The 40,776-nt window shown below is 71.4% G+C and carries 38 protein-coding genes, 4 tRNA genes and 2 pseudogenes; 30 read left to right on the top strand and 14 right to left on the bottom strand.

All coding sequences use genetic code 11. The features are described 5' to 3' along the window. The coding region (locus HDR73_RS15360; RefSeq protein WP_287136213.1) for an integrase core domain-containing protein at positions 1-117 on the top strand (117 nt) is incomplete at its 5' end. An 812-nt stretch (positions 118-929) separates the two neighbouring features. On the opposite strand, the gene HDR73_RS15365 is transcribed toward HDR73_RS15360, so the two are convergent. The 5 genes from HDR73_RS15365 to ctaE all read right to left on the bottom strand — a co-directional run bounded on the left by HDR73_RS15365 (position 930) and on the right by ctaE (position 6,206). Next, positions 930-1,865, bottom strand: a complete 936-nt coding sequence (locus HDR73_RS15365; protein ID WP_012298124.1) for a methyltransferase domain-containing protein — start codon at positions 1,863-1,865, stop codon at positions 930-932. 117 nt (positions 1,866-1,982) lie between these two features. Next, positions 1,983-3,614, bottom strand: a complete 1,632-nt coding sequence (gene qcrB / locus HDR73_RS15370; RefSeq protein WP_041464366.1) for a cytochrome bc1 complex cytochrome b subunit — start codon at positions 3,612-3,614, stop codon at positions 1,983-1,985. Further along, complete coding sequence (gene qcrA / locus HDR73_RS15375; RefSeq protein WP_012298126.1) at positions 3,595-4,704, bottom strand: cytochrome bc1 complex Rieske iron-sulfur subunit; 1,110 nt, start codon at positions 4,702-4,704, stop codon at positions 3,595-3,597. The genes qcrB and qcrA overlap by 20 nt, the downstream gene beginning before the upstream one ends. Positions 4,705-4,749: 45 nt before the next feature. Continuing rightward, positions 4,750-5,550 carry a cytochrome bc1 complex diheme cytochrome c subunit gene (qcrC, locus tag HDR73_RS15380; RefSeq protein ID WP_012298127.1) on the bottom strand — a complete coding sequence of 267 codons (801 nt, stop codon included), beginning with the start codon at positions 5,548-5,550 and terminating at the stop codon, positions 4,750-4,752. Between the two features lie 26 nt (positions 5,551-5,576). Then, positions 5,577-6,206 carry an aa3-type cytochrome oxidase subunit III gene (ctaE, locus tag HDR73_RS15385; protein WP_502709181.1) on the bottom strand — a complete coding sequence of 210 codons (630 nt, stop codon included), beginning with the start codon at positions 6,204-6,206 and terminating at the stop codon, positions 5,577-5,579. Positions 6,207-6,294: 88 nt separating this feature from the next. Here ctaE and trpD point away from each other — a divergent pair, with 88 nt between their 5' ends. Both trpD and HDR73_RS15395 read left to right on the top strand, forming a co-directional pair. Next, positions 6,295-7,350, top strand: coding sequence for an anthranilate phosphoribosyltransferase (gene trpD, locus HDR73_RS15390; RefSeq protein ID WP_012298129.1), 1,056 nt, complete (start codon positions 6,295-6,297; stop codon positions 7,348-7,350). Between the two features lie 47 nt (positions 7,351-7,397). Next, complete coding sequence (locus HDR73_RS15395; protein WP_012298130.1) at positions 7,398-8,144, top strand: SOS response-associated peptidase; 747 nt, start codon at positions 7,398-7,400, stop codon at positions 8,142-8,144. 87 nt (positions 8,145-8,231) lie between these two features. On the opposite strand, the pseudogene glpK reads toward HDR73_RS15395, so the two are convergent. Then, positions 8,232-9,750 (bottom strand): annotated as a pseudogene (glpK, locus tag HDR73_RS15400) (glycerol kinase GlpK). Between the two features lie 29 nt (positions 9,751-9,779). Further along, a complete protein-coding gene (locus tag HDR73_RS15405; RefSeq protein ID WP_287136480.1) occupies positions 9,780-10,586 on the bottom strand; it encodes an MIP/aquaporin family protein in 807 nt (268 codons plus the stop codon). 227 nt (positions 10,587-10,813) lie between these two features. On the opposite strand from HDR73_RS15405, the gene dhaK reads away from it, so the two are divergent. From dhaK to dhaM, 3 genes are read left to right on the top strand one after another with little or no spacing between them, the layout of a single operon-like run. Beyond that, a complete protein-coding gene (gene dhaK / locus HDR73_RS15410; protein WP_012298132.1) occupies positions 10,814-11,815 on the top strand; it encodes a dihydroxyacetone kinase subunit DhaK in 1,002 nt (333 codons plus the stop codon). A 3-nt stretch (positions 11,816-11,818) separates the two neighbouring features. Then, the gene (gene dhaL, locus HDR73_RS15415; protein WP_012298133.1) at positions 11,819-12,472 is read left to right on the top strand and encodes a dihydroxyacetone kinase subunit DhaL; all 654 of its coding nucleotides are present in this window, start codon (positions 11,819-11,821) and stop codon (positions 12,470-12,472) included. After that, entirely contained in the window at positions 12,469-13,203 is a 735-nt protein-coding gene (dhaM, locus tag HDR73_RS15420; protein ID WP_287136481.1) for a dihydroxyacetone kinase phosphoryl donor subunit DhaM, read from the top strand. Before dhaL ends, dhaM begins: the two co-directional genes overlap by 4 nt. A 25-nt stretch (positions 13,204-13,228) precedes the next feature. Here the strand turns inward: dhaM and HDR73_RS15425 are convergent, their stop codons facing one another. Further along, positions 13,229-13,645 carry a YchJ family protein gene (locus tag HDR73_RS15425; protein ID WP_012298135.1) on the bottom strand — a complete coding sequence of 139 codons (417 nt, stop codon included), beginning with the start codon at positions 13,643-13,645 and terminating at the stop codon, positions 13,229-13,231. Positions 13,646-13,737: 92 nt separating this feature from the next. Here HDR73_RS15425 and HDR73_RS15430 point away from each other — a divergent pair, with 92 nt between their 5' ends. Then, positions 13,738-14,253, top strand: a complete 516-nt coding sequence (locus HDR73_RS15430) for a mycothiol transferase (RefSeq protein ID WP_012298136.1) — start codon at positions 13,738-13,740, stop codon at positions 14,251-14,253. 45 nt (positions 14,254-14,298) lie between these two features. Here HDR73_RS15430 and HDR73_RS15435 read toward each other — a convergent pair whose 3' ends face one another. Continuing rightward, complete coding sequence (locus HDR73_RS15435; RefSeq protein ID WP_012298137.1) at positions 14,299-14,790, bottom strand: glutathione peroxidase; 492 nt, start codon at positions 14,788-14,790, stop codon at positions 14,299-14,301. 67 nt (positions 14,791-14,857) lie between these two features. Then, the gene (locus tag HDR73_RS15440) at positions 14,858-16,618 is read right to left on the bottom strand and encodes a glycerol-3-phosphate dehydrogenase/oxidase (protein WP_012298138.1); all 1,761 of its coding nucleotides are present in this window, start codon (positions 16,616-16,618) and stop codon (positions 14,858-14,860) included. A 109-nt stretch (positions 16,619-16,727) separates the two neighbouring features. On the opposite strand from HDR73_RS15440, the gene HDR73_RS15445 reads away from it, so the two are divergent. Further along, the gene (locus HDR73_RS15445; protein WP_041464367.1) at positions 16,728-17,687 is read left to right on the top strand and encodes a sugar-binding transcriptional regulator; all 960 of its coding nucleotides are present in this window, start codon (positions 16,728-16,730) and stop codon (positions 17,685-17,687) included. Positions 17,688-17,738: 51 nt separating this feature from the next. On the opposite strand, the gene HDR73_RS15450 is transcribed toward HDR73_RS15445, so the two are convergent. After that, a tRNA-Val gene (locus HDR73_RS15450) sits at positions 17,739-17,811 on the bottom strand. Positions 17,812-18,091: 280 nt separating this feature from the next. Between HDR73_RS15450 and HDR73_RS15455 the strand changes: the two genes are divergently transcribed. The 16 genes from HDR73_RS15455 to HDR73_RS15530 all read left to right on the top strand — a co-directional run bounded on the left by HDR73_RS15455 (position 18,092) and on the right by HDR73_RS15530 (position 32,113). Then, positions 18,092-18,163, top strand: a tRNA-Gly gene (locus HDR73_RS15455). 64 nt (positions 18,164-18,227) lie between these two features. After that, positions 18,228-18,301 (top strand) — tRNA-Cys (locus tag HDR73_RS15460). A gap of 10 nt (positions 18,302-18,311) precedes the next feature. Further along, positions 18,312-18,386: transfer RNA gene (locus tag HDR73_RS15465), tRNA-Val, on the top strand. A 158-nt stretch (positions 18,387-18,544) separates the two neighbouring features. Beyond that, complete coding sequence (gene thrS, locus HDR73_RS15470) at positions 18,545-20,599, top strand: threonine--tRNA ligase (RefSeq protein WP_012298140.1); 2,055 nt, start codon at positions 18,545-18,547, stop codon at positions 20,597-20,599. Positions 20,600-20,601: 2 nt separating this feature from the next. Beyond that, a complete protein-coding gene (locus HDR73_RS15475) occupies positions 20,602-21,186 on the top strand; it encodes an HIT family protein (protein ID WP_012298141.1) in 585 nt (194 codons plus the stop codon). A 13-nt stretch (positions 21,187-21,199) separates the two neighbouring features. Further along, positions 21,200-22,102, top strand: coding sequence for a pyridoxal 5'-phosphate synthase lyase subunit PdxS (gene pdxS, locus HDR73_RS15480; RefSeq protein WP_012298142.1), 903 nt, complete (start codon positions 21,200-21,202; stop codon positions 22,100-22,102). After that, positions 22,092-22,721: a pyridoxal 5'-phosphate synthase glutaminase subunit PdxT gene (gene pdxT, locus HDR73_RS15485; protein WP_012298143.1), complete on the top strand. Its 630-nt coding sequence runs from the start codon at positions 22,092-22,094 to the stop codon at positions 22,719-22,721. Before pdxS ends, pdxT begins: the two co-directional genes overlap by 11 nt. A 76-nt stretch (positions 22,722-22,797) precedes the next feature. After that, positions 22,798-23,565: a YebC/PmpR family DNA-binding transcriptional regulator gene (locus tag HDR73_RS15490; protein WP_012298144.1), complete on the top strand. Its 768-nt coding sequence runs from the start codon at positions 22,798-22,800 to the stop codon at positions 23,563-23,565. A 51-nt stretch (positions 23,566-23,616) separates the two neighbouring features. Then, positions 23,617-24,231, top strand: coding sequence for a crossover junction endodeoxyribonuclease RuvC (gene ruvC, locus HDR73_RS15495; protein WP_012298145.1), 615 nt, complete (start codon positions 23,617-23,619; stop codon positions 24,229-24,231). Positions 24,232-24,248: 17 nt separating this feature from the next. After that, entirely contained in the window at positions 24,249-24,893 is a 645-nt protein-coding gene (ruvA, locus tag HDR73_RS15500) for a Holliday junction branch migration protein RuvA (protein WP_012298146.1), read from the top strand. Beyond that, on the top strand, positions 24,890-25,969 hold the full coding sequence (gene ruvB, locus HDR73_RS15505; RefSeq protein ID WP_012298147.1) for a Holliday junction branch migration DNA helicase RuvB: 1,080 nt from the start codon (positions 24,890-24,892) through the stop codon (positions 25,967-25,969). Before ruvA ends, ruvB begins: the two co-directional genes overlap by 4 nt. A 76-nt stretch (positions 25,970-26,045) precedes the next feature. Next, positions 26,046-26,429, top strand: coding sequence for a preprotein translocase subunit YajC (gene yajC / locus HDR73_RS15510; protein ID WP_223842715.1), 384 nt, complete (start codon positions 26,046-26,048; stop codon positions 26,427-26,429). 126 nt (positions 26,430-26,555) lie between these two features. Continuing rightward, positions 26,556-28,367, top strand: coding sequence for a protein translocase subunit SecD (gene secD / locus HDR73_RS15515; RefSeq protein WP_012298149.1), 1,812 nt, complete (start codon positions 26,556-26,558; stop codon positions 28,365-28,367). Next, the gene (gene secF / locus HDR73_RS15520) at positions 28,367-29,377 is read left to right on the top strand and encodes a protein translocase subunit SecF (RefSeq protein ID WP_012298150.1); all 1,011 of its coding nucleotides are present in this window, start codon (positions 28,367-28,369) and stop codon (positions 29,375-29,377) included. The genes secD and secF overlap by 1 nt, the downstream gene beginning before the upstream one ends. Continuing rightward, positions 29,374-29,733 (top strand): rhodanese-like domain-containing protein, encoded by a 360-nt coding sequence (locus HDR73_RS15525; protein ID WP_012298151.1) that lies wholly within the window; start codon positions 29,374-29,376, stop codon positions 29,731-29,733. Before secF ends, HDR73_RS15525 begins: the two co-directional genes overlap by 4 nt. Positions 29,734-29,863: 130 nt before the next feature. Next, positions 29,864-32,113 (top strand): RelA/SpoT family protein, encoded by a 2,250-nt coding sequence (locus HDR73_RS15530; RefSeq protein WP_012298152.1) that lies wholly within the window; start codon positions 29,864-29,866, stop codon positions 32,111-32,113. Here HDR73_RS15530 and HDR73_RS15535 read toward each other — a convergent pair. From HDR73_RS15535 to HDR73_RS15545, 3 genes are all read right to left on the bottom strand, one after another. Further along, complete coding sequence (locus HDR73_RS15535) at positions 32,092-32,667, bottom strand: type IV toxin-antitoxin system AbiEi family antitoxin (protein WP_012298153.1); 576 nt, start codon at positions 32,665-32,667, stop codon at positions 32,092-32,094. The two genes, HDR73_RS15530 and HDR73_RS15535, sit on opposite strands and share 22 nt — an antisense overlap. A 93-nt stretch (positions 32,668-32,760) precedes the next feature. Then, a complete protein-coding gene (locus HDR73_RS15540) occupies positions 32,761-33,993 on the bottom strand; it encodes a DUF349 domain-containing protein (RefSeq protein ID WP_012298154.1) in 1,233 nt (410 codons plus the stop codon). A gap of 264 nt (positions 33,994-34,257) precedes the next feature. After that, a complete protein-coding gene (locus HDR73_RS15545) occupies positions 34,258-34,521 on the bottom strand; it encodes a hypothetical protein (RefSeq protein WP_041464368.1) in 264 nt (87 codons plus the stop codon). A gap of 72 nt (positions 34,522-34,593) precedes the next feature. On the opposite strand from HDR73_RS15545, the gene HDR73_RS15550 reads away from it, so the two are divergent. The 6 genes and pseudogenes from HDR73_RS15550 to HDR73_RS15575 all read left to right on the top strand — a co-directional run. After that, positions 34,594-36,054, top strand: coding sequence for a replication-associated recombination protein A (locus HDR73_RS15550; RefSeq protein WP_012298155.1), 1,461 nt, complete (start codon positions 34,594-34,596; stop codon positions 36,052-36,054). 248 nt (positions 36,055-36,302) lie between these two features. Beyond that, entirely contained in the window at positions 36,303-36,932 is a 630-nt protein-coding gene (gene rpsD, locus HDR73_RS15555) for a 30S ribosomal protein S4 (RefSeq protein ID WP_012298156.1), read from the top strand. A 173-nt stretch (positions 36,933-37,105) separates the two neighbouring features. Beyond that, entirely contained in the window at positions 37,106-37,327 is a 222-nt protein-coding gene (locus tag HDR73_RS15560; protein ID WP_012298157.1) for a hypothetical protein, read from the top strand. Positions 37,328-37,332: 5 nt separating this feature from the next. Then, complete coding sequence (alaS, locus tag HDR73_RS15565) at positions 37,333-39,990, top strand: alanine--tRNA ligase (protein ID WP_012298158.1); 2,658 nt, start codon at positions 37,333-37,335, stop codon at positions 39,988-39,990. Beyond that, positions 39,990-40,475, top strand: coding sequence for a Holliday junction resolvase RuvX (gene ruvX / locus HDR73_RS15570; protein ID WP_012298159.1), 486 nt, complete (start codon positions 39,990-39,992; stop codon positions 40,473-40,475). The genes alaS and ruvX overlap by 1 nt, the downstream gene beginning before the upstream one ends. Further along, positions 40,429-40,776: pseudogene (locus HDR73_RS15575) on the top strand (hypothetical protein); the annotation flags it as partial. The gene ruvX and the pseudogene HDR73_RS15575, both read left to right, overlap by 47 nt.

Below are 40,776 nucleotides of genomic sequence, written 5' to 3' on the forward strand. Positions count from 1 at the left end.
CGCGCCGCGACCTACCCTGCCTGGCTGCATCACTACAACCACCACCGCCCCCACACCGGCATCGGCGGACTCACGCCCGCCGAACGCGTTCACAACCTCACTGGGAACTACAGCTAGGCCTGCGCCCGCAGTCGACGATGCCCGGTCTCCTCGTGAGGCCGGGCATCGTCGCGTCTAAGCGCGCCGGGGTCCGGCTGGCGACCATCCGTCTTCGGGGTCGGGCGGCGTGGGCCGCGGAGGTGGTGTGATCACCGCCGAGGTGCGTTCGCACGCGATCGAGGATTGGCGTGGGCCGGCCTTGGCAGTGCGATGCGGTGGTCCAGGAGCGTCCACGCTGACCGTGCCCCTCGGGGAAGCAGCGATGTCTCGTCGGCGGGACCGTCGCCGAGCTCCTCCCGTAGCCTCGTGGTGCGTGTGTTGCGCTCACGGTCACGTCGCCGGGCGAGGCCCGAGCCAGGGACGCGTCGTGTGGTCATGCAGCGACCCGCCGACCCTCGAGCCTGCTGCGGAGCCGGCTGCGATCAGCCAGGTGCCTTCCGGTCATCTCGCGACAAAGGACGGGTGTCTGTCGGCGTGCTGGGGATCCGCCTGAGAACTCGCAGGCCGGGCCGCCAGGAGCGGTATGCGCTTCGCCCGCCGCGGATCGAGAACCACGCGAAGGACAGGGAGCGCGGATGGTCGGGTACGCCGAATGTGACGCCATGGGCGGGGGAGCGGAGCGATGGACGCTCCGTGTCCCATGCCCGCCCTGGAAGCGGGGTCCCAGGGAGGATCAGTGAGGGCGTGAGGTGCGCCCTCCTCAGAGGTACGGCGCCAGGGCGACGGTTCTCCTGACCTGAGCATCGCGACGTCGGTCACCTCGTCCCGTCGAGGAGGCGGATCCGCTCGGGCCGGGGCAGCCGTCCGGCGGAGTCCCGCCCCTCGTCACGTCAGGACGGTGCCTCGACTTCGCGGCGACGCAGGACGTGGACCATGACGTCGACGGTGATGTCGTGGCGGGCAGCGTCGCCGGTCGGCGGAACGGCGGCCTCGTCGCGCGGCCGGGACGGGACGCTGGGAGCACTGCGGTGATGGGCGGACGGGCCCATGCCCAGCAGCCGGTCCACGTCGTCCTCCGAGAGGCTCAGGACGCGGTGCACGTGCGTCTCGGACACAGGCTCGAAGAAGGGGCCGGCGGCCTCGAGGATGCGCTCCCGCTTGTCCTCCTGCACTCCGACAGCACGACCCGTGGCCCGCAGCTCGGCGAGGTGCTGCCGGCCCGCGGCGAGGATGACGACGCGGCCGTGCGGGGTGAGGATGCGATGGAACTCGGGCATGTTCCGCGGGGCGAAGACGTCGAGGACCAGATCGGCGACACCGTCGCGCATCGGGAAGGGTGCCCAGGTGTCCGCCACGACGCCGTCGACGTCCAGACGGCCGCGCACGGCGATGCCGACTGCGGCAGGGGAGAGGTCGACCGCGAGGCCGGTCGAGCCGGGCACGGCGTCCAGGAGGGCGCGGAGGTAGTAACCCGTGCCGCAGCCGGCGTCGACCACGCGGAGCCCGCCATCGCGGTGCGCGCCGGATCCGAGCGGTGCGCGCATCGGCGCCTCCGAGCGCGGTCCGACCGGGGTCCCGACCGCCTCCGTCAACGCGTCGATGAGCGGCGCGTAGTGGCCGCGGTCGAGGAAGGCGCCGCGCGCCGCGAGCATCTCCGCGGTGTCGCCCGTGACGCGCGTACCCGCCGCGAGCAGGTTGACGTAGCCCCGCTTGTTCGCGTCCATGGCATGACCCTGATCGCAGCGGAGCACCAGTGGAGGCACGGCGTGCAGATCGGCACCGCAGGAAGGACACCGCAGCCAGGCGGCGAGCCGGTCGAGATCCACGAGTCCTCCTGGGTCGAAGCGGGCGGCAATGGGGCTGGACGCACGAAAGCCGGTCCAGACTGTCGCCGGACCGGCTCTCGGTTCCCGTCTGCGCGTCAGCGCGGACGGGGGTGCGGCCTAGTGGTGGTCGCTGTGGCTGCGCTCGACATCCTTCGTGGTGACCGGGGAGATCCGGTCCTCGAAGAACCACTTCGACAAGGCCGCGCGAGCCCGCTGGTTGACCGTGATGCGTCCACGGCTGTCCGGGCGGATCATGAGGGGCTTGTAGTCGTCGTAGCTCACCAGGCGCCAACGCTCGTACTCGTCGAGCTGCTCGTGCACCTCGATGAACTCACCGCCGGGCAGCTTCACGATGCGGCCCGACTCGACGCCGTGGAGGGCGATCTCGCGGTCCTTCTTCATGAGAGCCAGGCAGATGCGCTTGGCGACCTGGTAGGCGATGACCGGCCCGAGGATCAGCAGCGCCTGCAGCGTGTGGATCACGCCTTCCATCGACACCTTGAAGTGCGTGGCGATGAGGTCGGAGCTCGCCGCGGACCAGAGGACCGCGTAGAACGTGACGCCGGCGGCGCCGATCGCGGTGCGCGTCGGGGCGTTGCGCGGGCGGTCGAGGATGTGGTGCTCGCGCTTGTCACCGGTGATCCACGCCTCGATGAAGGGGTAGAGCGCGACGAGCACGATGAACAGACCCAGGACCGTGATCGGCAGGATGATGTTGAACGAGAACGTGTGGTCGAACAGCACGAACTCGAGTCCCGGCGGCACGAGGCGCAGGGCACCGTCCGCGAAGCCGATGTACCAGTCGGGCTGCGTACCTGCCGACACCGGCGACGGGTCGTACGGGCCGTAGTTCCAGATCGGGTTGATCGTGAAGAACGACGCCATCACGACGATGACGCCGAAGACGACGAAGAAGAACCCGCCGGCCTTGGCGGCGAAGGTGGGGAGCACCGGGACGCCGACCACATTCTCGTTCGTCCGGCCGGGGCCGGCGAACTGGGTGTGCTTGTGCACGACTACGAAGAGGAGGTGGAGCGCGAGGAACGCCACGAGGATCGCCGGCAGCAGCAGGATGTGCAGCGTGTAGAGCCTCGGGATGATGTGCGTCCCCGGGAACTCGCCGCCGAACAGGAGGAACGAGATCCAGGTGCCGATGACCGGGATGCCCTTCACCATGCCGTCGATGATGCGCAGGCCGTTGCCGGAGAGCAGGTCGTCGGGGAGCGAGTAGCCCGTGAAGCCCTCGGCCATCGCGAGGATGAAGAGCACGAAGCCGATGAACCAGTTGAGCTCTCGCGGCTTGCGGAACGCACCCGTGAAGTAGATGCGGAGCATGTGCAGGCCGATGGACGCCACGAACAGCAGCGCCGCCCAGTGGTGGATCTGCCGCATGAGCAGGCCACCGCGGATGTCGAACGAGATGTCGAGCGAGGACGACATGGCGACCGACATCTCGACGCCCTTGAGGGGCGCGTACGAGCCGGCGTAGTGCGTCTCCGCCATCGAGGGGTTGAAGAAGAAGGTCAGCCACGTGCCGGTGAGGAGGATGACGACGAAGCTGTACAGCGCCACCTCACCGAGCATGAAGGACCAATGGTCCGGGAAGATCTTCCGCCCGAACTCCTTGACGGCGACGCTGACGCTGGTGCGCTCGTCGAGGTAGGTCGCGGCGGCGGTGAGGCCGCCTCCGCTCTTGGCGGCGGGCGCGGTGGCGCCCGTCGTGGTCGGATCAGCTGTTGTAGTCACCACGACGCTCCCAGAAACTAGCCCCTACGGGCTCGGTGAAATCACTCTGTGCAATGAGATAGCCCTCGTCGTTGACGGCGATGGGCAGCTGCGGCAGGGGCCGCTTGGCCGGTCCGAAGATGACCTCGCAGTGGTTGGTCACGTCGAACTGGGACTGGTGGCAGGGGCAGAGCAGGTGGTGGGTCTGCTGCTCGTAGAGCGCCACCGGGCAACCCACGTGCGTGCAGACCTTGGAGTAGGCGACGATCCCGTCGTAAGACCAGCCCTTGCGCTCCGGCGACTCGACGAGGTCCTCGGGGCGGAGCCGCATGAGCAGCACCGCGGCCTTGGCCTTCTCCTCGAGCTTGTCCTCCTCCAGCTCCATGAGGGAGGCGGGGATGACGTGGAACGCGGAGCCGATCGTGACGTCGGACGCCTTGATGGGCGTGCCGGAGGGATCGCGGGTGAGCACCTCGCCCTTCTTCCACAGCGTGTGGCTGAGAGCGGAGGCGGGCTCCTCGGCGCTGCCCGGGTACAGGTCGCGGAACAGGATCACGGCCGGCAGCGGGAAGGCGACGAGGGCGCCGATCAGGCTGTTGCGGATGAGGGAGCGACGGCCGAAGCCGGACTCCTCGTTCGCCTGCGCGAAGATCTCGACGGCGCGGGCCTGCGTGGCCGGCGAGCCGCCCTGCGGGTGGCGCTCGTCGATCAGCTCGTGGTCGCTCATGAGCGCCTTGGACCAGTGGATGGCCCCGATCCCGAGGCTCAGGAGCGCCAACGCGATGCCGACGCCGAGGAACAGGTTGTTCAGGCGCACGCTGCCGGGGTCGTCCGCGTAGATCGGGAAGCCGAAGTAGGCGCCGATGGCGAAGACGCTGCCCACGATGGACAGGTAGAAACAGGTGTAGACGACGCGCTCCGCCGTCTTGGCCTTCTTCGGGTCCTTGTCGGTGACGCGGAGGCGGTGCTCCGGGAAGCCGGGGTTCTGGAAGGCGTCGCGCGTGGCGACGGCGGTGCCGCCGGGGAGCACGACGTCGCGGCCTGCCGGCTCGAGCTCGCCGGCGTCGTAGCCCGCGGGGACGACGCCCGACTCGTCCTCGTCATCGTGTGCCATGTGCGTGCCTCTCCTGTGTTCTTGTGCGGGTCATCGATGCGGGCGTCAGTTGGACCGGGCCGTGAGCCACACGGTCAGGGCGACGATGCCGCCGAGGCCGAAGATCCACATGAAGAGCCCCTCGGAGACCGGGCCGAGCCCGCCGAGGTTCGCGCCGCCGACCGTGCTGTTCTCCTCGATGTACTGCAGCGACGTGATGATGTCGCGCTTGTCCTCCGGGGAGATGTTGGTGTCGTTGAACACCGGCATGTTCTGCGGGCCCGTGACCATGGCCTCGTAGATGTGGACCGGGGCCACGCCCTCGAGGCTCGGGGCGAACTTGCCCTCGGTGAGGGCGCCTCCGGCCGCGGCCACGTTGTGGCACATGGCGCAGTTGATGCGGAAGAGCTCTGCGCCGTTGGCGGCGTCGCCCTTCCCGTCGAGGTACTGGCCGTCTGGGATGGCGGGACCGGGGGCGAGGGAGGCGACGTAGGCCGCGAGCTCCTTCACCTGGGTGTCCGTGAACTGCGTGGGCTTCTCCGGCGCCTGGACCGTGGTGCCCTGCAGCGGCATGCGACCGGTGCCGACCTGGAAGTCGACGGACGCCGCGCCGACGCCGATGAGGCTCGGGGCGACCCCGGTGCCGGTGGCGTCCATCCCGTGGCAGGTGGCGCAGTTCGAGCCGAAGAGCTTCTGGCCCTCGTCGATGGTCTGCGCGGACTTCAGGTCGACCTCGGCCGACGCGCTGCCCGACTGGATCATCGCGTAGGCACCGCCCGTGGTGAGCAGGCCGATGGCGAGCAGGGCGATGGTGGTCAGGGGGCTGCGGCGACCGGTTCGACGGGCGCGTGCTGTCTTGGTGCTCATGCTGTGGTTGATGCTCCCGCTCGGTGCTATTTGAGGACGTAGATGACCAGGAAGAGCCCGATCCAGACCACGTCGACGAAGTGCCAGTAGTAGGACACGACGATGGCGCTCGTCGCCTCCCTGTGTCCCATGGACCGGACTGCGAAGATGCGCCCGATGACGAGGAGGAAGGCGATGAGCCCGCCGGTGACGTGCAGGCCGTGGAAGCCCGTGGTCATGTAGAACGCCGAGCCGTAGGCGTTGCTGCTGAGCGTGATGCCCTCGGTGACGAGGGTGGCGTACTCGAAGATCTGGCCGACGACGAAGATGGCGCCGAGGGCGTAGGTGAGGAAGAACCACTCGACCGTCCCCCACTGGCTGGGCTTCCATCCCGTGGCGCGCGCCTGCAGGCGCTCCGCCGCGAACACGCCGAACTGGCAGGTGAACGAGCTGGACACGAGGATGAGCGTGTTCACGAGGGAGAACGGCACGTTGAGCCGGCCCGCCTCGAACTCCCAGAGGGCGCCGGACGTCGAGCGCAGGGTGAAGTAGATCGCGAAGAGACCCGCGAAGAACATCACCTCGCTGCCGAGCCACACGATGGTGCCGACGGCGACCGTGTTCGGTCGGTTCACCACCGGCGCGATCGATACTGGGGAGATTGAGGTCGTCGTCACAGGTTCCATTATGACCTAGGCCGACGGCACCCGATGCCCACCCGGCCGCCCGTGAGATCCGATCCAGGCGCTCGTTAGGCTGACCGCCATGCCCTCCGCCCCGACCTGGCCCGCGCTCATCACCACCCTCATCGAGGGGCGCCACCTGTCGGTGTCCGAGTCCACGTGGGCCATGCGCCAGGTGATGCGCGGCGAGGCCACTCCCGCGCAACTGGGCGGGCTCCTGGTCGCTCTGCGCGCTTCGGGCGAGACCGTCGACGAGATCGTCGGCTTCCGCGACGCGGTGCTCGAGGACGCGCTGCCGCTCGACGCGGATCCACGCGCCCTCGACATCGTGGGGACGGGAGGGGACCCTTACGGCGCGGTCCTCAACATCTCGTCGGCGGCGTCGATCGTCGCCGCCTCGACGGGCGTGCCCGTCATCAAGCACGGCAACCGCGGGGCGAGCTCCGCGTCGGGCGCGTCCGACGTGCTGACCGCCCTCGGGATCGACCTGACGATCGCGCCCGAGCGGGTGGCCGCCGTGCTCCGCGAGACCGGCATCACGTACGCCCACGCCGCCCTCTTCCACCCGGGCTTCCGGCATGCCGCCGCCACGCGGCGCGAGTTGGGCATCTCCACGCTGTTCAACGTGCTCGGGCCGCTCTGCAACCCGGCGCGCCCCGAGGCGTCGGCCGTGGGCGTCGCCGACCTCTCCCGCGTCCCGCTCATGGTGGGCGTGTTCCGGACCCGCGGCGCCACGGCGCTCGTGTACCGGGGCGACGACGGGATCGACAAGCTCACGACCACCGGGCACAGCCACATCTGGGAGGTCAGCCGGGGCGCGGTCACCGAGCACGACCTCGACCCGCTCGAGCTCGGGATCCCGCGCGCCCCCATCGAGGCGCTCCTCGGCGAGGGGGTGGAGGAGAACGCGGAGGTGATCCGGCGCGTCCTCGCCGGCGAGCCGGGTCCCCAACGCGACGTCGTTCTGCTGAACGCGGCGGCGGGCCTCGAGGCCTTCGATCTGATGGGCGATCCCACCCGCGTGCAGCAGCCCATGGCGCGCCGCCTGCGCGAGAAGGTGACCGTCGCCGCCGAGGCCGTGGACTCCGGTCGCGCCGCCGCCAAGCTCGAGGAGTGGGCGGCCGCGACCCGCGCCTGATCCGCATCCGGCCGGTCGATGTCGCGCGTGCGGCGGATGATGGACGCATGTGCGGGAGATTCGTGGTGGCGCGGGCGACGGGCGACCTCGTCGGGGACTGGGCGGTCGACGACGTCGAGGGCGACGACCCGGCCCCCTCGTGGAACGTCGCGCCGACGACCACGGTCCGCATGGTCGCCGACCGGCGTCCGCGCGACGATGCGGACGGCGCGGTCCGCCGCGTCCTGACCGGCGCCAGGTGGGGGATCGTCCCGCCGTGGGCGAAGGCCGTGCAGGGCGCCCCGCTCATCAACGCGCGCGTCGAGACGGTCATGGAGAAGCCGACGTTCCGCAGGGCCGTGCTCACGCGGCGCGCCGTCGTTCCTGCGGACGGGTACTACGAGTGGCAGGCGACCGCCTCCGGCAAGCAGCCCGTCTACCTGCACGGCGAGGACGAGCGCCCGCTGGCCTTCGCCGCCGTGTACGAGCACTGGCGGGACCCTGCCGTCCCGGAGGGGGAGCCGGGCGCGTGGCTGCGCAGCCTCGCCATCATCACCTCCGCCGCGAGCGACGCGCTCGGGCACATCCACGACCGCACGCCGGTGATCGTGCCGCGCGACCGGCTGGACGAGTGGCTGGACGCGGGGACGGCGGCGGTCGACGACGTGCGCCACCTGCTCGGTTCGCTCCCGGAGCCGCGCCTCGTGCCGCGGCTCGTCTCGACGCGCGTCAACAGCGTGCGGAACGACGGGCCGGACCTCGTGGCGCCCGTCGACAGGGAGCCCGCGGGCCACGGGCAGCCGACGCTGATCTGACGCCGCGGTGCCCGCCAGCCGGCCCCGGGAGACGACGCGCGCCCCGCCAGCGGGGCTGACGGGGCGCGCGGATGGTGCCGGTGCGGTCTACTGCACGTCGTCGTCGACCCAGTCGAAGGTCTTCGTGACGGCCTTCTTCCAGAGGCGCAGTTGGCGCTCGCGCTCGGCGTCGTCCATGTCCGGCGTCCAGCGGCTGTCCTCCTGCCAGTTCTGGCGGAGGTCGTCGAGGTCCTTCCAGAAGCCGACGGCGAGGCCCGCGGCGTACGCGGCGCCGAGCGCGGTGGTCTCCGCGACGACGGGGCGCACGACCGGGACGCCGAGGATGTCGGCCTGGAACTGCATGAGCAGGTTGTTGGCGATCATGCCGCCGTCGACCTTGAGCTCCGTCAGGTCGACGCCCGAGTCCGCGTTGACCGCGTCGAGCACCTCGCGCGTCTGGAAGGCCGTGGCCTCCAGCGCGGCGCGGGCGATGTGTCCCTTGTTGACGTAGCGCGTGAGGCCCACGAGGGCGCCGCGGGCGTCGGAGCGCCAGTACGGCGCGAACAGGCCGGAGAACGCGGGGACGAAGTACACGCCGCCGTTGTCCTCGACCGTGGCCGCGAGCGTCTCGATCTCCGCGGCGCTCGACACGAGGCCGAGGTTGTCGCGCATCCACTGCACGAGCGAGCCCGTGACCGCGATGGATCCCTCGAGCGCGTAGTGCGGCTCCGCATCGCCCAGCTTGTAGCCGAGCGTCGTGAGGAGGCCGTTCTGCGAGTGGATGATGTCGGTGCCGGTGTTGAAGATCAGGAAGTTGCCGGTGCCGTACGTGTTCTTCGACTCGCCCTGGTCGAACGCCGCCTGGCCGAACGTGGCCGCCTGCTGGTCGCCCAGGATGCCCGCGATGGGCACCTCGCGGAGGAGGCTGGAGGACTCGACCTGGCCGTAGACCTCGGAGGAGCTCTTGATCTCGGGGAGCATCGAGCGCGGCACGTCGAAGGCGGCGAGGATCTCGTCGTCCCACTGCAGCGTCTCGAGGTCCATGAAGAGCGTGCGCGACGCGTTCGTGACGTCCGTGACGTGCACGCCGCCGTCGGTGCCGCCGGTGAGGTTCCAGAGGACCCAGGTGTCCGTCGTGCCGAACATGAGGTCGTCGGCCTCGGCCTTCTCGCGTGCGCCCTCGACGTTCTCGAGGATCCAGACGATCTTCGTGCCCGAGAAGTAGGTGGCGAGCGGCAGCCCGACCTTCGGCTTGAAGCGCTCCACGCCGCCGTCCTCGGCGAGGCGGTCGACGATCTTCTGCGTGCGGGTGTCCTGCCAGACGATCGCGTTGTAGACGGGCTTGCCCGTGGTGCGGTCCCACACGACGGCGGTCTCGCGCTGGTTGGTGATGCCCACGGCCTCGACGTCGTGGCGCGTGATGTCGGCCTTGGACAGCGCCTGGCCGATGACCTCGCGCGTGTTGCGCCAGACTCTCCATCGGGTCGTGCTCGACCCAGCCGGCGCGGGGGAAGAACTGCTCGTGCTCGAGCTGGCCGGTGGAGACGATGGATCCGCTGTGGTCGAAGACGATGGCCCGCGTGCTAGTGGTGCCCTGGTCGATGGCGACCATGTACTTCTCGCTCATGTGGTCTCTCCTAAGAGGTTCGGGGTGTTCTAGAGGATGGGGAGCAGCGCGTAGGACGCGAGGCCGGCGAGGACGCCGCCGATGGCGGGGCCGACGACGGGGACCCAGGCGTAGGACCAGTCGCTCGAGCCCTTGCCCTTGATGGGGAGGATCGCGTGCGCGATGCGCGGGCCGAGGTCGCGGGCCGGGTTGATGGCGTAGCCGGTCGGTCCGCCGAGCGACGCGCCGATGCCGACCACGAGGAGTGCGACGGGGATGGCGCCGAGGGCCGAGAGTCCGGCGGGGGTGGCCGCGTCCGCGTCCGGGTTGTTCGCGAGGCTGAAGCCGAGGATCACGATGACGAGCACGAAGGTGCCGATGATCTCCGTGACGAGGTTCCAGGCGTAGTTCCGGATGGACGGGCCGGTCGAGAACACGCCGAGTTTGGTGGCCGCGTCGGGCTCCTCGTCGAAGTGCTGCTTGTAGGCGAGCCAGCAGAAGACCGCGCCGATGATCGCGCCGACCATCTGGGCGAGGATGTAGACGGGGACGCTCGCGACGTCCTCGATCTTGCCGGCGGCCAAGAGGCCGAGCGTGACGGCCGGGTTGAGGTGCGCGCCGGACGCGTACGACACGGTGACACCGGCGAAGACCGCGAGGCCCCAGCCGAAGTTCACCATCAGGGTGCCGCCGGCGAGCCCCTTCGACTTGATGAGCGCGACGTTCGCCACGACTCCGCGTCCGAGGAGGACGAGGAGGGCTGTGCCCACCGTCTCCGACAGGAAGATGACTCCAAGATCCACTGCGTGGTGCTCCGATCGTTCGTCGAGGCGCGGGGGCGGCCTCTGCCGCATCATCGCGGTGGGACCAATCTAGTGCCGGGGGAGCGGCCGGGCCGGTCGCGGCTGGCCGCTCCGCGACATGGATCCCGGCCCACGGGGGGAGGGGCGTAAGGGCTGTCGGTGCGCGTGCGCCCGGGCGTATGTTGGCGACACACCCGAGTCGCCGCCGACCGAGTCCGTCCTCGATCCGGCTCGGATGCGCGGCTGCCGTCCGGCCGCCCGAGACCCGTGAGGAGCCGGCCGTGAAGAAGCTGATCAACGACCCGAGGGCGGTGGCCGACGAGGCCGTCCGGGGCTTCGCCTCCGCCCACCCCGACCTGGTCGCCCTGAGCGCGGATCCGCTCTTCGTCCGACGCGCGGAGCCGACCCGACCTGGCCGCGTCGCCGTCGTCAGCGGCGGCGGCAGCGGGCACGAGCCCCTGCACGCCGGCTTCGTGGGACACGGGATGCTCGACGCGGCCGTGCCCGGACCGGTGTTCACGAGCCCCACCCCAGATCCTGTGGTCGCCGCCACCCTCGCCGTCGACGGCGAGGCCGGCGTGCTGCACATCGTGAAGAACTACACGGGCGACGTCCTCAACTTCGAGACCGCGGCCGAGCTCGCGGAGGCGGAGGGCGTACGGGTGCGGACGGTCGTGGTCGACGACGACGTCGCGGTCACCGACTCCCTCTACACGGCCGGCCGCCGCGGGGTCGCGGGCACCGTGCTCGTGGAGCGCATCGCGGGCGCCGCGGCCGAGCGCGGGGACGACCTCGATGCGGTGGCCGCGATCGCCGGGAGGGTGGTGGGGCAGGTGAGGAGCATGGGCGTCGCCATCCGGGCCTGCACCGTCCCGCACGCCGGCGAGCCGAGCTTCGCGCTCGAGGTCGACGAGATGGAGATCGGCATCGGGATCCACGGCGAGCCGGGCCGCGTCAAGCTGCCCCTCGAGCCGGTGGACGCCATCGTGGAGCGCCTCCTCGACCCCGTGCTCGAGGACCTCGCGGCGCCGTCCGGCAGCCGGGTGCTTCTGCTCGTGAACGGGATGGGCGCGACTCCGCTGTCGGAGCTCTACATCGCGTACCGCCGCGCGGCCGCCGTGCTCGAGGAGGCCGGGCTGACCGTCGCCCGGAGCCTCGTGGGAGACTACGTCACGGCCCTCGACATGGAGGGACTGTCCCTCACGGTGCTGCTGCTCGACGACGAGCTCGTCGACCTGTGGGACTCGCCCGTGCAGACCGCCGCTCTGCGGTGGGGGAGGTAGCTCATGGCACTCGGGACCGACTGGGTCGTCGCCTGGATCACGGAGGCGGCGCGCGTCATCGCCGACCAGCGCGGCGCGCTCATCGCCCTCGACCGCGAGATCGGTGACGGCGACCACGGCGAGAACCTCGACCGGGGCTTCGGTGCCGTCACGGCCAAGCTCGCGGGCCTCGCGTCCGACGCCGCGCCCGCCGACGCGCTCAAGGCCGTGGCCACCACGCTGATCTCCACGGTCGGCGGCGCGTCCGGCCCGCTGCTCGGGACGGCGTACTTGAAGGCGGCAGCGGCCGTCTCCGGCCGAGCCGACCTCGACGCGTCGGCGATCACCGACCTCCTCGAGGCCGCCGTGGGCGGGATCGTCCTCCGCGGCAAGGCCGAGCGGGGCGACAAGACGATGGTGGACGCGTGGGCCCCGGCCGCAGAGGCCGCGCGTGCGGCCGCCGACGCGGGATCCGCACCCGCCGACGCCCTCGCTGCCGCCGCCGACGCCGCCGCGCGCGGGGCGGAGGAGACGGAACCGCTCGTGGCCCGCAAGGGACGTGCCTCCTACCTCGGCGACCGCGCCATCGGCCACCGCGACCCGGGGGCGCAGTCGTCCGCGCTCATCCTGCGCGCGGCGGCCACGACGGCCGCCGACGCCGACGGGGGCGCATCGTGAGCGTCGGCCTCGTGCTCGTCTCGCACAGCGCGCTCATCGCGCATGGGCTGGTCGACCTCGCCCGGCAGATGGCGCCGACCGTCGCGCTCATCCCCGCGGGTGGGTCCGGCGACGGCACGCGCGAAGACGCGGGCATCGGCACGAGCTTCGACGTCGTCTCCGCGGCGCTCGCGGAGGCGGAGGGCGGCGACGGCGTCGTGGTCCTCGCCGACCTCGGATCCGCGTACCTCACGGCGGAGACGGCCGTCGACCTCCTCGACGAGGACACCGCAGCCCGTGTCGTCGTTGTGCGTGCGCTGCTCGTGGAGGGTGCGGTCGCCGCCGCGGTCGCCGCCGAGACGGGCGGATCCCTGGAGGACGTGGCCGCGGCCGCCGCATCGGCCGCCGGCGTCGACGCCGCCGAGGACGCCGACGCGGGGCTCGCGCCGGATCCGAACGCCGACGGCACCGAGCTCGCGCCCGCCGGCGGTGCGGGCATCGTCCGCGGAGAGGCCACCCTGGTCAACCGCGACGGGCTGCACGCCCGACCGGCGGCGGACTTCGTCACACGCGCGTCCGCCTACTCCGCGGCCGTCACGGTCAACGGCCAGAACGCCGCCTCGCTCCTCGGCGTCATGGCCCTCGGCCTCACCCGGGGCGCGCGCGTCGTCATCGAGGCGACGGGCGACGACGCGGAGGAGGCGGTCACCGCGCTCGTCGAGCTCATCGAGTCGGGGTTCGGGGAGGTCTGACGACAGGCGTCGCGACGGGCGGCGATCAGTGGGCGTCGAGGTAGACCCATGCTCCCGAGTGCCGGGCGAAGCGGCTCGCCTCGCGTTGGCTGCCGCGCTCCCCGCCGTGCCGGAAGGCGGCCTCGAAGCCGACGACGCCCGTCGCGTCATCGGGACCGCCGAGCGCGGTGCGATGGATCGTCAGCCGGAACCAGCGCATGGACGGCTCGACCTCGATCTCCTCGGGGCGCGTCGACGGGTGCCAGCTGCGGGCGAGGTACGCGGCGTCGCCGCGTGCGTAGGCCGAGAAGCGGGAGCGCATCAATCGCTCGGCGGTCGGGGCGGGCGCGTCGCCCCGGTGCAGCGGACCGCAGCATGCTCCGTACGGATCGCCGCTCGTGCACGGGCACCACGCGTCGTCGTCCGGCGTCGACCACGGGGCGTCGGGGGAGAGGCGCGTCATGCCCCGAGCCTCCCACGCCGGTGGCCGGGAGCAGGATGGGAGGGGCGGCCGTCCACGTGGACCCGCCTGACCCATGACCCGAGGAGAGCACCATGACCCCCGCCACCGACCTGCTCGTGGACGCCTACGGGCGCATCGTCGAGATCGTCCGCGACGCCGTCGACGGGCTCGACGTGGACGACCTCGCCTTCCGCCCGGACGCCGAGGCCAACTCCATCGGGTGGCTCGTCTGGCACCTCGCCCGCGTGCAGGACGCCCAGGTCGCCGACGTCGCCGGCCAGGAGCAGACCTGGTCGACCGGGGGATGGGCCGAGCGCTTCGCCCTGCCGTTCGACGGGTCGGCGACCGGGTACGGACAGTCGTCCGACGACGTCGCGGCGCTCGAGGGCGTCACCCCCGAGCTCCTCGTCGGCTACCTCGAGGCCGTGCAGTCCGCGACGCTCGCGTACCTCGCGGGGCTCGACGACGCCGAGCTCGACCGCGTCGTCGATCAGGACTGGACGCCGCCCGTCACCCTCGGAGCCCGCCTCGTCAGCGTGCTCGCTGACGACCTCCAGCACGCCGGGCAGGCGTCCTATCTCGCCGGACTCGTGGCCCGTCGTCGCTGACCGCCGGACGCGCGCTCGCGTTCGCGCGGCCGACCCGAGCCGTGATCAGGCGGGGAGCTCGGCCTCGATGAGCGACACGATCTCGGGCGCGTCCGGCTCGACCGTGGGCCGGAAGCGGTGCACGGCTCCCGACGGCGTGACGACGAACTTCTCGAAGTTCCACTTCACACGGCCGGCCTTCCCCTCCGCGTCGGGCGTCTTCGTCAGCTCCGCGTAGACGGGATGCGCGGACCTGCCGTTGACCTTGACCTTCTCCATCATGGGGAAGGTGACACCCCACGTGGTGGAGCAGTACTCGTCGATGGCCTCCGCGGATCCGAGCTCCTGCAGGAACTGGTTGCTCGGGAAGCCGATGACCGTGAAGCCGCGCTCCCCGTAGGTGCGCTGCAGCTGCTCGAGCTTCTCGTACTGCGGCGCGAGGCCGCAGCGCGAGGCGACGTTGACGACGAGCACGACCTTGTCGGCGTACGCGCCGAAGGTGGTGGCCTCGCCCTGGAGGGTGGTCAGCGGGATCTCGTCGAGCCGGGGATGCGTCATGCGCCGACCGTAGTCCCGTCCCCTGACAGCGCCTCCCGGATGCGGATCGGATCCGCGGCGCTCCGCGCTAGTTCGCGAACTCCATGACGGTCGCGTCGGCCGCGACCTTCGTCGCGCCCACGTCGACGCCGTGGTACGTGAGCAGCGTGTCGACGGTGTCCTGGATCTCCGCGTCGCGCTCCTCGCCGGTCCAGCCGAGCACCTCCTGCAGCACGTCGGCGATCTCCGCGAGCATCTCGTGCGTCACGCCGCCGACGAAGGCGAGGTTGGTGCGACGGAGGACGACGTCGGCGAGGTGCACCGCGTCCTCGTGCGTGGCGAAGTACGCGATCTCGGCGCGCGTCAGCTGCGGGTCGGTCGCGAGCGGCGTGGACGGCTGTCCGGAGAGGACGTCGATGACGCTCGTGGCGCGCGTGCCGTAGCGGTTGAGCAGGCGGTCGACCTGCTCGGTGCCGATGCCCTCCGCGCGGGCTGCCTGCGTCGCGATCCAGCGGGCACGGGCGGTGCTGGAGGACGGAAAGTCCTTGCCGCCGCCGATGGGCATGCCGGTTGTGTCGACAGAGCGCTCCACGCCGAGGCGCGTGGTGGCCTCCGTGGAGAGGTGCGCCGACAGGGCGCGGAACGTCGTCCACTTGCCGCCGACGAGGCTGAGCACCTTGCTGCCGGAGAGGCCCTGGATCTCGGTCTCGACGATGCGGTAGTCCCGCGACACGAAGCCGGGCGCGGTGTCCTCGTGGCGCGGCAGCGGACGGATGCCCGAGTAGCGGTACACGATGTGGTCGCGGTTCAGCTCGATCTGCGGGAAGACGTGCTTGACGAGGTCGAAGAAGTAGTCGACCTCCTCCTCGGTGCAGACGGCCGGCTCCCTCGGATCGGCGTCGATGTCCGTGGTGCCGATGAGCACGCGGCCCTTGAGCGGGTAGATGAGGACGATGCGGCCGTCGTTGTTCTCGAAGAAGATCTCGCGGCCCTTGGTGGCTTCGAGCAGCTCGGCGTTGTCGACGACGATGTGCGAGCCCTTGGTCCCGCCCATGTACTTCGTGTCACCGCCCATGGCCTCGTTGGTGAGGTCGGTCCAGGGGCCGGACGCGTTGACGACGACGTCGGCCGTCACGACGAACTCGGTGCCCGAGATCACGTCGCGCAGCTTCACGCCGCCGTCGGCGACGCCCACGGCCTCGAGGTAGTTGGCGCTCCGCGCGTGGTCGCCCGCGGCCAGGCCGTCCTTGAGCACGTCGAGCGCGAGGCGCTCGGGCTCGTGGACGGAGGCGTCGTAGTAGGTGCCGGTGAACTTGACGTCCTTGTTGAGCGCGGGCATGTCCTCGCGGGCGGCCTTGCCGATGCGGAAGCGGTGGCGCGGGACCGAGCCGCCGTCGCGGGAGAAGGAGTCGTAGAGCGTCATGCCCACGCTGATGAGGAGGGCGCCGCGCTCCTTGGTGGAACGCTGCTTGTGCGTCAGCATGCGCAACGGCGCGTTGAGGATGCCGGAGAACGTGGAGAAGATCGGCATCGTCGTCTGCAGCGGCTTCACGTAGTGGGGCGCGATGCGGATGAGGCCGTTGCGCTCCTCGACGGACTCGCGGACGAGGCGGAACTCGCCGTTCTCGAGGTAGCGGATGCCGCCGTGGATCATGTGCGAGCTCGCCGCCGAGGCGCCCGAGCCGTAGTCGGCGCGCTCGACGAGCACGACGTCGACGCCCTGGAGCGCGAGGTCGCGGAAGGTCGCGATGCCGTTGATGCCGCCGCCGATGACGAGCACCTTCGCGCTCGGGCGGTCGTGGATGCGGGCGACGTTATCCCGCAGTTCGGTCTTCTTCGACGTGGTCACGAGGTGGCTTCTCTCTGTTGAGACGTGCGTGGTGCGCGTGCTGTGCCACCATCCTCCGCCTGCGAACGAATTGGACCTAGCCCGTGCACGAATGTGCAAGGCTCGCGTCATGGTCGACGGCATCGCGCACGAGCGCACCCAGGACGCCCTGCGCGCGGCGCACCTCTACTACATGCAGGACCTGACGATGGAGGCCATCGCCCGCGAGCTCGGCACGAGCCGCTCGTCGGTGTCCCGGCTCCTCTCCTTCGCCCGCGAGACGGGGCTCGTGGACATCCAGATCCGCTCGCCGCTCGACCTCGCCACCGTGCTGGGGGAGCAGCTCCACGACCGCTACGGCGTGGTCGCGCACGTGGTGCCCGTCCCCGACCAGACGAGCGACGTGGACCGCGTCGACCGGGTGGCGCTCTCGGCTGCACGGATGCTCACCCAGTACGTCGACTCGAACATGGTCGTCGGCGTCGCCTGGGGCTCGACCGTCAGCACGGTCAGCCGCTACCTCGTGCCGAAGCCGACGCACAACACCCTCGTGGTCCAGCTCAACGGGGCGGGCAACGTCCGCACCACCGGGATCATGTACGCGAGCGAGATCCTCCGCCGGTTCGGGCAGGCGTACGGCGCGACCGTGCAGCAGTTCCCCGTGCCGGCGTTCTTCGACGACCCGGCCACGAAGCAGGCGCTGTGGCGCGAGCGCAGCACGAAGCGCGTGCTCGAGCTGCAGGAGCGGATGGACATGGTGCTGTTCGGCGTCGGCTCCCCGGTGGCCCTCGTGCCGAGCCACGTGTACTCGGGCGGCTACCTCGAGCGGTCGGACCAGCGGGCGCTCGACGCCGACGGCGTGGTGGGCGACGTCTCCACCGTCTTCTTCCGCGAGGACGGCTCATCGGCCGACATCGCCATCAACGCGCGGGCCAGCGGGCCGGACCTCGCGACCATCCGCCGGGCGCCGCGCCGCGTCTGCGTGGTCGCGGGGGCGTCGAAGGTGCGCAGCGTCCGGGGGGCGCTGGCTGCCGGGCTCGTGACGGACGTCGTGCTCGACGAGGGGACGGCTCGCGCGCTGCTCGCATGACGCGGTAGACGACAGCGAATCAGCCATGGGCCGGGAGGGGCAGTGCTTCGGTGGGCGATACCGGACTCGAACCGATGACCTCTTCCGTGTGAAGGAAGCGCGCTACCAACTGCGCCAATCGCCCGTGCTCGCACCGCGGACGGTGCGCGTCCATGATGCCATACCGCGAGGTCGGTCACGGTCACGGGGTGCCGAGCGCGTGGTCCGGACGACGGCGTCCACGCGACACGCCCGGGTCGCCGTCGGGTGCCGCTCCACCCGATCCGCGTGAACACGGGGAGAACGGCACGTGAGCGAGGTGACGCGAGCGATCGGCCGGGCGTCGTTTTGCACCGGCGACGGGAGATCGGCTAGAGTCATCGAGCACGCAGGGTTGCCGGGAAGCCGGGAGCAGCGAGCGAAATGCGGATGTGGCGCAGTGGTAGCGCATCACCTTGCCAAGGTGAGGGTCGCGAGTTCGAATCTCGTCATCCGCTCGAACAGGGGCCCTGAGAGGGGTCCCTTTCACAAGGTGGGAACCACCGGTGTGGAAGCACCCATGGTGGGGTGGCCGAGAGGCGAGGCAGCGGCCTGCAAAGCCGTCCACGCGGGTTCAAATCCCGTCCCCACCTCCAGCAAGTGCATGAGCGATTGGCGCAGCGGTAGCGCGCTTCCCTGACACGGAAGAGGTCGCTGGTTCGATCCCAGTATCGCTCACCACCAGAAGGCCCCGGGAGACCGGGGCCTTCTGCTTTTCCCGGACGCTCTCGGCCGTGCGGCCCCGCCGCCGACGAGATCGGCGCCCCTCCCGTCGAGGAGGCCGACCCGCGCGCCGGTAGTCTGGATCGGTTCCCTCCCCGTCCCGCAAGGAGCCCGCAGTGGTAGACGCCGCCCAGCCCGAGATCCACGACGAGGCCGCGCCCGCGGAGACGACCGGGCAGCCGGTCGAGGCGACGGAGGCGGGCACCGGGTTCACCCTGTTCAGCGACCGCGCCGTCGTCGCCATGCGCATCGACGGGGAACTCAAGGACCTCGCGGCGGAGGTCGCCCCGGGCGACGTCGTCGAGCCCGTGCGGATCGACTCGCCCGACGGCCTCGCGATCCTCCGGCACTCCGCCGCCCACGTCATGGCGCAGGCCGTGCAGCAGATCAACCCGGAGGCGAAGCTCGGCATCGGCCCGCCCGTCACCGACGGCTTCTACTTCGACTTCGACGTCGCCGAGCCCTTCACGCCCGAGGACCTCAAGGCCATCTCCAAGAACATGGAGCGCATCGTCCGGCAGGGCCAGCGGTTCACGCGCCGCGTCGTCTCCGAGGAGGAGGCGCGCGAGCTGATGGCCGCGGAGCCCTACAAGCTGGAGCTCATCGGCCTCAAGGGCGGCTCGAGCGATGAGCTCGGCGAGGACGGCGAGTCCGTCGAGGTCGGCGGCGCCGAGCTCACGGTCTACGAGAATGTCGACGGCAAGACGGGCGAGGTCTTCTGGCGCGACCTGTGCCGCGGGCCGCACCTGCCGAGCACGCGCATGGTGGGCAACGGCTGGGCGCTGTCCCGGGTCGCCGCCGCCTACTGGCGAGGATCCGAGAAGAACCCGCAGCTGCAGCGCATCTACGGCACGGCGTGGCCCACCAAGGACGAGCTGCGCGCGTACCAGGGCCGCATCGAGGAAGCGCTCAAGCGCGACCACCGCCGCCTCGGCGCCGAGCTCGACCTCTTCTCCTTCCCGGACGAGATCGGATCCGGCCTCGCGGTCTTCCACCCCAAGGGCGGCATCATCCGCCGCGAGATGGAGGACTACTCGCGCCGCCGCCACGAGACGGCCGGCTACGAGTTCGTCTACTCGCCGCACATCACGAAGTCCAACCTGTTCGAGACGAGCGGCCACCTCGACTTCTACAAGGACGGCATGTTCCCCGCCATGCACCTCGACGAGGCGCGGAACGACGAGGGGGAGATCACGCGCCAGGGCGCGGACTACTACCTCAAGCCCATGAACTGCCCGATGCACGTGCTCATCTACCGCTCGCGCCAGCGCTCCTACCGCGAGCTGCCGCTGCGCCTGTTCGAGTTCGGCACGGTGTACCGCAACGAGAAGTCCGGCGTGATCCACGGGCTCACCCGCGTGCGGGGCATGACGCAGGACGACGCGCACATCTTCACGACGCGCGAGCGCATGGCCGACGAGCTGAAGGGCACGCTCGAGTTCGTGCTGTCGCTGCTGCGCGACTACGGCCTCGACGACTTCTACCTCGAGCTCTCGACGAAGGACCCGGAGAAGTTCGTCGGATCCGACGAGGTGTGGGAGGAGGCGACCGAGACGCTGCGTCAGGTCGCGGTCGACACGGGCCTCGAGCTCGTGCCGGATCCCGCGGGCGCCGCCTTCTACGGCCCCAAGATCTCGGTGCAGGCGCGCGACGCCATCGGCCGCACGTGGCAGATGTCCACGATCCAGCTCGACTTCAACCTGCCCGAGCGCTTCGGCCTCGAATACACGGCGAACGACGGCACGCGCAAGCAGCCGGTGATGATCCACCGCGCGCTGTTCGGTTCCATCGAGCGGTTCTTCGGCGTGCTCACCGAGCACTACGCGGGCGCGTTCCCGGTATGGCTGTCGCCCGTGCAGGTCGTCGGCATCCCCGTCGCCGAGGACTACGAGGAGTACCTCGGCGGCGTCCTCGACCGGCTCCGGGCGGAGGGCGTGCGCGTCCAGCTCGACACCAGCGACGACCGCATGCCCAAGAAGATCCGCACGCACACCAAGGCCCGCGTGCCGTACCAGCTCATCGCGGGCGAGGACGACCGGGCCGCCGGATCCGTGAGCTTCCGGTTCCGCGACGGCACGCAGGTCAACGGCGTGCCCGTGGCCGAGGCCGTCGAGCGCATCACCGGCGCCATCGCGCGCCGGGAGCAGGTGGTGACCGCGTGGCCCGTCTGACGATGTCGGACCACGAGTCCGGGGGAGAGGACGAGCGGGGACAGGTGCGGGTCGACGACCCCGGCCACCTCGCGGGCGTGCCCGATGAGTTCCAGCGCCTGTGGCCCCCGCACCGCATGGTCTACATCCAGAAGGGCCAGCAGCCGGATCGCGACGAGTGCCCGTTCTGCATCGCGCCGTCGATGTCGGACGAGGACGCGTTGATCGTCGCGCGCGGCGAGCACGCTTACGTCCTGCTCAATCTCTTCCCGTACAACAGCGGCCACCTGCTGGTCTGCCCGTATCGTCACATCGCGACCTACGACCTCGCGAGCCCCGAGGAGGTCGCCGAGATCGGCTCCCTCACGCAGACCGCCATGCGGGTCGTGCGCGAGGTGTCGCGGAACGACGGCTACAACATCGGCATGAACCAGGGGCAGGTGGCGGGCGCCGGTATCGCCGAGCACCTGCACCAGCACATCGTGCCGCGGTGGGGGCAGGACGCGAACTTCCTGCCGATCATCGCGAAGACCAAGGCGCTGCCGCAGCTGCTGGGCGACGTGCGCGCATCCATCGCGGCAGCCTGGCCCGCCCCCGCGGGCGAATAGGATAGGGACCACAATGACTGACACCAACACCACCGGACAGGTCGGCTCGAACCGCGTCAAGCGCGGACTCGCGGAGATGCTCAAGGGCGGCGTCATCATGGACGTCGTCAACGCCGAGCAGGCGCGCATCGCGGAGGACGCGGGAGCGGTCGCCGTCATGGCGCTCGAGCGCGTCCCCGCCGACATCCGCTCGCAGGGCGGCGTCGCCCGCATGAGCGACCCCGACCTCATCGACCAGATCAAGGCCGAGGTCTCCATCCCCGTCATGGCGAAGGCCCGCATCGGCCACTTCGTCGAGGCGCAGGTCCTCCAGTCCCTCGAGGTCGACTACATCGACGAGTCCGAGGTGCTGAGCCCGGCCGACTACGTGAACCACATCGACAAGTGGGGCTTCACCGTCCCCTTCGTCTGCGGTGCCACCACCCTCGGCGAGGCGCTCCGCCGCATCACCGAGGGCGCGGCCATGATCCGCTCCAAGGGCGAGGCCGGCACGGGCGACGTCTCCGAGGCCACCAAGCACATCCGCACCATCAAGTCCGAGATCCGCGCGCTCAGCGCCCTCACGCACGACGAGATCTACGTCGCCGCGAAGGAGCTGCAGGCTCCGTACGACCTGGTGCTCGAGGTCGCGCGCACCGGCCAGCTGCCCGTCGTCCTCTTCACCGCGGGCGGCGTGGCCACCCCGGCGGACGCGGCGATGATGATGCAGCTCGGCGCCGACGGCGTGTTCGTCGGATCCGGCATCTTCAAGTCGGGCAACCCGGTGGCGCGCGCCAAGGCCGTCGTCACCGCGACCGCGCTGTTCAACGACCCCGACGCCATCGCCGAGGCGTCGCGCGGCCTCGGCGAGGCCATGGTCGGGATCAACGTCGCCGACGTGCCCGCACCGCACCGCCTCGCCGAGCGTGGCTGGTAGCACGCCGGCTCCGCACGGCGACGGCCCGCTCGTCGGCGTCCTCGCCCTGCAGGGGGACGTCCGCGAGCACGTCCGCGTGCTCGAGGGCTTCGGTGCCCGGACGAGGCTCGTGCGACAGCCGAAGGACCTGCCCGGCATCTCCGGTCTCGTGATCCCCGGCGGCGAGTCCACCGTGATGGACAAGCTGTCGCGCCAGTTCGGGATCGCGGAGCCGTTGCGCGCAGCCATCGACGACGGCCTGCCCGTCTACGGGACGTGCGCCGGGCTGATCATGCTGGCCGACGAGATCGTCGACGCGATCCACGACCAGCGGGGCATCGGCGGGCTCGACGTGTCCGTGCGGCGGAACGCCTTCGGATCGCAGACGGCCTCCTTCGAGGTGGACCTCGACGTGCCCGCGCTGGGCGCGCCACCCGTGCACGCCGTCTTCATCCGGGCACCCGTGGTCGCCTCCGTCGGCCCCGCGGCATCGGCGCTCGCATCGCTCGACGACGGCCGCGTGGTCGCCGTGCGCCAGGGGGCTCTCCTCGGCACATCGTTCCACCCGGAGGTCACGGGCGACCTCCGCTTCCACCGCCTCTTCCTCGACATGGTCGAGGACGCGGGCCGCACCCTCTGACCTCTCCGGTCCCCGGCGGCGTGCCCGGATGGTCCATCATTGACAGCGAGCAGACGCCGCGTAAGGAGAACCACCCGTGTCCGGACATTCCAAGTGGGCGACCACGAAGCACAAGAAGGCGATCATCGACTCGCGGCGCGCCAAGTCGTTCGCGAAGCTGATCAAGAACATCGAGGTCGCGGCCAAGATCGGCGGCGCCGACATGTCCGGCAACCCGACCCTCGTCGACGCGGTGCAGAAGGCCAAGAAGACTTCCGTCCCGAACGACAACATCGACCGCGCCGTCAAGCGCGGAGCCGGCCTGCTCGGCGAGGTCGTCGACTACCAGACGATCATGTACGAGGGCTACGCGGCCAACGGCGTCGCGATGCTCGTCGAGTGCCTCACCGACAACAAGAACCGCGCGGCCGCCGAGGTCCGCACGGCCATGAGCCGCAACGGCGGCACCATGGCCGACCCGGGCAGCGTCGCCTACAACTTCCACCGCAAGGGCGTCATCGCGGTGCCGCACGCGGATGCGCCGACCGAGGACGACGTCCTCGCGGCCGTGCTCGACGCGGGTGCGGAGGACGTGACCGACCACGGCGAGGTGTTCGAGATCCGGTGCGAGCCGTCCGACATGGTCGGTGTGCGCCAGGCGCTCCAGGAAGCGGGCATCGACTACGACTCCGCCGACGTCGAGTTCGTGCCGCAGGTCAAGGTCGAGGTCGACCTCGAGACCGCGCGCAAGGTCAACAAGCTCGTCGACGCCATGGAGGACCTGGACGACGTCCAGAACATCTACGTCAACAGCGACGTGCCCGCCGACGTGCAGGCCGCGCTGGACGACGACGACGAGGAGTAGGACCCCATCGCGGGGGCGCGGGGGAGCGGCGCGGGCGGCAGCGGCCCGTCCGTGCGGATCCTCGGGATCGACCCGGGCCTGACGCGTTGCGGCGTCGGCGTGGTCGACGTCTACGCCGACCGTTCGGCCCGGCTCGTCGACGTGCAGGTCGTGCGCACGAGCCCGACGGCCGAGCTGCACCACCGGCTGCTCGCGGTCGGCGACGGCATCGAGGAGCTGGTGGACCGGCACCGGCCGTCGGTGGTCGCCGTCGAGCGCGTCTTCGCGCAGGACAACCTCTCGACTGTCATGGGCGTGGCGCAGATCACCGGCGTCGCGCTCGTGGGCGCGGCCCGGCGGGGGCTCGACGTCGCGCTTCACACGCCGAGCGAGGTCAAGGCCGCCGTCACCGGCTACGGCCAGGCCGACAAGAGGCAGGTGGCCACGATGGTCGCGCGGATCCTCGGCCTCGACGAGCTGCCCACTCCCGCCGACGCGTCCGACGCCCTCGCCCTCGCCATCTGCGCCGGGTGGCGGGCGGGGATGTCCCGCGCCGGCATCGCCGGGACCCAAGCGCCGACGCGCACCGGTGTCGCGTCCGCGGCGGACGCCGCCGCGGGCGCCGGACCGACCGCGGCGCAGGCCGCGTGGCTCGCGGCCGAGCGTGCGCAGCGGGGTCGGCGCTAGCTCGTAGGGTTGGGGGCGTGATCTCCTCCCTCCGCGGCACCGTGCTGTCCGTCTCCGGTCAGACCCTCCTGCTGGAGGTGCACGGGGTGGGCTACGGCGTCTCGGTGACGCCGCGGCACGCGCTCGAGCTGCGGCACGGATCCGAGGCCACCGTGCTCACGTCGCTCGTCGTCCGCGAGGACTCGCTCACCCTCTTCGGCTTCCCGGGGCCCGACGAGCTGCGGGCCTTCGAGCTGCTCTGCGGCGTCACGGGCGTCGGCCCGAAGTCGGCGCTCGCGGTTCTCGAGCACCTGGATCCGGAGGCGATGGCCCAGGCCGTCGCGGCCGAGGACGACGCCGCGTTCCGCCGCGTCTCCGGCATCGGCCCGAAGACGGCCAAGCTCATCGTCCTGCAGCTGGCGGGCAAGCTCTTCGTGACCCAGCCGCGCACCCGCTCGGCGTCGTCCGCCGCATCCACCGTCACGGCCGACGTCGTCACGGCCCTCATCGGACTCGGCTGGTCGGAGCGCGTCGCCCGCACCGCGGTCGACGACGCCGCGGCCGCTGCGGCCGAGCAGGGCCTCCCCGCCGACATGCCGCGCCTGCTGCGCGTCGCGCTCGGGATGCTCGGGCCGCAGCAGCCGGCGGGCGCGCCCGCCGCGGCGCAGGCGGCCGACCGGTGAGCGGCCTCGCCCACGGCGACGCGTCCAGTCCCGTCCCGGAGTCCGACGCGGAGCTCGCGTTCGAGGGGGCCCTCCGCCCACGGTCGCTGTCCGAGTTCGTCGGCCAGGTCAAGGTGCGCGGACAGCTGGAGCTGCTGCTCACCGCCGCGGCCATGCAGAACCGCTCGCCCGACCACATCCTCCTCGCCGGCCCTCCCGGCCTCGGCAAGACGACGCTCGCGATGATCGTCGCCGAGGAGAGCCGCCGTCCGCTGCGCCTCACGAGCGGTCCGGCCATCCAGCACGCGGGCGACCTCGCGGCCGTGCTGTCGGCGCTGGTGCCCGGCGAGATCCTCTTCGTCGACGAGATCCACCGCATGGCGCGCTCGGCCGAGGAGATGCTGTACCTCGCCATGGAGGACTACCGCATCGACATCATGGTCGGCAAGGGCGCGGGCGCCACGTCCATCCCGCTGGAGCTCTCGCCGTTCACGCTGGTCGGCGCCACCACGCGCTCGGGCATGCTGCCGAGTCCGCTCCGCGACCGCTTCGGCTTCACCGCGCACCTCGAGTTCTACGAGACCCACGAGCTCGAGCAGGTGATCGAGCGGGCCGCCCGCATGCTGCACCTCGAGATCGAGCACGAGGCGGTCGCCGAGATCGCGGGCCGCTGCCGGGGGACGCCGCGCATCGCGAACCGGCTGCTCCGCCGTGTGCGCGACTACGCGCTCGTGCACGGGACGGAGGCGGGCCTCGAGTCGGTCCGGGCCGCGCTCGACCTCTACGACGTGGACCCGCTCGGCCTCGACCGCCTCGACCGCGCCGTCATGCGCGGCATCCTCACGCGCTTCGGCGGCGGACCGGTGGGGCTGAACACCCTTGCGGTATCGGTGGGGGAGGAGGCGGAGACGATCGAGTCGGTCGTCGAGCCGTTCCTCGTCCGCATCGGGCTGGTGACGCGCACGCCCCGCGGCCGCGTGGCGACACCGGCGGCATGGGAGCACTTCGGCCTCGAGGCCCCCGCCGCGCCGGGTGCTCCCGGTCGGGCACCGGGTCCTTCCGGAGCCGCCGGGGCCCTCCACAGCGATGAACTATGATTCAAGCTGGCCTCCCGCGGAACGTCGCCGGTTCGTCGTGTCCGTCACATCCCAGCACCTGAAAGGCCCGTCCCGCATGGACCCGTTCACCCTGATCATGTTCGCCGTCCTGGCGCTGCTCATCTTCTTCATGTTCCGCAACAGCCGGAAGCGCCAGAAGGACCTCGCGGCGCTGCAGACGCAGATGGTGCCCGGTGCCGAGGTCATGACCGCGTCGGGCATCTACGGCACGCTCGTCTCCTTCGACGAGGAGAACAACCTCGCCTACCTCGAGGTGTCGCCCGGCACGGTGCTGAAGCTGCACCGCCAGACGATCGCCCGCGTGGTCGAGCCGACCGTGGCCGACGACGCGTCCGTGCTGGTGGACGACGCGCCCGCAGCCGGCGTGGTCGACGAGGCCGGCACGAGCGACGCCTCGCGTCGCCTCGACGAGGGCGACGCCCCCACCGCGCGCTCCTGATCCCCTGGCGGGCGGCCACCGGCCGCCTGCCCCACCGGGCGCCTCCCCGCCCGGTCCCGCTTCCCCCTCCATCCGGAGCGCCGCGCGGATCCCGCCGGCCCACCGCGAAGAAAGTCGAGTGTCCAGGTGGCCAAGTCGCCCACACCGGTACGCAAGGCCAGGCGCAAGCTCATCTGGCTGCTGGTCATCATCGGAATCCTCGCGGGCGGCAACGCCGCGAGCGTGGCGTTCAGCAACGGGTCCTGGACCCCGAAGCTCGCGCTCGACCTCGAGGGCGGCACGCAGATCATCCTCGCGCCACAGCTCGACGGCGCGTCGTCCGGACCCACGAGCGAGCAGCTCGCCCAGGCGGTGTCGATCATCCGCCAGCGGGTCGACGCGAGCGGCGTCTCCGAGGCGGAGATCACCACGCAGGGCGGCAGCAACATCGTCGTGAGCCTGCCGGGCGAGCCCGACGCGGCCACCATGCAGCGCCTGCAGTCCTCGGCCAAGCTCGAGCTGCGTCCCGTGCTCATCGGCGCGGCCGGCACGGCGTCGGTCGCCCCGACGCCCACGCCCACCGACGGATCGGCTCCCGCGGACGGCACGACGCCGACCGACGGATCCACCCCCGCGGCGGAGGCGCCGGCGGCCACGCCCGATCCCTCCACCCTCTCCGACGAGCCCACCGCGGAGCCCACGGGCCCCAGCGACGTCTCCTGGGTGACGCCGCGTCTCCAGGCCGAGTTCGCCGCGTACGACTGCGCGACCGCACCCGAGAGCGATGGGCAGGCGGCTCCGGCCGACCGCGCGATCATCGCGTGCTCCGACGACGGCGCCGCGAAGTACGTCCTCGGCCCGGTCGAGGTGGACGGCAGCACGATCTCCGACGCCACGAGCGGCCTGCAGCAGTCCAGCCAGGGCGTCAGCACCGGCACGTGGTCGGTCAACCTGGTCTTCGACGGCGACGGCACGAAGCAATTCGGCGACATGTCCACCCGCCTCATCACGCTGGAATCGCCTCGCAACCAGTTCGCGTTCGTGCTCGACAACGAGGTCATCTCCGCGCCGGTCACGCAGGGCGTCGTCACGAACGGCAAGCCGTCCATCACCGGCAACTTCACGCAGGAGAGCGCCAAGGCGCTGGCCGACCAGCTCAAGTTCGGCGCCCTCCCGCTCAGCTTCACCTTGCAGAGCTCGGACGTCATCTCGGCCACCCTCGGCTCGTCGCAGCTCACCAGCGGCCTCATCGCGGGACTCATCGGTCTCGTGCTCGTGGTGCTCTACTCGCTCGTGCAGTACCGGGCGCTCGGCATGGTGACGATCGCGTCGCTCGTGATCGCCGCGGTGATCACGTACCTGCTCATCACGCTGCTCAGCTGGCGGGAGGGGTACAGGCTGTCTCTCGCCGGGGTGGCGGGGCTCATCGTGGCCATCGGCATCACGGCGGACTCGTTCATCGTGTACTTCGAACGCATCAAGGACGAGCTGCGGGACGGCCGCGGGCTCGTCTCCTCCGTCGAGCAGGGGTGGAAGCGCGCGCTGCGCACGATCATCGCGTCCGACACGGTCAACTTCCTCGCGGCGGCGGTGCTGTTCATCCTCGCGGTGGGCAACGTCAAGGGCTTCGCGCTCACGCTCGGGCTCACGACGATCATCGACCTCATCGTCGTGTCGCTGTTCACGCACCCGATCCTGCAGCTGCTGGCGAATCGGCGCTTCTTCGCCGAGGGCCACCGCATGAGCGGGCTCGACCCGCGGGCGCTGGGTGCGGTGTACCGGGGCCGCGCCACGTTCCGCACCCCCACCGCCACCACGGGACGCCGCGCCGCCGCGGCCAAGGAGGCGGCACGTCGGCAGACCATCGCCGAGCGAAAGGCCGCCCAGCAGGCGACAGGATCCACGAAGACCGCGACGATCGACGCGCCGCGGGCCGACGACACGAGCAGGGACGACTGATGGCTGGCTTCTCCGAGTTCGGCAACGACCTCTACACGGGCAAGCGCTCGTTCGACATCGTCGGGCGCCGCCGTCTCTGGTACTCGATCGCCGCGATCTGCATCCTCGTCTCGGTCCTCGGCCCGCTGCTGCGCGGCGGCTTCACGTTCGGCATCGAGTTCACGGGCGGATCCGAGTACACGGTGAGCGGGGTGCAGTCGCAGTCGCAGGACATCGCGAGCGACGCCGTCGCCACCGTCACCCCGGTGCCGGCCCGCGTCTCGTCCGTCGGGTCCGACGGCGTCCGCGTCCAGACCGACCAGCTGCAGCCCGCCGACAGCACCGCCGTGCGCCAGGCGCTCGCGACGGCGTACGGCGTCGAGACGTCCAGTGTCACCGAGTCCTTCATCGGGCCGTCCTGGGGCCAGGACATCACCCGTCAGGCGCTGTGGGGACTCGTCGTGTTCCTCGCGCTGGCCGCCGTCGTCATGTCGGTCTACTTCCGCACGTGGAAGATGTCCGTCGCGGCGATCATCGCCCTCCTGCACGACCTCGTGCTCACCGCCGGCATCTACGGCATCACGGGCTTCGAGGTCACCCCGGCGGCCGTCATCGGATTCCTCACGATCCTCGGGTACTCCCTCTACGACACGGTCGTGGTGTTCGACAAGATCCGCGAGAACACCGCGGAGGACGGGCAGGAGTCCCGGCGCACGTTCGCGCAGTCGGTCAACCTCGCGGTGAACCAGACGCTGGTGCGCTCGATCAACACCTCGATCGTCGCGATCCTGCCGGTCGGCTCGATCCTCTTCATCGGCGCCGTAGTGCTCGGCGCGGGCACGCTGCGCGACATCGCGCTGTCGCTGTTCATCGGCATCATCGTCGGCACCTACTCGACGATCTTCATCGCGGCCCCGTTGTACGCCCACCTCCGCGAGGGCGAGCCCAAGGTAAAGCGCGGGGACGCCCTGGCAGCGTCGGCCGCGAGCCGCGCCCAGGCCGAGCGCGCCGCCGTGACCGTGGAGTCGTGACGAGCTCGCAGGGCGCCGGCGTCCCCGAGGACCTCGACGCCGCCACCGCCAAGGCCCGCACCGCGACGGGGGACTCCTGGCTCCTCGACGTGCGCGAGCCGGACGAGTGGGAGGCCGGCCACTCCGCCGTCGCCCACCACATCCCGATGGGCGAGCTCGAGGCGCGCGTCGCCGAGATCCCGACCGACCGGCACATCGCGGTCGTCTGCCGCTCCGGCCACCGGTCGGGCATCGCGACCCAGGCGCTCCTGCGCGGCGGGTTTGCGGCCTCGAACGTCACCGGCGGCATGCACGCGTGGTCCGAGATGGGCGGCGACGTCGTCACCGACGACGGGCAGCCCGGCCGCGTCGCCTGAGGCGCGACCTCGGCGCCCCGCCGTGTGGCCGCCGCCTTCCGAGGCCTCCGACCCCGTCGCCCCCCCGTGGTCGGGAGCTCTCGGGTGCGGTGATAATTTGGTCTCCAGCACACGCCTGGGAGGCTGAACGATGACGGAGACGACCTCGAGCACGGCTTCCCTCCGGCGCCTGGTGCCCCGCCTGTTCTCCCGGGCCCAACCGGCCGGCGCCGTCGAGCAGCTGATCCGCACCGCGCGCCTGCACCACCCCAAGGCCGACATGAGCCTCATCGAGCGGGCGTACGCCGTCGCCGAGCGGGCGCACGAGGGCCAGAAGCGCAAGAGCGGCGAGCCGTACATCACCCACCCGGTCGCGGTGGCGCAGATCCTCGCCGATCTCGGCATCGGCCCCAAGACCCTCGCGGCCGCCCTCCTCCACGACACGGTCGAGGACACCGAGTACACGCTCGACATGCTGCGCCACGACTTCGGCGACGAGATCGCCATGCTCGTCGACGGCGTCACGAAGCTCGACAAGCTGAAGTACGGCGACAGCGCGCAGGCCGAGACGGTGCGCAAGATGGTCGTGGCCATGTCCAAGGACATCCGTGTCCTCGTCGTCAAGCTCGCCGACCGCCTGCACAACGCGCGCACGTGGGGCTTCGTCGAGTCCGCCTCCGCCGAGCGGAAGGCCAAGGAGACCCTCGAGATCTACGCGCCGCTCGCGCACCGCCTCGGCATCTCGACCATCAAGTGGGAGCTCGAGGACCTCTCGTTCGCGGTGCTCTACCCGAAGATCTACGTCGAGATCGAGAACCTCGTGAAGCAGCGCACGCCGCAGCGCGAGGAGTTCGTGCAGCAGGTGATCGACAGCGTCAACGACGACCTGCGGGCCGCCAAGATCCGCGGCAAGGTGGCCGGCCGGCCCAAGCAGTACTACTCGATCTACCAGAAGATGGTCGTGCGCGGCCGCGAGTTCGACGAGATCTACGACCTCGTCGGCATCCGCGTGCTGGTCGACTCGCTGCGGGACTGCTACGCCGTCCTCGGCGCGATCCATGCCCGCTGGACGCCCGTGCCCGGGCGCTTCAAGGACTACATCGCCACGCCCAAGTTCAACCTCTACCAGTCGCTGCACACGACCGTGATCGGGCCGAAGGGCCGGCCGGTGGAGATCCAGATCCGCACGCACGAGATGCACCAGCGCGCCGAGTTCGGCGTCGCGGCGCACTGGAAGTACAAGGAGCGCATGAACGGCGGGCGCGCCGCCGAGGTGTCGCCCCAGGGCGACACGGACCTCGCCTGGCTCGCGCACATCTCCGACTGGCAGTCCGAGACGGCGGATCCGGGGGAGTTCCTCGACTCCCTGCGCTTCGAGATCGGGGCGAAGGAGGTCTACGTCTTCACGCCGCACGGGAAGGTGATCGGCCTGCCCGCCGGCGGGACGCCCGTGGACTTCGCCTATGCCGTGCACACGGACGTGGGTCACCGCACCATGGGGGCGAAGGTGAACGGGCGGCTCGTGCCGCTCGAGAACCCGCTCACCACGGGCGACGTGGTCGAGGTGTTCACGTCGAAGAACCCCGACAGCGGTCCGAGCAAGGACTGGCTCGCGATCGTGAAGAGCGCCCGCGCGCGCAACAAGATCAAGCAGTGGTTCACCAAGGAGCGGCGCGAGGAGGCGATCGAGCAGGGCAAGGACGCCATCGCCCGCGCGATGCGCAAGCAGAACCTCCCGCTGCAGAAGCTCATGAACCAGGACGCGTTCTCGGACGTAGCGCAGAGCATGAAGTACGACGACGTCGCGGCGCTCTACGCCGCGGTCGGTGAGGGGCACGTCTCGACCCAGTCGGTGATCGAGAAGGTCCTCTCCTCCATCCAGGGCGACAGCGGCGGGGAGGCCGAGGAGGTCTTCGCCGTCACGCAGCGCTCGCGCGTGTCGCGGAACAGCGACTCCGGTGTTCTCGTGCGCGGGGCGCCCGACATCCTCGTGAAGCTCGCCAAGTGCTGCACGCCGGTGCCGGGCGACGAGATCATCGGGTTCGTGACGCGCGGCGCGGGGGTCTCCGTGCACCAGGCCAACTGCCACAACGTGGACTCGCTGCGCGCGGAGCCCGACCGCATGATCGAGGTGGAGTGGGCGCCGTCGTCCAAGAGCCTGTTCCTCGTGCACATCCAGGTGGAGGCGCTCGACCGGTCCGGCCTCCTCAGCGACGTCACGCGCGTGCTGTCGGAGCACCACGTCAACATCCTCTCCGCGTCCGTCTCGACGTCGTCCAACCGGCTCGCCATCAGCCGCTTCGTCTTCGAGATGGGCGACGTAACGCACCTCGACCGGGTGCTCAACGCGGTGCGCCGCATCGACGCGGTGTACGACGTCTACCGGGTCAGCGGCGGCTGACGAGCATCCGCGCCGCGCCCGCCCTCGGCGTCGTCCCGCGGTGCGGTGCGGCGGGCCAGGGCATCGAGCCGGGTAAGCGCACGGCGCTTGTCGGGAAGCGCGCCGGAGGCGGCGAGGTGCTCCCGCGCGGCTGCGTCCGTCACCCCGGGCAGCGTCAGCAGGCCGAGGCACGCGTCCTCGTGGAACGGGGAGAAGTCGGCGACCGTGCGCGCGATGTCGCACAGCGTCCGCAGCGGCGTCGTGATCCGGAGGCCGGCCAGCACGATCGTGTCGCGCTCGTCGAGCACGACCTCGCGGATGCGCACGTTGCGCAGCGCCGGCGGGTGGCAGCGCGCGACGCTGTCGACGCAGTACTCGTGGGTGCGGGGCGGGGTGCGGACGGCGCCGTGCACCCACGCGGCGAGCGCCGCGGCGCGGAGCCAGGGCGAGGCCAGCTCGTCGACGGGGGAGTAGCAGGCATCCACCTCGTATACCTCGCCGTCGAGGCGGGCGGAGCAGAGCTCGGCGAGGGGGAGGTCGAGCACGGACAGGACGGGCGCGAGGCGGGGTGACATGCGCGCACCATGCCATCGCGCGCCGCCGGACGGGCGACGGCCCGGGATCCTGTGGAGGATCCCGGGCCGTCGTCGTGGTGCGGAGGGGGCGGGCTACGAGCCGAGCGCGTCCAGCCAGACGCGGCGGGCGGCGAGGGCCTCCTCGGCGTCCTTGATGCGTCGCGCGTCGCCATCGGCCCTGGCCGCGTCGAGCTCGCGCTGCAGCTTGTCGATGGCGGCGCCGAGCTGCGAGGCGAGCCCCTCGGAGCGGGCCTTCGTCTCTGGGTTGTTCTTGCGCCAGAACTCCTCGTCCAGGGTCCGCACATGGGTCTCGACCTTGCGCAGGCGGTCCTCGACGGTCTTGACGCTGTCCCTCGGCACGCGGCCGATCGCGTCCCAGCGGAGCTGGACGGCGGTGAGCTTGTCGCGCGCGGCGGTGCGCTCCGTGATCTGGAGGATGGGCTCGGCCTCGTCGAGGAGGGCGAGCTTGGCCTGGAGATTGGCCTGCTGCTCCTCGTCGTCCGCGGCATCGACCTCGGCCTTGGCGCCGTAGAGCACGTCGCCCGCGGCCTTGAACTGCGCCCAGAGCGCGTCGTCGTAGCGCTTGCCGGCGCGGCCGGCCAGCTTCCACTCGTCGAGGAGACGGCGGTACGCGGGAATCCCGGCGACGCCCTGCGGCTCGAGAGCACGTGCCTGCTCGACGATGGCCTGCTTCTTCGAGCGGGCGTCCTTGTGCGCGTTGTCGAGCTCGGCGAAGAAGGCCTTGCGCTCGGTGTCGATGGTGGAACGCGCCGTGCGGAACCGCTTCCAGAGCTCGTTGGCGTCGTTCTTGGGCAGACGGGGCCCCGTCTGCTGGTGCTGCTGCCAGCGGGCGAACAGGGCGTCGACCTCGGCGGTCAGCTGCTTCCACTGCACCTTCGAGAAGTCCTGGCTCGCGAGGCGCTCGGTCTCCTCCACGATGGCGGTGCGCTCGGCGATGGCGCCCTGCACCACCTGCCGCTGCTCCTCGCCCTGCTTCTCGGTGAGCTCGCCGACGGTGGCGGCGAGGACGTCGAGCCGGGCGCGGAGGGCGGCGAGGTCGCCGACGGCGTTCGCTCCGTCCACGGCCTGGATGAGGTGCGCGACGGCCTTGGCGACGTCGGTGGCCGGGGCGCCGCGCTTGGCGCGCTGCTCCAGGAGCGTGACCTGCCTCGCGAGGTCGGTGAACTTGCGCTGGAAGTAGGCCAGCGCCTCCTCGGGGGTGCCGTCGGGGTACTGGCCGACGGCTCGTTCGCCGTCGCCCTCGCGGAGGAAGACGGTGCCCGTCTCGTCGACGCGGCCCCAGGGGGTCTGATCGTTGTCAGCCACGGATGCTCACCTTGTTCGTAGGACCGGCCGGACCGGTGCGGAGACGTGCACGTCAGCCTAGAGCACGCCTCCCGGACGGGATCGTCCCGCGACGGGCGCCGGCTGACCTGTCGATCATGCCCGAGGGCGGGCCGCCGATGCGCGGGTCGACGCCGATCCGACCCGCCTCGCAGGGGCCCGTGAGGACCGTGCGGGGGCCGACCCTCCGGTCCCGCGCCCCGTGGAGACCGCGGAGTCGGGTCGGCGGGACAGGGGGTCAGCGGGTCAGGGGGTCGGCGTGACGTGCGGCGTCGCGGGAGCGGGGGACGACGGCGAGGACGAGGGAGCGGGGGCCGGCGCGCCGGGCCCGGACTCGTACGCGAGCTGGGCCCCGACCGCGAGCGCCGCGACGAGGATCACGGCGACGACCGCGGCGACGTCGTCGCGGCGGCGGCGTCGGAGGGCGCGGGCGTGGAGCTCCTGGCGGGCCGCGTATCGGCGAAGCCGGGCCTGCGCCTCGCGGGCTGCGCGGTCGTTCTTGGGGGCCACGGCGTCCTCCGGTCGGTCCCGCCCGAGGCGGCGGTACGGGAACCATAGCCGGTCGCGCCTACCATCGAGGTCATGACCGACACGCGACCGGGCCTCCGTTCGGGGGCGACGCCCCTGGCCGTCCGGATGCGTCCCCGGAGCCTCGACGAGGTCACCGGCCAGCGGCACCTCCTGACGCCCGGCTCGCCCCTCGTGAGCCTGGCGTCCGACGTGGCGGGGGAGCAGGGTTCGGTCTCGATCATCCTGTGGGGCCCGCCCGGGACCGGGAAGACGACCCTCGCGCAGGCCATCGCGCACGGATCCAGCCGCCGCTTCGTCGAGCTCTCGGCCGTCACGGCCGGCGTCCGCGACGTGCGGCAGGTGATGGAGAAGGCGCTCAGCGACCGCGACCTCTTCGGCGTCTCCACCGTGCTCTTCCTCGACGAGATCCACCGCTTCACCAAGGCCCAGCAGGACGCGCTGCTGCCGGGTGTCGAGAACGGGTGGGTGATCCTCATCGCGGCCACCACGGAGAACCCGTCCTTCTCCGTGATCTCGCCGTTGCTCTCCCGCAGCCTCCTGCTGACGCTCGAGCAGCTCGACGACGACGACCTCGGCGTGCTCGTGGACCGCGCCGTCGCGGACGCCCGGGGGCTCGGCGGGCGGTTCGCGCTCGAGGACGACGCGCGGGCGATGATCATCCGGCTCGCCTCCGGCGACGCCCGGCGCGCGCTGACGGCGCTCGAGGCGGCGGCGGTGTCGGCGCAGGCGGACGCGTCGGGCAGGGCACGCGCCGCGGCCGAGGGGCAGGAGCCCGATGAGGACGACGACGACGACGGCGAGGACGACGACGAGGACGACGAGCGGGAGGACGCGGACGCGGCCGCCGCCGAGGATCCCGCGTCCATCCCCATCCCCATCCCCATCTCCACCGAGCAGGTCGCCCTGGCCGTCGACCGCGCGCTGCTCCGCTACGACCGCAACGGCGACGAGCACTACGACGTCATCAGCGCGTTCATCAAGTCGATCCGCGGATCCGACGTCGACGCTGCCCTGCACTACCTCGCCCGCATGATCGAGGCGGGGGAGGACCCGCGCTTCATCGCCCGGCGGATCATCGTCTCGGCCTCCGAGGACATCGGCCTCGCCGACCCGGAGGCGCTCGTGGTCGCGGTGGCGGCGGCCGACGCGGTGCAGCTCATCGGCATGCCCGAGGGGCGGATCCCGCTGGCGCAGGCGGTCGTGCACCTCGCGACCGCGCCCAAGTCCAACGCCTCCTACCTCGGCATCGACCAGGCCATCGCGGACGTGCGCGCCGGCGCGTTCGGCCGGGTGCCCCTGCACCTCCGCGACGCGCACTACCCGGGCGCGAAGCGTCTCGGCCACGGCAAGGGATACCGCTACCCGCACGACGCGGACATCGGCGTCGTCACCCAGCAGTACCTGCCGGACGAGCTCGTCGGCCGCACCTACTACTCGCCCACGCAGCACGGGCACGAGCGCGACCTCTCGGCGCGGCTGGAGAAGCTGCGTCGCATCGTCCGCGGGGGCTGATCCCGGCGCGGCGCATCCCCGGGTACGCGCCGATCGCGTGCTACGCTTGCTGACGCCTAGATGGGGTGTCGTGTGCGGCTGCGTCGACATCCAGATCCAAGGGACACGTCGTGTAGCCGGACGGCCCGTGGCGAATCCCTCTACTTCCGCAGGAACCGCATCAGCGGTGATTCTCGTCGCGCGCCCATGCGTGTGCGCGGACGCCCTGCATCATCCGTAGTCAGAGACTTTCTCCCTGGAAGGAAAACGTGTCCACCAAGTCACGCACCCGCAGTAAGACCCGCCTCTCCCGCGCGCTGGGCATCCCGCTCACGCCGAAGGCGGCCAAGTACCTCGAGAAGCGCCCCTACGCACCGGGCGAGCACGGCCGGTCCAAGCGCAAGCAGGACAGCGACTACGCCGTCCGCCTCCGCGAGAAGCAGCGTCTGCGCGCCCAGTACGGCATCCGCGAGGCCCAGCTCAAGATCGCCTTCCAGGAGGCGCGTCGCACGCAGGGCCTGACCGGTGAGAACCTCGTCGAGATCCTCGAGCAGCGCCTCGACGCGCTCGTCGTCCGCTCCGGCCTCGCGCGCACCACGGCGCAGGCCCGCCAGCTCGTCGTGCACCGCCACATCATGGTCGACGGCAAGATCGTCGACCGCCCCTCCTTCCGCGTGAAGGCCGGCCAGATGATCCACGTCAAGCCGCGCTCCGAGGGCACCGAGCCCTTCCAGGTCGCCGCCGCCGGCGGTCACGCCGACGTGCTGCCGAAGCTCCCCCCGTACCTCGAGGTCGAGCTCGACAAGCTGCAGGCCCGCCTCGTGCGCCTGCCGAAGCGCGCTGAGGTACCCGTGACCTGCGAGGTCCAGCTGGTCGTCGAGTACTACGCGGCCCGCTAGCCCCACCGCACCATCCCGCGAGGCGGGTCGTCCCTTCCCGGGGCGACCCGCCTCGCGGCGTATCCGGCCGTCGCCGGGCCCCTCGGCCGGGGAGGCGCGAGGCCCGGCCGGTAGGATCGCCCTCGGCCCCGAAGGCCCCAGCCCGTCGCGTCACCTCCCGGAAGGGGAGCAGCATGAAGAACCTCGTCCTCATCGCCGTGGGGGTCGCCATCGGCTTCGCCGTCGCCCACGTGGTCGACCGCACGCCGGCCGGGCACCGCCTGTTCCAGGACGTCGAGGCCCGGGCCCGCCGCTTCGGGGAGGCCGTCGAGCACGGCTACCGCAGCCGCGAGGCCGAGCTCCGCTCCGTCGTGGGCGAGGCCGAGGACACCATCACCGAGCTGGGAAAGCAGTAGGCCTGATGCAGACCGCAGACATCCGCAACGCCTGGCTGACGTACTTCGGCGACCGGGGGCACACCGTCGTGCCGTCGGCGTCGCTCGTGAGCGACGACCCGACGCTCCTGTTCACGGTGGCCGGCATGGTGCCGTTCGTGCCGTACCTCACGGGCGTCGTGCCCGCGCCGTTCGCGCGCGCCACGAGCGTCCAGAAGTGCATCCGCACGCTCGACATCGAGGAGGTCGGCCGGACGCCCCGGCACGGCACCTTCTTCCAGATGAACGGCAACTTCTCCTTCGGCGACTACTTCAAGGAGCAGGCCATCGCGTACGCGTGGGAGCTGCTCACGACGAGCGAGGCCGACGGCGGCCTCGGCTTCTCGCCCGACGACCTGTGGGTCACCGTCTACCACGAGGACGACGAGGCCAGGCAGGCGTGGAAGCGCATCGCGGGCCTGCCGGACGAGCGGATCCAGGGCCTCGGCCGCGACACGAACTACTGGCACACCGGCCAGCCCGGCCCCGCCGGCCCCTGCTCGGAGATCTTCTTCGACCGCGGCCCGGCCTACGGCGCCGACGGCGGCCCGGCCACGGACGACGACCGGTACGTGGAGATCTGGAACCTCGTCTTCATGCAGTACCTGCGTGGGGCCGGCACGGGCAAGAGCGACTTCGAAATCCTCGGCGACCTGCCCACGAGGAACATCGACACCGGCATGGGGCTCGAGCGCGTCGCGTTCATCAAGCAGGGCGTCGAGAACATGTACGAGACCGACCAGGTGCGTCCCGTGCTCGACCGCGCGGCCGAGCTCAGCGGCCGCCGCTACGGGGCCGACCACGAGGACGACGTGCGCATGCGCATCGTCGCCGACCACGTGCGCTCGTCGGTCATGCTCATGTCCGACGGCGTGCGGCCGTCGAACGAGGGGCGCGGCTACATCCTCCGCCGCCTCATGCGCCGCACGGTGCGCGCGATGCGCCTCATGGGCGTGGACGCCGCGACCTTCGGCGAGCTGTTCCCCGCGTCGCGCGATGCGATGAAGGCCGCCTACCCCGAGGTCTCCGACGACTTCGACCGCATCTCCCGCCTCGCGTACGCGGAGGAGGAGACCTTCCTCCGCACGCTCTCCGGCGGCACGACGATCCTCGACGTCGCGGTCGGCGAGACGAAGGCGAAGGGCGGCGAGCGGATCGCGGGCGACACCGCGTTCCTCCTGCACGACACCTTCGGCTTCCCCATCGACCTCACGCTCGAGATGGCGGAGGAGAACGGCCTCACGGTCGACCGCGAGGCGTTCGACCGCCTCATGCTGGAGCAGCGGACCAGGGCCAAGGCCGACGCCAAGAGCAAGAAGACGGCGCTGGCCGATCTCACCGTCTACAGCGAGTTCCGCGCGGCCGGCGAGACGCGCTTCACCGGGTACGACGAGCTGGAGACGGGGACGACGATCCTCGGCCTCATCGTGGGCGGCCACAGCGTCGACCACGCGGTGGCGGGCGACATCGCGGAGGTCATCCTCCCAGAGACGAGCCTCTACGCCGAGTCCGGGGGCCAGGAGGCCGACGCGGGCAGCATCGTCGGCCAGGGCTTCGACCTCGAGGTGCTCGACGTGCAGAAGCCCGTGAAGGGCCTCATCAGCCACCGCGTGCAGGTGCGCTCGGGCGAGGTGGGTGTCGGCGACGCCGCCACCACCATCGTCGACGCCGACTGGCGCCGCGGGGCCACGCAGGCGCACTCGGGCACGCACCTCGTCCACGCCGCGCTCCGCCAGGTGCTCGGCCAGGACGCGCACCAGTCCGGCTCCTACAACCGGGCCGGCTACATGCGCCTCGACTTCGCGTGGAACCAGGCGCTGAGCCCGGCGACGCGCAGCGAGATCGAGGACATCGCGAACGGCGCCGTGCGCGACGACCTGCAGGTCGTGACGCGCGTGATGCCCATCGACGAGGCCAAGCAGCTCGGTGCCATGGCGCTGTTCGGGGAGAAGTACGGCGACACCGTGCGCGTCGTCGACATCGGCGGCCCGTGGTCGCGCGAGCTGTGCGCCGGCACCCACGTGTCGTCGAGCGCCCAGATCGGGCTCATCAACGTGGTGGGGGAGTCGTCCGTCGGATCCACCAACCGCCGCATCGAGTCGCTGGTCGGCCGCGAGGCGTTCCAGGACCTCGCCGTCGAGCGCGCCATCGTCTCGCAGCTCACGTCGAGCCTCAAGACGCCGCGCGAGCAGCTGCCTGACCGCATCGCCGACCTCCTGCAGAACCTGAAGACCGCGGAGCGGCGCATCGCCGACTTCGAGGCGCAGGCGCTGCAGCAGCGCGTGCCGACGCTCCTCGCGCAGGGCTCGCGCGTCGGATCCGTGACCCTGATCCAGGAGTCGCTCGGCAGCGTCCGCTCGGCCGACGAGGTGCGCCAGCTCGTGACGCTCGTGCGGGAGCGCGCCGGATCCGACCCCGTCGTCGTCGCCCTCGCGGGCGACGCGGGCGGGAAGCCGACCGTCATCGTGGCCACGAACCAGGCCGCGCGCGACGCGGGCGCCAAGGCCGGGCAGCTCGCCCGTGCGGCGGCGGCCGTGCTCGGCGGCGGCGGAGGCGGGAAGGACGACCTCGCCCAGGGCGGCGGATCCGACGTGTCGGCCATCGGGGAGGCCCTGGCCGCGGTCCGCCAGGCGCTCGACTCCTGATGCGGGTCGGATCCCGGCTGGCGGTCGACGTGGGGAAGGCCCGCATCGGCCTCGCCCGGTCGGATCCGCACGGCCTGATCGCGACGCCCGTCGAGACCGTGCCGCGTGACGCGGCCGGCTCGGCGGACGTGCGGCGGATCCTCGAGGTGGCCGCCGAGATCGACTGCACGGAGCTCGTCGTCGGCCTGCCGCTGGCGCTCTCCGGCCGCGCCACCGCGTCCACGGATGACGCGGAGGGCTTCGCCCGGCGCCTCGCGGACGCGACGGAGATCCGCGTGCGGCTGGTGGACGAACGCCTCTCGACCGTCTCCGCGCAGGGCGCCCTGCGCGCCTCCGGCAGAGGCTCCCGTAAGCAGAAGCCGGTGATCGACCAGGTAGCGGCCGTTATAATCCTTCAACACGCGCTCGAGACCGAGCGCGCCGCCGGCTCCCCACCCGGTGCTCTCGTCCCGAGGAACCGAGTCGATCCTGACCGACACGCCTGAGACCGATCCCACCCGACGCGCCACGGCGGCCGCGGGTGGAGGCGGCGACCCCTTCGAGAGCCTGTTCGGGGACCAGGCCGCGGCCTCCGCGGATCCGGTCTCCACGCCCGCACCTGCTCCCCGAGGCGACGTGCCGGGCATCGGCACCGGCGCTCCCATGACGCGTCGCGAGCTCCGGGCCCTGCGGGAGGCGGCGGAGGCACAGGCCGGTTCGCCCGCTCCCGCCGCGGACGACGCCCGCCGGCCGACCGCCGACGCCCCGCGTCCCGCGGATGAGGAGCGACCGCGCGTCGCCGCGGCC

This window comes from Clavibacter sp. (assembly GCF_014802555.1).
In the GTDB taxonomy this organism is placed as follows: Bacteria; Actinomycetota; Actinomycetes; order Actinomycetales; family Microbacteriaceae; genus Clavibacter; species Clavibacter sepedonicus.

Excerpts from the sequence above, each read along its gene's own strand:
- HDR73_RS15425 (WP_012298135.1), bottom strand. The coding sequence starts at position 13,645 with ATGACGCGCCTCTCCCCCGACGCCCCGTGGTCGACGCCGGACGACGAC.
- HDR73_RS15445 (WP_041464367.1), top strand. The coding sequence starts at position 16,728 with ATGGTCGACGGCATCGCGCACGAGCGCACCCAGGACGCCCTGCGCGCG.
- dhaL (WP_012298133.1), top strand. The coding sequence starts at position 11,819 with ATGGCACTCGGGACCGACTGGGTCGTCGCCTGGATCACGGAGGCGGCG.
- HDR73_RS15550 (WP_012298155.1), top strand. The coding sequence starts at position 34,594 with ATGACCGACACGCGACCGGGCCTCCGTTCGGGGGCGACGCCCCTGGCC.
- HDR73_RS15530 (WP_012298152.1), top strand. The coding sequence starts at position 29,864 with ATGACGGAGACGACCTCGAGCACGGCTTCCCTCCGGCGCCTGGTGCCC.
- HDR73_RS15435 (WP_012298137.1), bottom strand. The coding sequence starts at position 14,790 with ATGACGCATCCCCGGCTCGACGAGATCCCGCTGACCACCCTCCAGGGC.
- alaS (WP_012298158.1), top strand. The coding sequence starts at position 37,333 with ATGCAGACCGCAGACATCCGCAACGCCTGGCTGACGTACTTCGGCGAC.
- qcrC (WP_012298127.1), bottom strand. The coding sequence starts at position 5,550 with ATGAGCACCAAGACAGCACGCGCCCGTCGAACCGGTCGCCGCAGCCCC.
- ruvX (WP_012298159.1), top strand. The coding sequence starts at position 39,990 with ATGCGGGTCGGATCCCGGCTGGCGGTCGACGTGGGGAAGGCCCGCATC.
- HDR73_RS15405 (WP_287136480.1), bottom strand. The coding sequence starts at position 10,586 with ATGATGCGGCAGAGGCCGCCCCCGCGCCTCGACGAACGATCGGAGCAC.
- HDR73_RS15535 (WP_012298153.1), bottom strand. The coding sequence starts at position 32,667 with ATGTCACCCCGCCTCGCGCCCGTCCTGTCCGTGCTCGACCTCCCCCTC.
- secF (WP_012298150.1), top strand. The coding sequence starts at position 28,367 with ATGGCTGGCTTCTCCGAGTTCGGCAACGACCTCTACACGGGCAAGCGC.
- HDR73_RS15395 (WP_012298130.1), top strand. The coding sequence starts at position 7,398 with ATGTGCGGGAGATTCGTGGTGGCGCGGGCGACGGGCGACCTCGTCGGG.
- HDR73_RS15430 (WP_012298136.1), top strand. The coding sequence starts at position 13,738 with ATGACCCCCGCCACCGACCTGCTCGTGGACGCCTACGGGCGCATCGTC.
- pdxS (WP_012298142.1), top strand. The coding sequence starts at position 21,200 with ATGACTGACACCAACACCACCGGACAGGTCGGCTCGAACCGCGTCAAG.
- qcrA (WP_012298126.1), bottom strand. The coding sequence starts at position 4,704 with ATGGCACACGATGACGAGGACGAGTCGGGCGTCGTCCCCGCGGGCTAC.
- HDR73_RS15475 (WP_012298141.1), top strand. The coding sequence starts at position 20,602 with ATGTCGGACCACGAGTCCGGGGGAGAGGACGAGCGGGGACAGGTGCGG.
- yajC (WP_223842715.1), top strand. The coding sequence starts at position 26,046 with ATGGACCCGTTCACCCTGATCATGTTCGCCGTCCTGGCGCTGCTCATC.
- trpD (WP_012298129.1), top strand. The coding sequence starts at position 6,295 with ATGCCCTCCGCCCCGACCTGGCCCGCGCTCATCACCACCCTCATCGAG.
- HDR73_RS15560 (WP_012298157.1), top strand. The coding sequence starts at position 37,106 with ATGAAGAACCTCGTCCTCATCGCCGTGGGGGTCGCCATCGGCTTCGCC.